Origin of the sequence: Brachybacterium sp. ACRRE (assembly GCF_022346485.1) — a bacterium.
Classification (GTDB): domain Bacteria; phylum Actinomycetota; class Actinomycetes; order Actinomycetales; family Dermabacteraceae; genus Brachybacterium; species Brachybacterium halotolerans.
Window position 1 is genome coordinate 1 of sequence record NZ_JAKRMO010000018.1, and the last position, 56,115, is coordinate 56,115.

53 protein-coding genes (1 of these 53 only partly in view) are annotated in these 56,115 nt (G+C 72.6%); 14 read left to right on the top strand and 39 right to left on the bottom strand.

Going from position 1 to position 56,115, the window contains the following annotated elements:
• Positions 1–94 precede the first annotated feature (94 nt).
• From MHY49_RS07280 to MHY49_RS07290, 3 genes are all read right to left on the bottom strand, one after another.
• The gene (locus MHY49_RS07280; RefSeq protein ID WP_239203381.1) at positions 95–493 is read right to left on the bottom strand and encodes a DUF3040 domain-containing protein; all 399 of its coding nucleotides are present in this window, start codon (positions 491–493) and stop codon (positions 95–97) included.
• Between the two features lie 146 nt (positions 494–639).
• A complete protein-coding gene (gene dinB / locus MHY49_RS07285) occupies positions 640–1,875 on the bottom strand; it encodes a DNA polymerase IV (protein ID WP_239203382.1) in 1,236 nt (411 codons plus the stop codon).
• Positions 1,876–1,981: 106 nt separating this feature from the next.
• Positions 1,982–2,413, bottom strand: a complete 432-nt coding sequence (locus tag MHY49_RS07290) for a hypothetical protein (RefSeq protein ID WP_239203383.1) — start codon at positions 2,411–2,413, stop codon at positions 1,982–1,984.
• Between the two features lie 159 nt (positions 2,414–2,572).
• On the opposite strand from MHY49_RS07290, the gene MHY49_RS07295 reads away from it, so the two are divergent.
• Complete coding sequence (locus MHY49_RS07295) at positions 2,573–3,466, top strand: fused MFS/spermidine synthase (protein WP_239203384.1); 894 nt, start codon at positions 2,573–2,575, stop codon at positions 3,464–3,466.
• 39 nt (positions 3,467–3,505) lie between these two features.
• On the opposite strand, the gene MHY49_RS07300 is transcribed toward MHY49_RS07295, so the two are convergent.
• Positions 3,506–3,721 carry a cold-shock protein gene (locus MHY49_RS07300; protein WP_200501133.1) on the bottom strand — a complete coding sequence of 72 codons (216 nt, stop codon included), beginning with the start codon at positions 3,719–3,721 and terminating at the stop codon, positions 3,506–3,508.
• 126 nt (positions 3,722–3,847) lie between these two features.
• Positions 3,848–4,807: a PAC2 family protein gene (locus MHY49_RS07305; RefSeq protein WP_200501134.1), complete on the bottom strand. Its 960-nt coding sequence runs from the start codon at positions 4,805–4,807 to the stop codon at positions 3,848–3,850.
• A 145-nt stretch (positions 4,808–4,952) separates the two neighbouring features.
• Here MHY49_RS07305 and MHY49_RS07310 point away from each other — a divergent pair, with 145 nt between their 5' ends.
• Complete coding sequence (locus MHY49_RS07310) at positions 4,953–7,268, top strand: AAA family ATPase (protein ID WP_239203385.1); 2,316 nt, start codon at positions 4,953–4,955, stop codon at positions 7,266–7,268.
• A gap of 186 nt (positions 7,269–7,454) precedes the next feature.
• Here the strand turns inward: MHY49_RS07310 and nrdR are convergent, their stop codons facing one another.
• Together nrdR and MHY49_RS07320 are read right to left on the bottom strand one after the other, a co-directional pair.
• The gene (nrdR, locus tag MHY49_RS07315; RefSeq protein WP_228358848.1) at positions 7,455–7,928 is read right to left on the bottom strand and encodes a transcriptional regulator NrdR; all 474 of its coding nucleotides are present in this window, start codon (positions 7,926–7,928) and stop codon (positions 7,455–7,457) included.
• Positions 7,929–8,018: 90 nt separating this feature from the next.
• Positions 8,019–8,390, bottom strand: a complete 372-nt coding sequence (locus MHY49_RS07320; RefSeq protein WP_239203386.1) for a LysM peptidoglycan-binding domain-containing protein — start codon at positions 8,388–8,390, stop codon at positions 8,019–8,021.
• 179 nt (positions 8,391–8,569) lie between these two features.
• Here MHY49_RS07320 and lexA point away from each other — a divergent pair, with 179 nt between their 5' ends.
• The gene (gene lexA, locus MHY49_RS07325; protein WP_239203387.1) at positions 8,570–9,250 is read left to right on the top strand and encodes a transcriptional repressor LexA; all 681 of its coding nucleotides are present in this window, start codon (positions 8,570–8,572) and stop codon (positions 9,248–9,250) included.
• 21 nt (positions 9,251–9,271) lie between these two features.
• Here the strand turns inward: lexA and MHY49_RS07330 are convergent, their stop codons facing one another.
• Together MHY49_RS07330 and hflX are read right to left on the bottom strand one after the other, a co-directional pair.
• Complete coding sequence (locus MHY49_RS07330; protein ID WP_239203421.1) at positions 9,272–11,242, bottom strand: ATP-dependent DNA helicase; 1,971 nt, start codon at positions 11,240–11,242, stop codon at positions 9,272–9,274.
• 178 nt (positions 11,243–11,420) lie between these two features.
• A complete protein-coding gene (gene hflX / locus MHY49_RS07335; RefSeq protein WP_370646034.1) occupies positions 11,421–12,953 on the bottom strand; it encodes a GTPase HflX in 1,533 nt (510 codons plus the stop codon).
• Positions 12,954–13,122: 169 nt separating this feature from the next.
• Here hflX and MHY49_RS07340 point away from each other — a divergent pair, with 169 nt between their 5' ends.
• Positions 13,123–13,740, top strand: coding sequence for a methyltransferase (locus MHY49_RS07340; RefSeq protein WP_239203388.1), 618 nt, complete (start codon positions 13,123–13,125; stop codon positions 13,738–13,740).
• Positions 13,741–13,878: 138 nt separating this feature from the next.
• On the opposite strand, the gene dapF is transcribed toward MHY49_RS07340, so the two are convergent.
• Positions 13,879–14,787 (bottom strand): diaminopimelate epimerase, encoded by a 909-nt coding sequence (gene dapF / locus MHY49_RS07345; RefSeq protein WP_239203389.1) that lies wholly within the window; start codon positions 14,785–14,787, stop codon positions 13,879–13,881.
• A gap of 10 nt (positions 14,788–14,797) precedes the next feature.
• Positions 14,798–15,739, bottom strand: a complete 942-nt coding sequence (miaA, locus tag MHY49_RS07350; RefSeq protein WP_239203390.1) for a tRNA (adenosine(37)-N6)-dimethylallyltransferase MiaA — start codon at positions 15,737–15,739, stop codon at positions 14,798–14,800.
• 109 nt (positions 15,740–15,848) lie between these two features.
• Between miaA and MHY49_RS07355 the strand changes: the two genes are divergently transcribed.
• Positions 15,849–16,331: a YbjN domain-containing protein gene (locus tag MHY49_RS07355; RefSeq protein WP_227488213.1), complete on the top strand. Its 483-nt coding sequence runs from the start codon at positions 15,849–15,851 to the stop codon at positions 16,329–16,331.
• Between the two features lie 144 nt (positions 16,332–16,475).
• The gene (locus tag MHY49_RS07360; protein ID WP_239203391.1) at positions 16,476–17,219 is read left to right on the top strand and encodes a glycerophosphodiester phosphodiesterase family protein; all 744 of its coding nucleotides are present in this window, start codon (positions 16,476–16,478) and stop codon (positions 17,217–17,219) included.
• Between the two features lie 52 nt (positions 17,220–17,271).
• Here the strand turns inward: MHY49_RS07360 and miaB are convergent, their stop codons facing one another.
• Positions 17,272–18,813 carry a tRNA (N6-isopentenyl adenosine(37)-C2)-methylthiotransferase MiaB gene (gene miaB, locus MHY49_RS07365; RefSeq protein ID WP_239203392.1) on the bottom strand — a complete coding sequence of 514 codons (1,542 nt, stop codon included), beginning with the start codon at positions 18,811–18,813 and terminating at the stop codon, positions 17,272–17,274.
• Between the two features lie 169 nt (positions 18,814–18,982).
• Between miaB and MHY49_RS07370 the strand changes: the two genes are divergently transcribed.
• Genes MHY49_RS07370 through MHY49_RS07385 form a run of 4 tightly spaced genes read left to right on the top strand, consistent with a single transcriptional unit; the run spans position 18,983 to position 22,268 of the window.
• The gene (locus MHY49_RS07370) at positions 18,983–19,702 is read left to right on the top strand and encodes an amino acid ABC transporter ATP-binding protein (RefSeq protein ID WP_370646038.1); all 720 of its coding nucleotides are present in this window, start codon (positions 18,983–18,985) and stop codon (positions 19,700–19,702) included.
• A gap of 56 nt (positions 19,703–19,758) precedes the next feature.
• A complete protein-coding gene (locus tag MHY49_RS07375; protein ID WP_239203393.1) occupies positions 19,759–20,730 on the top strand; it encodes a glutamate ABC transporter substrate-binding protein in 972 nt (323 codons plus the stop codon).
• A gap of 24 nt (positions 20,731–20,754) precedes the next feature.
• A complete protein-coding gene (locus MHY49_RS07380) occupies positions 20,755–21,402 on the top strand; it encodes an amino acid ABC transporter permease (protein ID WP_200501147.1) in 648 nt (215 codons plus the stop codon).
• On the top strand, positions 21,399–22,268 hold the full coding sequence (locus tag MHY49_RS07385; protein ID WP_239203394.1) for an amino acid ABC transporter permease: 870 nt from the start codon (positions 21,399–21,401) through the stop codon (positions 22,266–22,268). Before MHY49_RS07380 ends, MHY49_RS07385 begins: the two co-directional genes overlap by 4 nt.
• A gap of 28 nt (positions 22,269–22,296) precedes the next feature.
• Here MHY49_RS07385 and MHY49_RS07390 read toward each other — a convergent pair whose 3' ends face one another.
• The 13 genes from MHY49_RS07390 to MHY49_RS07450 form a co-directional block, all read right to left on the bottom strand.
• Complete coding sequence (locus MHY49_RS07390) at positions 22,297–22,929, bottom strand: regulatory protein RecX (protein ID WP_239203395.1); 633 nt, start codon at positions 22,927–22,929, stop codon at positions 22,297–22,299.
• Between the two features lie 107 nt (positions 22,930–23,036).
• On the bottom strand, positions 23,037–24,158 hold the full coding sequence (recA, locus tag MHY49_RS07395; RefSeq protein WP_152353560.1) for a recombinase RecA: 1,122 nt from the start codon (positions 24,156–24,158) through the stop codon (positions 23,037–23,039).
• 284 nt (positions 24,159–24,442) lie between these two features.
• Entirely contained in the window at positions 24,443–24,667 is a 225-nt protein-coding gene (locus tag MHY49_RS07400) for a DUF3046 domain-containing protein (RefSeq protein ID WP_152353561.1), read from the bottom strand.
• 1 nt (position 24,668) lies between these two features.
• Positions 24,669–24,974 carry a helix-turn-helix domain-containing protein gene (locus MHY49_RS07405; protein ID WP_152353562.1) on the bottom strand — a complete coding sequence of 102 codons (306 nt, stop codon included), beginning with the start codon at positions 24,972–24,974 and terminating at the stop codon, positions 24,669–24,671.
• A gap of 339 nt (positions 24,975–25,313) precedes the next feature.
• On the bottom strand, positions 25,314–25,844 hold the full coding sequence (locus MHY49_RS07410) for a CinA family protein (RefSeq protein ID WP_239203396.1): 531 nt from the start codon (positions 25,842–25,844) through the stop codon (positions 25,314–25,316).
• A complete protein-coding gene (gene pgsA / locus MHY49_RS07415) occupies positions 25,841–26,449 on the bottom strand; it encodes a CDP-diacylglycerol--glycerol-3-phosphate 3-phosphatidyltransferase (RefSeq protein WP_152353564.1) in 609 nt (202 codons plus the stop codon). The genes MHY49_RS07410 and pgsA overlap by 4 nt, the downstream gene beginning before the upstream one ends.
• 71 nt (positions 26,450–26,520) lie before the next feature.
• Complete coding sequence (locus MHY49_RS07420) at positions 26,521–29,619, bottom strand: DNA translocase FtsK (RefSeq protein WP_239203397.1); 3,099 nt, start codon at positions 29,617–29,619, stop codon at positions 26,521–26,523.
• Positions 29,620–29,736: 117 nt separating this feature from the next.
• Entirely contained in the window at positions 29,737–31,437 is a 1,701-nt protein-coding gene (locus MHY49_RS07425) for a ribonuclease J (RefSeq protein ID WP_239203398.1), read from the bottom strand.
• Between the two features lie 15 nt (positions 31,438–31,452).
• Positions 31,453–32,373, bottom strand: a complete 921-nt coding sequence (gene dapA, locus MHY49_RS07430) for a 4-hydroxy-tetrahydrodipicolinate synthase (RefSeq protein ID WP_239203399.1) — start codon at positions 32,371–32,373, stop codon at positions 31,453–31,455.
• A 71-nt stretch (positions 32,374–32,444) separates the two neighbouring features.
• Positions 32,445–33,176: an FAD-dependent thymidylate synthase gene (gene thyX / locus MHY49_RS07435; RefSeq protein WP_239203400.1), complete on the bottom strand. Its 732-nt coding sequence runs from the start codon at positions 33,174–33,176 to the stop codon at positions 32,445–32,447.
• Positions 33,177–33,205: 29 nt separating this feature from the next.
• Positions 33,206–33,952, bottom strand: a complete 747-nt coding sequence (locus MHY49_RS07440; RefSeq protein WP_255719683.1) for a type 1 glutamine amidotransferase — start codon at positions 33,950–33,952, stop codon at positions 33,206–33,208.
• A gap of 110 nt (positions 33,953–34,062) precedes the next feature.
• Positions 34,063–35,400, bottom strand: a complete 1,338-nt coding sequence (locus tag MHY49_RS07445) for a MurT ligase domain-containing protein (protein WP_370646035.1) — start codon at positions 35,398–35,400, stop codon at positions 34,063–34,065.
• Between the two features lie 29 nt (positions 35,401–35,429).
• On the bottom strand, positions 35,430–36,167 hold the full coding sequence (locus MHY49_RS07450) for an HAD-IA family hydrolase (protein WP_228358864.1): 738 nt from the start codon (positions 36,165–36,167) through the stop codon (positions 35,430–35,432).
• Positions 36,168–36,236: 69 nt separating this feature from the next.
• On the opposite strand from MHY49_RS07450, the gene MHY49_RS07455 reads away from it, so the two are divergent.
• Complete coding sequence (locus MHY49_RS07455) at positions 36,237–37,031, top strand: AzlC family ABC transporter permease (protein WP_239203402.1); 795 nt, start codon at positions 36,237–36,239, stop codon at positions 37,029–37,031.
• On the top strand, positions 37,028–37,342 hold the full coding sequence (locus MHY49_RS07460; RefSeq protein ID WP_239203403.1) for an AzlD domain-containing protein: 315 nt from the start codon (positions 37,028–37,030) through the stop codon (positions 37,340–37,342). The genes MHY49_RS07455 and MHY49_RS07460 overlap by 4 nt, the downstream gene beginning before the upstream one ends.
• Here the strand turns inward: MHY49_RS07460 and MHY49_RS07465 are convergent, their stop codons facing one another.
• From MHY49_RS07465 to MHY49_RS07490, 6 genes are all read right to left on the bottom strand, one after another.
• Positions 37,343–37,816, bottom strand: coding sequence for a hypothetical protein (locus MHY49_RS07465; RefSeq protein ID WP_239203404.1), 474 nt, complete (start codon positions 37,814–37,816; stop codon positions 37,343–37,345).
• A gap of 2 nt (positions 37,817–37,818) precedes the next feature.
• Positions 37,819–38,574, bottom strand: coding sequence for a 4-hydroxy-tetrahydrodipicolinate reductase (gene dapB, locus MHY49_RS07470; protein ID WP_239203405.1), 756 nt, complete (start codon positions 38,572–38,574; stop codon positions 37,819–37,821).
• 56 nt (positions 38,575–38,630) lie between these two features.
• Positions 38,631–39,980, bottom strand: coding sequence for a pitrilysin family protein (locus MHY49_RS07475; protein ID WP_239203406.1), 1,350 nt, complete (start codon positions 39,978–39,980; stop codon positions 38,631–38,633).
• A gap of 109 nt (positions 39,981–40,089) precedes the next feature.
• Entirely contained in the window at positions 40,090–42,345 is a 2,256-nt protein-coding gene (locus MHY49_RS07480; protein WP_200503627.1) for a polyribonucleotide nucleotidyltransferase, read from the bottom strand.
• A gap of 256 nt (positions 42,346–42,601) precedes the next feature.
• Positions 42,602–42,871, bottom strand: coding sequence for a 30S ribosomal protein S15 (gene rpsO / locus MHY49_RS07485; RefSeq protein WP_152353576.1), 270 nt, complete (start codon positions 42,869–42,871; stop codon positions 42,602–42,604).
• Positions 42,872–43,037: 166 nt separating this feature from the next.
• Positions 43,038–44,048 (bottom strand): bifunctional riboflavin kinase/FAD synthetase, encoded by a 1,011-nt coding sequence (locus tag MHY49_RS07490; protein ID WP_228358869.1) that lies wholly within the window; start codon positions 44,046–44,048, stop codon positions 43,038–43,040.
• Between the two features lie 343 nt (positions 44,049–44,391).
• Between MHY49_RS07490 and MHY49_RS07495 the strand changes: the two genes are divergently transcribed.
• Positions 44,392–45,966 (top strand): L,D-transpeptidase, encoded by a 1,575-nt coding sequence (locus MHY49_RS07495; protein ID WP_239203407.1) that lies wholly within the window; start codon positions 44,392–44,394, stop codon positions 45,964–45,966.
• Positions 45,967–46,156: 190 nt separating this feature from the next.
• On the opposite strand, the gene truB is transcribed toward MHY49_RS07495, so the two are convergent.
• From truB to rimP, 7 genes are all read right to left on the bottom strand, one after another.
• On the bottom strand, positions 46,157–47,119 hold the full coding sequence (gene truB / locus MHY49_RS07500; protein ID WP_239203408.1) for a tRNA pseudouridine(55) synthase TruB: 963 nt from the start codon (positions 47,117–47,119) through the stop codon (positions 46,157–46,159).
• Positions 47,119–47,625: a 30S ribosome-binding factor RbfA gene (rbfA, locus tag MHY49_RS07505; RefSeq protein WP_239203409.1), complete on the bottom strand. Its 507-nt coding sequence runs from the start codon at positions 47,623–47,625 to the stop codon at positions 47,119–47,121. The genes truB and rbfA overlap by 1 nt, the downstream gene beginning before the upstream one ends.
• The gene (locus tag MHY49_RS07510; protein ID WP_239203410.1) at positions 47,618–48,988 is read right to left on the bottom strand and encodes a TRM11 family methyltransferase; all 1,371 of its coding nucleotides are present in this window, start codon (positions 48,986–48,988) and stop codon (positions 47,618–47,620) included. Before MHY49_RS07510 ends, rbfA begins: the two co-directional genes overlap by 8 nt.
• A gap of 130 nt (positions 48,989–49,118) precedes the next feature.
• Positions 49,119–52,061, bottom strand: coding sequence for a translation initiation factor IF-2 (gene infB, locus MHY49_RS07515; RefSeq protein ID WP_239203411.1), 2,943 nt, complete (start codon positions 52,059–52,061; stop codon positions 49,119–49,121).
• Positions 52,062–52,157: 96 nt separating this feature from the next.
• The gene (locus MHY49_RS19035; RefSeq protein ID WP_370646037.1) at positions 52,158–52,490 is read right to left on the bottom strand and encodes a YlxR family protein; all 333 of its coding nucleotides are present in this window, start codon (positions 52,488–52,490) and stop codon (positions 52,158–52,160) included.
• A gap of 55 nt (positions 52,491–52,545) precedes the next feature.
• Complete coding sequence (nusA, locus tag MHY49_RS07525) at positions 52,546–53,688, bottom strand: transcription termination factor NusA (RefSeq protein ID WP_239203412.1); 1,143 nt, start codon at positions 53,686–53,688, stop codon at positions 52,546–52,548.
• Between the two features lies 1 nt (position 53,689).
• A complete protein-coding gene (rimP, locus tag MHY49_RS07530) occupies positions 53,690–54,361 on the bottom strand; it encodes a ribosome maturation factor RimP (RefSeq protein ID WP_239203413.1) in 672 nt (223 codons plus the stop codon).
• A gap of 232 nt (positions 54,362–54,593) precedes the next feature.
• Here rimP and MHY49_RS07535 point away from each other — a divergent pair, with 232 nt between their 5' ends.
• The gene (locus MHY49_RS07535) at positions 54,594–55,658 is read left to right on the top strand and encodes a DUF4439 domain-containing protein (protein ID WP_239203414.1); all 1,065 of its coding nucleotides are present in this window, start codon (positions 54,594–54,596) and stop codon (positions 55,656–55,658) included.
• A 124-nt stretch (positions 55,659–55,782) separates the two neighbouring features.
• On the opposite strand, the gene MHY49_RS07540 is transcribed toward MHY49_RS07535, so the two are convergent.
• On the bottom strand, positions 55,783–56,115 hold the final stretch of the coding sequence (locus MHY49_RS07540; protein WP_239203415.1) for a proline--tRNA ligase. Its footprint extends 1,449 nt past the window's final position; the window shows 333 of its 1,782 coding nt (coding positions 1,450–1,782); its start codon lies beyond the right edge, outside the window; the stop codon is at positions 55,783–55,785.

Genomic DNA, 56,115 nt, shown 5'->3' on the forward strand with positions numbered 1-56,115 from the left:
CGCCCCACCACCGCGTCACCACCCGCGACCCCGGGCCGCGGGCTCGGGGTCGCGGGTGGTGACGCGGTGGTGGGGCGCGGTAGGGGGCGGGCGTTCAGCCCCGGGGATCATCCCCCGAGCGCTTCTCCCAGCGCTCCTCCATGCGGCGCATGAAATCGCTGCCGCCGTTCTCGGGCTGCCGGGGCTGCTCGCCCCCGTCGCCCTGATCGGCGGCCGGACCGCCAGGGCGGCTGCGCGGCGAGGTCACGGCGTAGACGGCTCCGGCGAGCATCAGCAGGAATGCCAGCACGCCCAGCCAGATGAAGTTCAGGGAGACCCCGAGGACGAGGACGCCGAGCCCGACGACGACTCCGGCGAGGCCGAGGACGATGCGGCGGCGGTCGCGCCGGTCCTGTGCGCCGGAGCGGAAGGCGCGGGCGAGCCGGGGATCGTCGGCGAAGAGCTGACGCTCCATCTCATCGAGCATCTTCTGCTCGTGCTCCGAAAGCGGCATCGTTCCGGCTCCTTGTCCCGTGCCGTGTTCCCTGCGGCTGAACGCGATCGACGTGGGCGGCTCGAGCCCCATCGTCGATCCCCTAAGGATACTGCCGCCCGCTGGGGAATGGGAACTCGTCGGCCCACCGCATGACACTCTCCCTCTCACGTCCCGGACGCGTCTCCGCGGGCACCTTCCTGCTGGGCTCCGTCCTCTCCCGCTGAGTCCGGCGCGCGGAGGGTCGATCCGCGGGAGAGGCTTCCGGAGCCGAAGCGGTCGCGCGCGCGGTCCATCGCGCTCTCCAGCCCCTGCCAGCCGGTTCCTCGGCCGGAGAGCTCGGCCGCGGCGGGCTGCGCGCTGGTCTCCTGCAGGCGCTCCGCCCGCACCCCGGCCAGGCGCACCGCCGGCATGCGCGGCACCTCCCTCTCCCAGAGTGCGACCACGTGCTCGCGAAGACGCTCGCCGCTCGCCGTCGGCTGATCCATGGTGGCCGATCGGGTGATGGTGGTGCCGTCCGGCGAACGGAGCTTGACGGAGACGGCGCGCGCGGCGAGGTGGCTGCGGCGCAGGCTGCGGGACACCTCGTCGGCCATGAGGGTGAGGCGGCGGCGCACCTCGGCGGGGTCCACGAGGTCCTCCTCGTAGGTGCGTTCGGTGCCGACGCTGCGATCGCGAACCCGCGTGCCCAGTCCGGTGCGGTCCTCCCCCGCCGCGAGCCGCGCGATCATGGGGGCCTGGGGGCCGACGGCGCGACGCAGGGTCCCCGCGGGGATGTCGCGCAGCTGACCGACGGTGCGCACCCCGAGCCGTTCGAGGGCCTGCTGCGCCTTGGGGCCGACGCCCGAGATGACGCCCACGGGCAGCGGCGCGAGGAAGGCGGCGGTCTGCTCGGACGGGACGATCAGCATGCCGTCGGGCTTGGCGCGGGCGGACGCGATCTTCGCGACCGCCCGTGACACGGACCCTCCGACGCTGCTGGGCAGATCGAGCTCCTCGCGGATGCGGGTGCGCAGGCGGTGGGCGATCTGCTCGGGCGATCCGAACAGGCGGCGGGCACCGGAGATGTCGAGGAAGGCCTCGTCGACGCTGATCTGCTCGATCGCGGGCGTCACTTCCCGGAGCAGATCCATGACCTGCGCGGAGACCTCGCGGTAGCGGTCGATTCGCGGCGGAACGATGACCAGGTCGCGCGCGAGGCGGCGGGCGGTGACCATCGGCATGGCGGAGCGGATGCCGCGCTCGCGCGCCGGATAGCTCGCCGCGGCGACGACGCCGCGCGAGCCCGCTCCCCCGACGACGACCGGCAGACCCTGCAGGGCGGGATCGTCGCGGATCTCGATGGAGGCGAAGAAGGCGTCCATGTCCAGGTGCAGGATCGTGCAGTCCTCCGTGCCCGACATCCGTGCTCCCTCCGCTGCTCCTCTCCCGCGCCCGCGCGTGCGGGCCGGAGCGCACCATGGTAATCGGCGCGGGGCAGGTCCCGGAGGAGCCCTCGTGCCGGGGGCCTCACCCGGCGAGCGCGACCGCCTCCGAGGGGGCGAGGGAGGCCAGCAGCTCCTCGCGGACCTGGGCGATGCGTGCGCGGGTCCCCTCGCGATGCAGTGCCAGCAGGATGGGATCCGGGGTCGCGCGCTGGTCGCGGTCCAGGCGGTCGCGCTCGACCACGAAGCGCGAGGCGTCCTCCGCCCAGCGCCGGCGATCCCCGCCCATGCGGTCCAGCGCCGTCCACACGTTCAGCGGCAGCTTGCGCCGACGGGTCCGGTTCGCCCGCGTGACGAGGACGCCCGCAGTGCGCAGCGCCGCACGGTGCACGAGCTCGTAGGAGGCGCGCGGGTCGGTCCCAGCGAGCTCCTGGGCGCGTGCGAGCATCGCCTCGGCCCTCTCGAGGGCGGCGAGATCCTGATCCAGGTGGACGAGCTCCGCTGTGTGCGTGGTCATGGTGGGAACGCTAGGCGGAGGCACCGACATCCGACGCGCGAGCGTCGGCGCTGTGGACGCAGGGCACCTGGGGAGGACCGATGGACCGCGCGCGGTCCGCCCGCGCCGCCCCCGCGTGCAGAGACCAGTGCGCGCGCCTCCCGGCCCTAGAGTGTCCGGGTGACCCCACCACCCCGCGGCCGTCGCCGCAGCTCCTCGGAGGCGCCGTTCCCCGATCTCGGGCCCGTCGGCGAGGCCATCCCCATCACGACCGGCAGCGCCGAGCTCGTCGTCGAGTCCGACGGATCGGTGCTGCTCCTGGTCAACGGCGTGCCCTCCTCGCATCTGGATCCCGATCCGGACCACCTCGTCTTCGAGTACATGCGGTGGATGCGCGCCGCGATGCGCTGCTGGGCCGCCGAGAGGCGCGCCGGGGACGGGAAGGACGGCGACGGCTCGCCGCGGCGCGGGCTCGAGCTCGCCGTCGCGCACCTGGGCGGCGCCGGATGCGCGCTGCCCCGCACGCTCGCCCATGACTGGCCGCGCGCCCGCCAGATCGTCGTGGAGCTCGACGCGCTCCTCGCCGAGCACGTCAGGACCTGGTTCTCCCTCCCCCGCTCCCCGCAGCTGAGGATCCGCGTCGACGACGCCGCGCATGCGCTCGCGGACTGGCGCGAGGACCGCTTCGACGTGCTCACCCGCGACGTCTTCGCGGGAGATCGCACCCCGTCCTCGCTCACCTCGGTCGCCGCCGCCCGCCACGCCCGCCGGGTGCTCACCGCAGACGGCCTCTACCTGGCCAACTGCGCCTCCCGCCCCGGATCGCGCCTGCTCGCCGACGAGCTGACCACGCTCTCGAGCGTGTTCGCACACGTCGGCGCGATCGCCGAGCCGGCGCATCTCAAGGGCAGGCGGCGCGGGAACTGCGTGCTGCTCGCCTCCGACGCCCCGCTGCCCGCCTCGCTCGACCGGGCGCTGCGCTCGGATCCGGTGGCGGTGCGACTGGCCGCCGGGGAGGACGCGGCGCGGATCGCCGCCCCGGGAACGGTGCTCGAGGGCACTGCGCAGGGCTGATGCGCGGCGGCCGCTGCCTCCCGGGAGGTGGGCCGGGCCTCAGAGCGGGCGGACCTGCTCGGCCTGCGGCCCCTTCTCGCCCGGCACCACGTCGACCTCGACCCTCTGGCCCTCCGCGAGGGTGCGGTAGCCGTCCATGTCGATGCGGCTGTGGTGCACGAAGACGTCGGCCCCGGGCCCGTCGACCTCGATGAAGCCGTAGCCCTTCTCTCCGTTGAACCACTTCACGGTGCCCTGCACGGTGCTCTCTGCCATGGAAAGCGTCACTTCCTGTGTCCTGCGATGGTGCTCTGCTGCGTGCGCCGAGGGCGCGCGATGGCCGGCGCCCGGCGGGTCGCCGGTACCGCCGACGGGTCGCCGGTGCGGCCGACGGGCCCGTCCTCAGGGGACCTCGGGGCCGGAACCGGGCCCCCGCCCCGATCCGCCGCCGGGCCCGTCGTCCTCCTCGCCGGCGAGGAAGCGCTCGAAGCGGTCGGCGAGCTCCTCGCCCGTGGGCAGGTCCATCGTGGTGCTGAAGACGCCGTCGCTCTCGGTGGACTGCGCATCGTACTGCTCCTCGAGGGCCGCGACCATGCTGAGCACCTCCTCGTTGTCGGTGAGGGTGCTCTCGAGCGCCGCGCCCGCGGCCTCGGTGAGATCCCCCAGGTCCACCAGCGGGATGTCCAGACCGGCGCCCTCGCTGACACGGCGCAGAAGCGCAAGCGCGCCCGCCGGGAAGTCGGTGCGCGTGAGGTAGTGCGGGATCTGCGCGGCGTAGCCGATCGCAGGGTGCCCGGCCTTGCCGAGCTCGTGCTCGAGGAGCGCGCCGAACGAGGCCGGGACCACGATCTCCCCGCCCTGCTCGGGCTCGTGCGCAGGGATCAGGTCGGGGTCGTTGGCGTGGGTGATCATGGCGATCGGCCGCGTGTGCGGCATGGCCATGGGGATCGCGCTCATGCCCACGACCTTCTCGACGTCGAAGAACTCGATGAGGTCGATCACGGCCTGGCTGAGGCGGCGCCACTGCAGGTCCGGCTCGGGGCCGTCGAGGTAGAGGAAGGGCCGGTCGCCCTCGTCGTACATGAGGTACAGGGACATCTCGGGGACGGTGACCTCGGTGTACACCGCGCCGTCGAAGACCGCCTGCGGGCGGGAGCCGCGATAGTCCACGAGCTCGTCGACGTCGAAGGTCACGATCCGCACGTGGCGCAGGGAGTCCTTGAGGTAGGTCGAGGCGATCCGGCACGAGTTGCCGGCGTCCACGAGACCCGGGAGGGCGTGCACGAGCGTCAGGCGGCCGCGGGGAACCGCGGCGATCACATCCGCGGACTCGTAGGCGTAGAGGTCACGGGGGTCACGCATCGATGCACCTCGCTCCTCGCAGTCGCCGTCGAGCAGGGCTTTTCCCCGCGTTCGACGCGTTCCACCATAATGGATCGCCATGTCATCGCGCGCACAGGATCAGGGCGGCACCCCCTCGTGCGCGCGGCCAACGGAAGGACGCCCCGTGGAGCCAGCAGAACCCCGGCCAGATGCGCCAGCGAGCGAGGAGGCGCACGTCGCCCGTGAGATCGCCCTCGAGCAGGACTACGCGGACCGCCTGTACGCGCGCGTGGACGAGCTGATGGCGCAGATCCAGACCAGCCTGGACGAGGTCCAGGGATCGCAGGACGCGGCGACGCATCAGAACCGCTCCGAGCGGGACGCGTTCATGGCGCTGTACGAGGACCGGCTCGCGCTGCTGCGCACGGTGAGCTCGAGCGTCGTGTTCGGCCGGCTCGACACGGACGAGGGCGAGCGCCACTACATCGGCCGCATCGGCCTGTTCACCCCCGAGCGCGAGCAGCTCCTCGTGGACTGGCGCGCCCCGGCCGCAGCCGCCTACTACCAGGCGACCAGCCTCGAGCGGCTGGGCGTGCGTCTGCGCCGCCACCTCATCTCCCAGGGGCGCGCCGTCGTCGGACTCGAGGACGACGTGCTCGACCAGTCCATGCTCGCGCAGGGCGCGGGAGGCGAGGAGGTCGTGCTGCAGGGCGAGGGCGCGCTCCTGGCCGCCGTGTCCTCGCAGCGCACCGGGCGCATGGGCGACATCGTCGCCACCATCCAGGCGGAGCAGGACCGCATCATCCGCTCCGCGAACCGCGGGGTGATGGTCGTCCAGGGCGGCCCGGGAACCGGCAAGACCGCCGTCGCCCTGCACCGCGCCGCCTACCTGCTCTACACCCATCGCCGCCGCCTCGAGCACTCGGGCGTGCTGATCGTCGCCCCCACGCGCGGCTTCCTGCGCTACATCGAGCGCGTGCTGCCGAGCCTCGGCGAGTCCGGCGTGGTGATGTCGACCCCGGGCGGGCTCTTCCCCGGCGTGGAGACCACGACGCACGATGCGCCCGAGATCGCGCGCCTCAAGGGCGCGGGCGCGATGGCCGAGCTGCTCTCGCGCGCGGTGAAGCAGCGTCAGCTGGTGCCGGAGCGGGATCTCGAGCTGTCGATCGACGGCACGCCCCTCAGGATCACCCGGAAGATCCTGGCCGAAGCCCGCCGCGAGGCCCGCTCGACGCACAAGCCGCACAACGCCGCGCGCGCCGTGTTCGTGCGCGCGGCGTTGGACCGACTGGTCCAGCAGTACGAGGCGGAGCTCTCCCGCCGCGGGACCACGGTGATCCCGGAGGACAGACCGGGATACCTCGACGACCTGCGTCGTGACCCGGAGGTGCGCCGCGCGCTGAACCTGGCGTGGCTGCCGTACACCCCGGAGTCGTTCCTGAGGGTCCTGTTCGCGCATCCCGAGCGGCTGCGCGCGGCCGCGCCGCGCTCCATCGCCGGCGCGGATCTCGACCTCCTCGTGCGCCCGAAGGACGCCCCGTGGACGATCGAGGACGTGCCCCTGCTCGACGAGGTCGCGGAGCTGCTGGGCGAGGACGACCAGGTCCAGCAGGCGGACGCCGAGCGCTCCCGCCGACGCCGCGAGGCCGATCTCGATTATGCGCGCGAGGTCATCGAGAACATCGACACCTCGGGGATCGTGCGCGACGAGGACCTCGCGGACCGCATGGACCGGGCGTCCGACGGCCGCACGCTCGCCGAGCGGGCCGCGGAGGACCGCAGCTGGACCTACGGGCACGTGGTCGTGGACGAGGCGCAGGAGCTCTCGGCGATGATGTGGCGCACGCTCATGCGCCGCTGCCCCTCGAAGTCGTTCACGATCGTCGGCGACGTCGCGCAGACCTCGTCGTCGGCGGGGACCTCCTCGTGGGAGCGCGCGCTCGCCCCCTACGTCGAGGATCGTCTCGAGGTCGAGCCGCTGAGCGTCAACTACCGCACGCCGCGTCGCATCATGGACGTGGCGCAGGCCGTGGCCGAGTCCCGCGACCTCCCGATCACCGAGGTCACCTCGGTGCGCGAGGGCGACTGGCCGGTGCTGCTGCACTCGGCCGACGAAGCGGGACTGCCGGACGCCGTGGCCGACGCCGTCGCCGCGCAGCAGGCCGAGGCGATCGGGCGCCTCGTCGTCCTCACTCCGGGACGGCTGCTCGATGGCGTGGTGCGCGCGCTGAGGGCACGGGACGGACTGGGCCGCATCGGCACCGGGAGCCGCGGCATCGACGACCCGATCGCCGTGATGACCCCGCAGGACGCCAAGGGTCTCGAGTTCGACGGGGTGGTCCTCGTGGAGCCCTCGGAGATCCTCGCCGATTCCGAGGGCGGCGCCGGCGACCTCTATGTCGCGATGACCCGTGCGACCCAGCGCCTGGACGTGGTGCACGCTCGGGAGCTCCCGGCGGGTCTCACCGGCGCCGCGGTCGATTCCTCACCCCGGACATGAGAAGACCGGCGGCCGTGGCTTCCCCTCCACGACCGCCGGTCGGCGGCGCGCCCGCTGGGCGCACCCTGAACATCTTAAGGGCATGACGGCCGTGCTTCGGACCGTTTTCCACCGATCGACACGGATCCCCCACGATTCCCGCGGCTCGAAGGCCTCGTATCGAGGGCCGACGGGCCGCTCCGCGACTCAGGACGCCGCGCCTCCGCTGCCGGCGGACGCGTCCTGACGCAGCTCCGAGATCGCGGACTCGAAGTCGTCGAGGGAATCGAAGTCCTGGTAGACGCTCGCGAACCGGAGGTACGCGACGACGTCGAGCTCGCGCAGGGGCTGGAGGATCGCGAGGCCCACGGCGTGGGCGTCGACTTCGGCCTGGCCGCTCTGGCGGATGGTCTCCTCGACGCGCTGGGCGAGGACGGCCAGCTGATCGTCGCTGACCGGACGACCCTGGCAGGCCTTGCGCACTCCGGAGATCACCTTGGAGCGGCTGAACGCCTCGCTCACTCCCGAGCGCTTGACGACCGAGAGGGATGCCGTCTCGATCGTGGAGAAGCGCCGCGAGCAGTTCGGGCACTGGCGGCGACGCCGGATCGAGGCGCCGTCGTCGGCAGTGCGCGAGTCGACGACGCGCGAATCGGGGTGGCGACAGAACGGGCAGTGCACGTCCTCCAGCCTACCGGGCGCACCGCGGGGCGGAGAGCGGACCCATGAGGCTCCCGTCGCACTGCCCCGGACGGATCAGGGGGCGCCGACTCAGGCGGCGTCGACGCTGCCCTCGGGGAGCTCGAGCGACTGCCCCTCGGTGATGCGGGGGCTCGAGAGGCCGTTGAGCGAACGCATCTCGCGCACGAAGTCCTGCGGGTCCTCCCCGGCGGGCGCGTACTGCTCGGCGTAGTCGCTGAGAGTGTCCCCCGCCTGCACGGTCACGGTGACCGGCTCCTGCGGATCGCCCGCGAAGGCGGAGGGGACGCCGAGGACGAGGACGCCCAGCAGGGCGACGAGGATCCCCGCGAGGAACGCGATGGCGGCCAGCAGGACGCGACCGCGACGGGTGAGCTGCAGTCGAACACCCTTGCGAGCAGAGGCCTGCTCGGCGTGGGCCGAAGAGGTGGGGAGGGGAAGCATGGTGGCCATTGTCCGAACTCCTGTTCGATCGAATACGTGTACGACTGTAGGCCCGTCGTGCGCGACACGCAAGACCTTCCTCGAACACATGTTTGGAATCAAGCCGCCCGACGCCTAGGCTGAGCGACGAGTCCCACTGAATCGCAGGGGTGGGACAGACGAAGCGAGGAGCCGCGCAGATGACCCCGACGACCTCTGGTCCCGACCTGACCGACGACGGCCTCACCGCGCGCCAGCGACGGATCCTCGAGACGATCACCGCCGCCATCGAGCGTCACGGCTACCCGCCGACCATGCGCGAGATCGGTGATGCCGTCGGCCTCACCTCCCCCTCCTCCGTCTCCCATCAGCTCCAGGCGCTCGAGCGCAAGGGCTTCCTGCGCCGCGATCCGAAGCGCCCGCGCGCGCTCGAGGTGGTGCTGCCCGATGACGCCGACGAGCCGACCCTCGCGCCCGTCGAGGCGATCGGCGCCGCCGCGGCCTCCGCATCGGTGAGCGTGCCGCTCGTCGGCCGGATCGCCGCCGGCATCCCGATCACCGCCGAGGAGCAGGTGGAGGACGTCTTCACCCTCCCCCAGCAGCTCGTGGGCGACGGGGAGCTGTTCCTGCTGCAGGTCGTCGGGGACTCGATGGTCGACGCCGCGATCTGCGACGGCGACTGGGTCGTCGTGCGCTCGCAGCCGGTCGCGCAGAAGGGCGAGATCGTGGCGGCGATGATCGACGGGGAGGCGACGGTCAAGACCTTCGCCCAGAGCGACGGCCACGTCTGGCTGATGCCGCACAACCCCGCGTTCGCCCCGATCCTGGGCGACCACGCCGAGATCCTCGGCAAGGTCGTGGCGGTGCTGCGCGCCGTCTGACGTGGGCTCAGCGCGCCGCGCTCACTCCCCCGCGCGGGCCAGTCGTCCGAGGGCGGCGAGGGCGACCTCGGGATCCTGCGTGGGCCACAGCGGCGGCATCGCCTCGCGCAGCACGGCTCCGTAGCGCTTGGTGCGCAGGCGCGGGTCGAGGACCGCGACCATGCCGCGGTCCTCGTGCGAGCGGATCAGTCGCCCGGCCCCCTGCGCGAGCAGCAGCGAGGCGTGGCGCACCGAGACCTGCATGAACCCGCTGCCGCCCTCCGCGTCCGCCCGCTCGGAGCGCGCGGAGGTCAGCGGATCGTCGGGACGCGGGAACGGCAGGCGGTCGATGGTCACCAGGCGGCAGGTGCGTCCCTGGACGTCCACGCCCTGCCACAGCCCGATGGTCCCGAACAGGCTCGCGGTGTCGTCGCCGCGGAACTGCTCGACGAGCCGGGGCAGGGAGTCCTCCCCCTGCAGGCCGATCGGCAGGTCGAGCCGCGCGCGCACATGCTCGGCGGCGGCCTCCGCTCCTCGCCGCGAGGAGAACAGGCAGAGCGCCCCGCCGTGCGAGGCCTCGACGAGCTCGGTGAGGTGGTCGAGCATCGCGAGCGACGGGCCCTCTCGGCCGGGCGCGGGCAGGTGGGAGGCGACGTAGAGGATCCCCTGGCGGCGATAGTCGAAGGGGCTGCCCACGTCGATCCCCGCCCACGCGCTGCGGTCCTCGAGCGGGGGGACGTCCTCGGCGTCCATGCGTCGGCGCGAGCCCAGTCCGATGGCGCGGGCGGGCGGCTCGAAGCGTCCGCCCAGGGCGAGCGTCGCGGAGGTGAGCACGGCGGTGGTGTCCTCGAGGATGCGTCCGCGCATGGCGCCCGCGACGTCGAGCGGGGCGACCTGGAGGCTCGAGCGGCCGGTGCGCTCGGAGTGGGAGACCGAGACGACGTCGTCCTCGTCGGGCGCGGTGAGGCGCTCGCAGACATCGACGATCTCCTGCAGGTTCGCGCGCACCGCCTTGCGGGCGCCGGCCGCGGTCGGTGCGTCGCCGCCCGCGTCCTTGGCGTCGGCGTGCGCGCCGCGCGCCTCCGTGCGCAGGTGCGTGAGGGCGTCGGCGGCGGCTGTGGGCAGGGCGCCCATGACGCGTCCGTCGGGCAGCTCGGGCAGGACCGTGTTCAGCTCCTCGCCGGCGTCGTCGAGCGCGGTCGCGGCGACGCCGAGACCGCGCAGCTCGCGCACGGCTCCGCGCACCATGCCCACGGTCAGCTGGTCGGTGACGGCGCTCGTCACGCGAGCGGTGAGCTCGTGCGCCTCGTCGAAGACCACGGCGTCGTGGTCGGGGATGATGCCGTGGTTGTCGAAGGAGTCGATCGCGAGCAGCGCGTGATTGGTGACCACGAGGTCGACCTCGCGGGCGACGGCGCGGTTGCGCTCGGCGAAGCACTGGTCCACGAGCGGGCAGTGCCCTCCCAGGCACTGCGAACCGGTCACCGAGACCTGGTGCCAGGCGCGGTCGGAGACGGGCATGTCCAGATCGTCGCGGTCGCCGGTGTCGGTGAGCGCAGACCACTCGCGCAGCCGCTTCACCTGATCCCCGAGGCGTTCGGAGGAGCCGCTCGCGGGATCGGCGGCGGTCTGGGAGAAGAGCGCCCCGGGGTCGATGTCGCTCGGGTAGCCGCCGTCGATCTTGTGCAGGCACAGGTAGTTCCCGCGCCCCTTGAGCAGGGAGAAGGTGGGGGTGCGCGGGAGGTGCGGGGCGAGCGCCTCGACGATGCGCGGGAGGTCCTTGCGCACGATCTGCGACTGCAGGGCGATGGTCGCCGTGGAGATCACGACGGGCCGTCCCGTCACGACCGCGTGGCGCAGTGCGGGCACGAGGTACGCGAGCGATTTGCCCGTGCCGGTGCCGGCCTGGACCAGCAGGTGACGCTGCCCCTCGAGGGCCGTGTCGACCGCATTCGCCATCCGGGTCTGGCCCTCGCGGCGCGTCCCCTCGAGGCCCGCCACGGCGGCGTCCATGAGCACGTCGAGATCGGCGATCGGCGACGCGGAGGCTTCACGGGCGGCAGGCACCGGCCCACCCTAGCCGCGGGCCGTGCGCGCATCGCCGAGGCGCGTCGGGGCCCGCGGAGGTGACGCGTCACGTCGGCCGGGGAGGGGCCGATGTCCTCGGGAGCGGCCCCGCTGGCGCAGCGCCTCAGGCGTCGACGAGCGACCGGATCTCCGCGGCGAGCGCGGAGTCGACCCGCGCGTGCAGGCGCGTGCCCTCGGGCAGGTGCTCCTCGCCGAGGATCTCGCCGGTCGAGTGGGCGCGCGAGACGAGGTCGCCGCGCGTGTACGGCACGACCGTGTCGATCTCGACGGCCGGCCGCGGGAGGCGCTCGGCGATGAGGTCGCGCAGTTCGTCGACCCCCTCGCCCGTGCGCGCGGAGACCACGGCGGACTCCCCCGCCAGGCTGCGCAGGCGCGCGATCGTCTCGGGCGACGCGATGTCGGCCTTGTTCAGCACGATGATCTCGGGGACGTCGAAGCCGTCGATGTCGGCGAGCACACCGCGCACCGCCCGGATCTGGCCCTCGGGATCGGGATGCGAGGCATCCACCACGTGGAGCAGCAGGTCGGCGTCGCCGACCTCCTCGAGGGTCGAGCGGAACGCCTCGACGAGCTCCGTGGGCAGGTGTCGCACGAAGCCCACGGTGTCGGCGTAGGTGAACTCGCGGCCGTCGGGCGTCTGGGCCCGTCGGACCGTCGGGTCCAGGGTCGCGAACAGGGCGTTCTCCACGAGGACGCCGGCGCTCGTGAGCCGGTTCAGCAGCGAGGACTTCCCGGCGTTCGTGTAGCCGGCGATCGCGACGGCGGGTACCTCGCGGCGGTGGCGGTCGGCGCGCTTGGCCTCGCGGCTCGGGGCCATGTCCCTGATCTCGCGGCGCAGCTTGGACATCCGCGTGCGGATGCGACGGCGGTCCAGCTCGATCTTCGTCTCGCCGGGTCCGCGCGAGCCCATGCCGGCGCCGCCCGCGGCGACGCGCCCGCCGGCCTGACGGGACATGGACTCGCCCCAGCCGCGCAGGCGCGGCAGCAGGTACTCGAGCTGCGCGAGCTCGACCTGCGCCTTGCCCTCGCGGGACTTGGCGTGCTGGGCGAAGATGTCCAGGATCAGCGCGGTGCGGTCGACGACCTTGACCTTGACGATGTCCTCGAGGGCGCGGCGCTGGCTGGGCGCGAGCTCGCCGTCGGCCACGACGGTGTCCGCACCGGTCTCGGCGACGATCTCGGCGAGCTCCGCGGCCTTGCCCTTGCCCAGGAAGGTCGCGGGGTCGGGGTGCTGGCGGCGCTGCATGACGCCGTCGAGCACCTCGGAGCCGGCGGTCTCGGCGAGCGCGGCGAGCTCCCGCAGGCTGTTCTCGGCGTCATCGGAGTTGCCGGAGGTGTAGATGCCGGCGAGGACCACGCGCTCGAGGCGCAGCTGGCGGTACTCGACCTCGGTGACGTCCTCGATGTCCGTGCGGATGCCCGCGACGCGGCGCAGGGCGCGGCGGTCGGCGAGGTCGAGCTGCTCGCCGTCGGTGTCCGAGGCGTAGGTGACGGCGGAGACGGAGGCGTCGCCGCGCGCGAGGATCCGACGGGTCAGGGGGTCGCTGCTCGTGCGCTCGTCCGCTCCGGCGGCCTCCTCGCCGCCGTGCTCCTGCGCGGGGGCGTTCTCGGAGTCCGGGTGAAAAGCGATCGGCACGGTTGCGGCCTTCTTCCTGTGGGGTGCGTCGGGCGGGTGCTGCGGGGATCCGCCGCGGGCGGATCGTGAGCATCAAGAATCCCACGGTCCGGCGCGCGGGGCGAGAGATTTATGCCCAGGGCGCATCGGCCGACGGGGTCCCGGCGCGCCGGATGCGTACGCTGTGTCCGTGTCCGAGCACTACTTCTCCCCCACCAGCGCGACCGACGCCTCCCGCCTGCCGCTGACTGCGCGGCTCGCGGGCGCCGAGAGGGACCTCGTCACCTCCCGCGCGGTGTTCTCCTCACGCGGGCTGGACAAGGCGACCGCGGTGCTCCTGGACCGTCTGGACACGCTCGCCCCGGTGCCGTCCGGGGCGCGGATGCTGGATCTGGGCTGCGGGTGGGGACCGATCGCGCTCAGCGCCGCGCTGCTCCATCCGGACGCGGAGGTCTGGGCTGTCGACGTCTCCGAGCGCGCCCGCGAGATCACCGCGGAGAACGCCGAGCGGCTGGGCCTGCGGGTGCACGTCGCCGCACCCGACGACGTCCCCTCCGACCTGCTGTTCGACACCATCTGGTCGAACCCGCCCATCCGGATCGGCAAGCAGGAGCTGCACGATCTCCTGCTGCGCTGGTGCGGACGCCTCTCCGCGCAGGGCACCGCCGGCCTCGTGGTCGGCAAGAACCTCGGCGCGGATCCCCTGGCCGCATGGCTGGACGACCGGCTGCCGGGGCGCACGGTGCAGAAGGTCGCGAGCGCGAAGGGCTTCCGGATCCTCGAGGTCGGACCTCTCGCGGAATCCTGAGCGCGCCCCTCCCGGGGCAGGCGAGCACGGCGCGCGATCCGACGTGATCCGATCTGCGGAGCGTGAGCCGCGCGGCATCCGATCGAGCGATCGGGGGCCGGCCGGACGATCGGCGGCCGATCGTCCCCTCCGGACCGGTCAGGCGTGCGGGAGCGCGGTCTCCCCGTCGGCCACGAGCTGCGCGGGGCCGGCGAGGGTGACCTGGCCGTCCTCGGCGCGGGCGACCTCGAGGGTCCCGCCGGGCACGTCGACCCGCCAGGGTCCGCTGCCGCCGTCCCCGGCCCAGAGGGCGGAGACCACGCCGACGGCCGCCGCGCCCGTCCCGCAGGACTGGGTCTCGCCGACGCCCCGCTCGAAGACGCGCATCGCCACGTGCGCGGGACCGCGGCGGACGACGAACTCGATGTTCGCCCCGTGCTCGGGCTCGGGGTCGAGGCCCGGGCGGACGGTCAGATCGAGATCCTCGAGGACCAGGTCCTCGGGCAGCTCGACGACCGCATGGGGATTGCCCATGTCCGCGTCCCACGCGGGCAGCTCTCGCCCGGCGATGCGCACCGTGCGGGCGGGCCCGTCGGACACGTCGGCGGGGCCCATGCCCACGCGCACCTGCCAGGGGTCGCCCGGGGCCGGCGGATCCGCGAGGACCTCGAGGCGGCGCACGCCGGAGCGGGTCCAGATGTCCAGGGGCGCCTCGCCCCCCGGCAGTCGCCCGGCGCGCGAGAGGAAGGCGGCGAACACGCGCACGCCGTTCCCGCACATCTCGGCGATCGAGCCGTCGGCGTTCCGGTAGTCCATGAACCATTCGGGGGCGTCGGCGGGGGCGTCGATGCCGGCGGCGCGGGTGCGCACCACGCGGATCACGCCGTCGCCGCCGATGCCGCCGCGGCGGTCCGCGAGCGCCGCGACCACGGAGGCGTCGAGCGCGAGAGCGCCGTCCGGGTCGTCGAGGACCACGAAGTCGTTGCGGGTGCCGTGCCCCTTGGTGAAGCGCAGCGCAAGGGGCGCGGAGGCGGTGGCCGCGGAGGACTCGTCACGGTGTGTCGGCATGCCCGGAAGCCTACGCGCGCACCTCCGCGCGATGCGCGGCGACGAGGTCCAGCGCACGTGCGAGGAGATCGTCGGAGGACGCCGGCAACCAGGCCACGCGCTCGTCGCGCCGGAACCAGGTGTCCTGCTTGCGCACCAGGCGCCGGGTACCGGCGACCGTCGCGTCGATCGCCTCGCGGCAGGTCATGGCGTCGTCGAGGACGGCGAGCGCCTGCTCGTACCCGATCGCGCGGCGCGCGGTCGCGCCCTCGTCGAGCCCCTGCGCGCGCAGGGCGCGGACCTCGTCGAGCAGCCCCTGCTCGACCATCCGATCCACGCGCACCGCGACCCGTGCACGCAGGTCCTCGCGTTCGCGGTGCAGTCCGATCTGCAGCGTCGCGGGGTCCAGGTGCTCGCGCTGCGGGAGGAAGGCGCGGAAGGATCCTCCGGTGATCTCGCCGACCTCGAGGGCGCGCACGATGCGCCGCGCGTCCTGCGCTCCGATCGCCGCGGCGGCCCCGGGATCGGTGCGCTCGAGCTCGGCCCGCAGGGAGGCGACGCCCTCGCTCTCGGCGCGCCGCTCCAGTCGCGCACGGACCTCGGGATCCGTGGGCGGGAAGCGGATGTCGTCGAGGAGGGCGCGCACGTACAGACCGGATCCGCCGACGACGACGGGAACGTGCCCGCGGGCGCGGATCTCCGTGATCGCCGCACGGGCCTCGCGCTGGTAGGCGGAGACGCTGGCCTCCTGCGTCACCTCGAGCACGTCCAGCAGATGGTGTGGGACGCGCTCGCGCTCGGCGGCGCCGACCTTCGCCGTGCCGATGTCCATGCCGCGGTAGAGCTGCAGGGCGTCCGCGTTGACGATCTCGCCGTCCAGGCTCTCGGCGAGGTCGAGGGCCAGGTCGGACTTGCCCGTGGCGGTCGCGCCGACGATCGCGAGGATCGGCAGGTGCGGGGCGGGCGCGGGCATGCTGCGCACTGTACCCGGAGTGCCGTGGACAACCCCCGCGGTGCCCTCGCGCGCGCAAGGGGCTAGTGTGGGGCCCGTCCCGATCGCCCCTACGTCCACGAGGTTCCAGGTGACACAGCAGCAGGCCTCCTCCGCCACCGCGTCGATGGAGGGTCTGGACCCGATCAGCACCGACCGCGTCGAGGCGGCGCTGTCCGGCCACGGCTACGCCTTCGTGGAGGACACCGATCATCCCGAGGTGCTGCGCGCGCGGTTCGACGACTACCGCTTCCAGTTCATGCTCACCGGCGAGGCCGGCAGCGTGCTGCAGATCCGCGGCCGCTGGAACCGCTCCGTCTCGCGCGCCCACAAGCCCGAGATGCTCAAGCTCTGCAACGAGTGGAACATGAGCCGCGTCTGGCCCAAGGTGTACGTGCGACGCGAGTCCGAGGGCCTGCTGGGGCTGTACGGCGAGGTCACCTCCGACTTCAGCTCGGGCGCCTCCGATCAGCAGATCGACCGCGCGATCGAGTGCGGGCTGCGCACCGTCATCGCGTTCTTCCACGAGCTCGAGGAGCGCCTGGGCGCGGAGGTCGACGAGCTCGACGACTGAGCCCGCCCGCTCGGGGGATCCCCCGGGAGCCGGGGCCCGACCGCGCTGGCGTCCGTGCCGCAGCACCGCGTACGTGCCGATCGCCGAGGCCGTCCAGAAGATCCTCGACGAGAACCATGACGACCCGCAGGAGGTGATCGGCTGATGCAGCCGAAGATCGTAGGACACCGCGGTGCCGCGAGGCTCGCTCCCGAGAACACGCTGCGCGCCTTCCGCGCGGGCGTCGACGCGGGCGCGGACCTTCTCGAGTGCGACGTGCACCTGAGCGCCGACGGGCAGCTCGTGATCATGCACGACACCACGATCGACCGCACCGCCGCCGAGGACTCCCCGCTGCGCAGCGGGTCCCTCGCGGAGCTCACCCGTGCCGAGCTCGACACCGTGCTGCTGCCGGACGGCGAGCGCATCCCCTCCCTCGAAGCGGTCCTCGATATCGCCCAGGGCGCGGGCGTCCCGATCTTCGTCGAGGTCAAGGCGGTGGCGGCCGCCGAGCAGACGGCGCAGCTGCTCGTCGACCGGGACCTCGACCAGAGCAGAGACGGGGTGGCCCCCGCCTGGATCATCTCCTTCAAGCCCGAGGCGCTGCGCGCCGCCCGGGCGGTGGCTCCGCAGATCCCGCTCTCGGCGATCACGCACGTCGCCGACGAGGACTTCTGGGCGCTCGCCGAGGAGCTCCGGACCGAGGCCGTGAGCCTGCAGATGTCGAAGCTGCCGGACGCCGACGTCGCCCGCGCCCGCGAGGCCGGGCATCTCGTGAACGCCTGGACCATCAACGACGAGGAGCCGCTGCACCGCGCCGTCGCCCTCGGCGTCGACACGGTCACGAGCGACGACCCGGCGTGGGCCCGCCGCGTCCTCGCGGGTCGCGGGGGCGCCGGCGCGCACTGACCCGCGTCAGCGCGGGCGGAGGATCACCGGCACGGCCGCGGACCGGGCGTCGTCAGCGGGCGCGCAGGGTCGGCATGCCGAGGCCGACGGGCCCCTGCGGGGCCGGCGCCCCGGTCCCGCACGCATCGCCGTCGCCGAGGCCGCTCTCGCGCGCCTCCCAGGCGTCGCCCGAGCGGGTGCGGCGGACGGCGAACGGACTGTCGGCGATGAGGTAGTGCCCGGCCGCGCGGGTGACCGTCGTGGTCACGAGGTCGCCGGGGCGCGGCCGCTCTCCGTCCGCCGTGTCCTCGGGCAGGGCCACGTGCACGAGTCGGTTGTCCGCCGCGCGGCCCGAGATGCGGTGGGTGTCCGCGTCGCGCGTGCCCTCGCCCTCGGCGATGAGCACCTCGACCTCGCGGCCCTCGAAGGCGCGGTTCTCCTCGAGGCCGATGCGCTCCTGGAGCGCGGTGAGCCGCTCGAAGCGCTCGCGGACGACCTCGGGCGGGACCTGGTCCTCCATGGTCGCGGCGGGCGTGCCCGGGCGCACCGAGTACTGGAAGGTGAAGGCGCTCGCGAAGCGGGAGGCCTCCACGACCTCGAGGGTGCGCGCGAAGTCGTCCTCGGTCTCGCCGGGGAAGCCGACGATGATGTCCGTCGTGATGGCCGCGTGCGGGATCCTCTCGCGCACGCGGTCGAGGATGCCGAGGAACTTCTTCGACCGGTAGGACCTGCGCATGCGCCGCAGCACGTCGTCGGAGCCGGACTGCAGCGGCATGTGCAGCTGGGGCATCACCGCGGGGGTCTCGGCCATCGCGTCGATGACGTCGTCCGTGAACATCGCCGGGTGCGGGGAGGTGAAGCGGACGCGCTCGAGGCCGTCGATCTCCCCGCAGGCGCGCAGCAGCTTCGCGAAGGCGCCCCGGTCCCCGAACTCCACGCCGTAGGAGTTCACGTTCTGCCCCAGCAGGGTCACCTCGATCGCGCCGCTCGCGACGAGGTCGCGGACCTCCGCCAGCACGTCCCCGGGTCGGCGGTCGCGCTCCGTGCCGCGCAGGGAGGGGACGATGCAGAAGGTGCACGTGTTGTTGCAGCCCACGCTGATCGACACCCAGCCCGCGTAGACGGATTCGCGGCGCGTGGGGAGCGTCGAGGGGAAGACCTCGAGGGACTCCAGGATCTCGACCTCGGCGCGGGCGTTGTGGCGGGAGCGCTCGAGCAGCACGGGCAGGGAGCCGATGTTGTGGGTGCCGAAGACGACGTCGACCCAGGGCGCGCGCTCGGTGATCGCGGAGCGGTCCTTCTGGGCGAGGCAGCCGCCCACGGCGATCTGCATGCCGGGGTTCGCGTCCTTGCCGGGGCGCAGGGCGCCGAGGGTGCCGTAGAGGCGGTTGTCGGCGTTCTCGCGCACGGCGCAGGTGTTGAAGACGACCACGTCGACCTCGCCGCGGCGGGGATCCGCTGCGGCGGGCGCGGCGACGTAGCCGGCCTCCTCGAGCAGGCCCGTGAGGCGCTCGGAGTCGTGGACGTTCATCTGGCAGCCGAAGGTGCGGACCTGGTAGGTGCCGCGAGCGGCGGAGGCGGCGTCGGCGTTCTGCGGGGCGAGCACGGAAGTCATGATGCGACCAGGGTACGACCCGTCCACGGGGGCGCCGCGAAGGCCACCATGGGGTAACGGACCGGGCCGAGCAGGGATGCGGGCGGCCGGGAGAGCGTACGGTCGCGCCATGACCCAGACCACATCTGCGTCCCGGAGTGAGTCCGGGACGGCCCCTCCCCTCGTGACGATGCGAGAGGTGCAGAAGCATTTCGGGGACCTCCACGTGCTCCGGGACATCGATCTCGAGGTCGATGCGGGCGAGGTGGTCGTGGTGCTGGGCCCCTCGGGTTCCGGGAAGTCGACGCTGTGCCGCACGATCAACCGCCTGGAGACCATCGACTCCGGCGACATCACGATCGACGGCAGTCCGCTGCCCTCCTCCGGCCCCGGGCTCGCGCGGCTGCGGGCGGAGGTGGGCATGGTCTTCCAGTCCTTCAACCTCTTCGCCCACAAGAGCGTGCTGGACAACGTGACCGTCGCCCCCATCAAGGTCAAGAGGATGCCGCGCCGGGAGGCCGAGGAGCTCGGCATGAGGTTGCTCGAGAGGGTGGGCGTGGCCGACCAGGCGCAGAAGCTGCCCGCGCAGCTCTCGGGCGGGCAGCAGCAGCGGGTCGCGATCGCACGCTCCCTGGCGATGCAGCCCAAGCTCATGCTGTTCGACGAGCCCACGTCGGCCCTCGACCCCGAGATGATCAACGAGGTCATCGAGGTGATGACCGACCTCGCCCGCGAGGGGATGACGATGATCGTTGTCACCCACGAGATGGGCTTCGCGCGCCGCACGGCCGACAGGGTCGTGTTCATGGACGCGGGACGGATCCTCGAGGTCGCCCCGCCCGACCGGTTCTTCACCGCGCCCGAGTCCGAGCGCGCGAAGGATTTCCTGTCCAAGATCCTCCACCACTGACCGCACTTACCGCCGCGCGAAGCCGCTCGGCACCCGAGGCACCGAAGGAGCCCGTCATGTCACGCCAGCGTCCCGATCACGTCCCCACCGAGCACCAGCCCTCCCCCGCCGGTCCCGCAGTCCGCACGGGCCTCTCCCTGCGCCCGGGCGCCCCCAGCCGTCGCGTCTTCCTCACCGGGACGGTCGGCGCCGCCGCGGCGCTCACCCTCGCCGCGTGCGGAGGAGGCGACGACGCCTCCGACGACGTCGCCGATGTCGACTCCTCGAGCTTCGAGGAGGGCTCGACGATGGCGAAGCTCGCCGACGCCGGGAAGATCACCGTCGGCACCAAGTTCGACCAGCCGCTGTTCGGCCAGGCGGGCCCCGACGGCAAGCCCACCGGTTTCGACGTCGAGATCGCGAAGATGATCGCCGCGGCCCTCGGCATCAAGGCCGACAAGATCGAGTGGACCGAGACCGTCTCGGCGAACCGCGAGCCGTTCATCCAGAACGGTCAGGTCGACATCGTGGTCGCGACCTACACGATCAACGACGAGCGCAAGAAGGTCGTCGACTTCGCGGGCCCGTACTACACCGCCGGCCAGGCGCTCATGGTGAAGAAGGGCGACGACGCGATCACGGGACCGGACGATCTCAAGGACAAGAACGTCTGCTCGGTCGAGGGCTCGACCCCCGCGCAGAACATCGAGGACAACTACCCCGACGCGAAGCTCGTCACCTTCGACACCTACTCCAAGTGCGTCACCGCCCTGGACAACGGCCAGGCCGACACCGTCACCACCGACAACGTGATCCTGGCCGGCTTCGTCGCGGCCGACAAGGACAAGCTGCAGATGGTCGACGACGGAAAGACCTTTACGAAGGAGCCCTACGGGATCGGTCTGAAGAAGGGCGACGACGACTTCCGCGAGTTCATCAACGACACCCTCCAGAAGGCCTACGACGACGGCAGCTGGGCCGAGGCCTGGAAGTCGACGGCCGGGCAGGTCCTGCCCACCCCGGACCCGCCGAAGATCGACCGCTACTGAGCGCCCGCAGCCGAGCCGCCGCCCATGGGAAGCCTCCTCGCCTCGCGCGCCGCCGTCTGGGACGCGTTCACCACCACCCTCTTCCTCGCCGTCACCGCCGGAGTGCTCGCGCTGCTGGTGGGGACGCTGCTCGCCGCCATGCGGGTCTCCCCCTACGCGCCGCTGCGCACCGTGGCGACCGTGTACACCGAGTTCCTGCGCAACACCCCGCTCACGATCGTGTTCTTCTTCTTCGTGTTCGTGACCCCCTCGATGGGGTTCACCTTCGCCTACAAGGTGGCGGCGGTGATCGCGCTGACCTGCTACACCTCGGCGTTCGTCGCGGAGGCCGTGCGCTCGGGCATCAACTCGGTGGCGGTGGGGCAGGCGGAGGCGGCGCGCTCGCTGGGCATGTCGTTCGGCCAGAACCTCGCGATCGTGGTGCTCCCGCAGGCCTTCCGCACGGCGATCCCTCCGCTGATCAGCGTGCTCATCGCTCTCGTGAAGAACACCTCGGTCGCCGGCGCCTTCAGCGTGCTCGAGCTGTTCGCGCTCTCGAAGCGGCTGACGAACGCGCACTCCTCGGACGTCATCGCGATCCTCGTGGGCATCGCGCTGTGCTATCTGGTCATCTGCATCCCGCTGGGGCGTCTCGCAGCGGCCCTCGAACGGAAGGCGGCGTTCGCACGATGAGCAGCGGTCCTATCCTGTACGACGTCCCCGGGCCCGACGAGAAGCGGCGCGAACGCCGCGTGAGCTGGGTGGTCGGCGCCCTCCTGGTCATCGTCCTGGTGGTGCTGGGGTGGCGTCTCGCCTCCAACGGCGTGTTCGACGACCGCTGGCGGATCCTCGTCGAGGCGCCCCCGAACTTCGCCGGCTACCAGGTGCAGGACATCTGGTCGGCCGTCTTCCGGGGACTGCTCAACACGCTGCTGGCCGCGGTGATCTCCCTGCCGCTCGCGATGATCCTGGCGATCCTCCTGGTCTCGCTCCGCTCGGCGCCGTGGCGCGGTCTGCGGTGGCTCGCCTCGGCGGTGATCGAGATCTTCCGTGCGCTGCCCGTCGTGCTCGTCATGCTGTTCGGGATCCTCGTGCTCCCCGGCGCCTCGCCCCTGGTCGCTGTGGTCTTCGGCCTCGTCGTCTACAACGCGGCGGTCTTCGCGGAGATCCTGCGCGCGGGCATCAGCGCGCTGCCCGCCGGCCAGACCGAGGCCGCGTACTCGCTGGGGATGCGCAGCGGTCTGATCTACCGCACGATCCAGCTGCCGCAGTCGGTGCGCATGATGCTCCCCTCGCTCATCGCCCAGGGCGTCGTCCTCATCAAGGACTCCTCGCTCGGGTACATCGTGGGCTATGCGGAGCTGCTGCGCCAGATCAGCCGGGTCGCCGACGCGCTCACCAACGCCGACTACCTGCTCCCCCTGCTGGCCGTGGGTGCCGCCGTGTTCGTGACCCTCAACGTGCTGCTCTCACGCCTGGCGGTGTGGGTCCAGCGCCATGGGCGTCTGCAGCGCCGGGGTGCCCGCGTGGCGCGCACCGCAACTCTCGTGGAGGAGTGACCCGCCCGCCGCAGCGCCCTCAGCGTCGTCAGCGGCCGGTGGCGGCGAGGAGCTCGCTCGAGACCACGCGCCGGATGAGCGCGCCGTCGTAGCCGCGACGGCGCAGGTACCCCTCGAGGCGGCGGGCCATGCGGGCGCGCTCTGAGCGGTCCTCCATGTCGGTGCGGCGGCTCTCGGGTGCGATGCGGCCGCGCACGAGCTCGCGGCAGCGCTCCTCCTCCTCGAGCTCCGCGTGCTGCGGCGTGCCCGCCTGCGCCACCAGCGCCGCGTCGATATCGGAGGCCGCGACGCCCTTCGCCTCGAGCTCGCGACGCAGCGCCTCGTCCGCCAGACCGCGGAACTCCCGGCGCTGCGTCACCCAGTCGCGGGCGAAGGCCGCGTCGTCGATGAGGTCCGCGTGGGCGATCCGCTGCATGACCTCGTGGGCCACATCGGCCGGGACCTCGCGCTCGCGCAGGCGCGCGGACATCTCCCCGGCGCTGCGTCGCCTGGTGGAGAGCAGGCGCATGAGATACCGGCACTGGGAGACGACCTGCTTCTCGCGCTCGCACTCGGCCTCGGTGGGCTCGGCGGGAGCGCGGGCGAGGATCTCGTCGGTGCGCGCGGCGAGGTCGCGCTGCACGGGGGCGCGGTGCGCGGGCGTGGGGTGGGTCGGTGTCATGGCTCAGGGGTCCTGGGGACGAGAGCGCGCGACGGCATGGGATGCATGCCGCCGCGCGCTGGGTCGGATTCCGTCCCGGTCATGGGTGACCGATCGGGGTGGCCGGATCAGATCGTCGCCGGGACGTCCTCGTCGAGGAACTCGCCGGCGTCGAAGGACTCGCCCTCGGCCTCGGCCGGAGCCTCCTCCTTGACGGCGTACTCACCCACACCGAGGGTCTGCAGGATCTTCTGCTCGATCTCGGCGGCGAGGTCCGGGTTGTCCTTGAGGAACTGGCGGGCGTTCTCCTTGCCCTGGCCCAGCTGGTCGCCCTCGTAGGTGAACCAGGCGCCGGACTTGCGCACGATGCCGTTCTCCACGCCCATGTCGATGAGGCCGCCCTCGCGGGAGATGCCCTCGCCGTAGAGGATGTCGAACTCGGCCTGCTTGAATGGCGGGGCCATCTTGTTCTTCACGACCTTGACGCGGGTGCGGTTGCCCACGGAGTCCTGACCGGTCTTCAGGGTCTCGATGCGGCGGATGTCCATGCGCACGGAGGCGTAGAACTTCAGGGCCTTGCCGCCCGTGGTGGTCTCCGGGCTGCCGAAGAACACACCGATCTTCTCGCGCAGCTGGTTGATGAAGATCGCGGTGGTGCCCGAGGAGGACAGCGCACCGGTGAGCTTGCGCAGCGCCTGGGACATGAGGCGCGCCTGCAGGCCGACGTGGGAGTCGCCCATCTCGCCCTCGATCTCCGCCTTGGGCACGAGCGCGGCGACGGAGTCGACGACCACCACGTCCAGGGCGCCGGAGCGGATCAGCATGTCGGCGATCTCGAGGGCCTGCTCGCCGGTGTCCGGCTGGGAGACCAGCAGGGCGTCGGTGTCCACGCCGAGCTTCTTCGCGTACTCGGGGTCCAGGGCGTGCTCGGCGTCGATGAACGCGGCGATGCCGCCGTTGCGCTGGGCGTTGGCGACCGCGTGCAGGGCCACCGTGGTCTTGCCCGAGGACTCCGGGCCGTAGATCTCCACGATGCGGCCGCGGGGCAGGCCGCCGATGCCGAGGGCGGCGTCGAGGGCGACCGAGCCGGTGGGGATGACCTCGACCGGAGGGCGGGTGTCATCGCCCAGGCGCATGATCGAGCCCTTGCCGAACTGGCGGTCGATCTGGGCGAGGGCGTTGTCGAGGGAGGACGCTCGGTCCTTGGACGCGCGGTCCTTGGGTGCGGAGCTGGACTTCGCTGCGGGCATGTTCTGTTCCTTCCGGGGAGCCGGTGCGACCGGCGGATGCGTGCCGTGCGGCCACACTAGGTCGACGGTCGGACATCCGGGAGGATCCCGCCCCGCCTGTGGATGGAGGGCCCCTGTGGAGGACCCGTGGGCGAGGGCGGATCGGTCCTGTGCGGAACCGGTCGTCGGGCGCCACGATACCCGAACAGATGTTCGAACGCACGTATGCGACACGCGGCGCGCCGGTCGTCCGGCGCGCCGCGTGGAAGAAGGGCCCGCGTGCTGGTGAGGCGGCCTGCGGCCCCTCAGCGATGCCGCAGCTCGGGAGGGATCTCCCAGCGCCGCGACTCCGGGACGTCCATCTCGTCGCACAGGGCGGTCCAGACCGCCCGCACGTCCTCGCCCTGGGCGATCGCCTGGGCGGGGGTGCGGTGGCCGAGCCGCGCGAGGGCGAGCTCCTGCGTGTACGTCGTCGCGAGGGTGCGCCCGAAGACGTGGTCCGCGAGCTGCGTGTACTCGCTGCGGCGCACGTCAGGCGGCGCCGACGAGGCTCTCGGTGCCGTCGGCCAGACCCTCGGGGATGGTGTCGGGGATGCTCATGCCCTCGGCCACGGCGATGCGGTCGGAGACCTCGCGCAGCACGAAGGACAGGGGCATGCCGAGCGCCTCGGTGACCGAGGAGAGCAGCTCGCTCGAGGCCTCCTTCTGGCCGCGCTCGATCTCGCTGAGGTAGCCCAGCGAGACGCGGGCGTCCGAGGAGACCTGTCGGAGGGTGCGACCCTGGGAGCGCCGGGTCTCGCGCAGGACGTCGCCGAGCTCCTGGCGGAAGAGGATCATGGGTCGGACTCCCTTCGTGTGCGCGGGGGCGGCCGTGGCCGCATCCGCGAGTGCGTGCGTGTCCCTGCGGGGGGTGCGGAGCGCCCCGGCGGGGAGCTGCGCTCCCGCGCGCAGGGTCCCGGGACGGGTGGTCGCGCGGGCGGGCGCCGGGTGTCCGGGGCGCCGTGCGCGGGTGGGATTCATCGTGCTCATCACGGTGAGTGCAACGTCCCGACCGCTCCGGGTGTTCCCGATCCTACGGTCGGCTCCCTCGGAGAACCCAGTGCATTGCCCCTCATGACGCTGTGCGGACGGGCCGTCGAACCCCGGCCGAGGGTCCCCTCGGCGCATCGCGCGAGGTCAGAAGGGGGCCTGCGCCATCCGTTCGAGCTCGGTGCGCAGCAGGTCGAGCGCGACGCCGACGCTCTCCTCACGGATCTCGGCGCGAGAACCGGCGAGATGCAGCTCACGCTCGAGGGCGATCCGGGGCTCCTGCGCGGACCGGTCCCCGCCCCCGCGCACCGCGACGGCGAGGTGGACGGTCCCCTCGGGGACGCCGCGATCGTCGGCCCCCGGACCGGCGACCCCGGTGGTCGACACGGCGAGATCGGCGTCGTAGAGAGAGAGCGCACCGCGGGCCATGGCCCGGGCGACCTCCGCCGTGACGGCGCCGGTGCGCTCGAGCTCGGCGGCGTCGACCCCGAGCACGCGGTGCTTGGCCCCGTAGCTGTAGCAGGCCGCTCCCCCGGCGACGCATGCGCTCGCGCCGGGAACGTCCACGAGCCGCGCGACGACGGCTCCGGCGGTGAGCGACTCCGCGGTCGCGAGCTGCAGCCCGGCCTCGGTCGCGAGAGCGATCACCGCCCGTGCGGTGTCCGGGGTCCCGCTCATCGGCGGGATGTCGAGGAGAGGGCCTCGCGACGCAGCCGCAGGCCGTCCTTGAGGTTCACCAGGCCCGAGTAGACGGTGAGGACCAGGGCGATCACCACGAGGGCGAGGCCGATCCAGCGCGCCGGGCCCCACCACAGCTCGAAGGGCAGCAGGCAGAAGGTGATCGCGATCGTCTGCATCATCGTCTTGGTCTTGCCCGCGAGGTTCGCCGGCAGCGCGCCGTACTTGAGGATCGTGAAGCGCATGATGGTGATGCCGAACTCGCGCAGCAGGATCAGGATCGTCATCCACCAGGGGATGTACTCCCAGACCGAGAGCATGACGAAGGCGGCGCCGGTCATGGCCTTGTCCGCGATCGGGTCGACGATCTTCCCGAAGTCGGTGATGAGGTTCCGGCTGCGGGCGAGGTGCCCGTCGAGGAAGTCCGTGATCATCGCGAGCACGAAGATCGCCGTGATCACGAGCCGCCCGGAGATGACGTCCGGGTAGAAGGCGGCGACGACGACGAACACCGGCACCATCACGCAGCGGATCATCGTGAGGATGTTCGCGATGTTCCACAGCGGGACGGGCGGGGCGTCCGGGTGGGTCTGCGGGGCGTTCATGCCTGCTCCTCGGTCGGCGTCGATGACGCCCGGTCGGGACTCGCGGTGTCGATCGCTCGGGCGCCGGCGGCTCACCTGCCGGTGAGCTGCCAGGCGTCCTCGCTCTCTCCCTCCGCGGAGTCGTAGTCGTCGTAGTAGTCGGTCGCGACGTCGCCCGCGTCGTGGGCGAGCGGGTCCTGGCGGTAGCGGTCGGGGGCGCCGCCCTGCGCCGAGGCGGTGGGGGCGGGTCCGACGGGCCCCGCGGGTGCGTCCCCGGAGCCGTCGTCGCCCTCGTCCGCCCCGCCGTAGCCGGCGTCGTCGTACGCGTCCTCGGAGTACCCGGCCCCGTCGCCCACGTCGGTGCCGGAGTCGAAGGGGGCGTCGGAGTCCGAGGGGGCGCGGCCCGCTGACCCGGGGTCGTCCTCGCCCTTGATGCGGGCGACGGCGCCGGCGAGGTCGTCGGGGCCGACGAGGACGTCGCGGGACTTCGAGCCGATCGACGGGCCGACGATCTCGCGGGACTCAAGCAGGTCCATCAGGCGGCCGGCCTTGGCGAAGCCGACGCGGAGCTTGCGCTGCAGCATGGAGGTCGAGCCGAACTGCGTGGTCACCACGAGCTCGGCCGCCTGCAGCAGCACCTCGAGATCGTCGCCGATGTCGTCGTCGATCTGCTTCTTGGCCGCGGCGACGGTGACGTCCTCGCGGTAGTGCGGCTTCATCTGCTTCTTGACATGGTCGACGACCTTGTGGATCTCCGACTCGTTGACCCAGGCGACCTGGGCGCGCATCGGCTTGGCCTTGCCCATCGGGTGGAACAGGGCGTCGCCCTGCCCGATGAGCTTCTCGGCCCCGGGGGAATCCAGGATCACGCGGGAGTCCTGGAGGGAGGAGGTCGAGAAGGCCAGGCGGCTGGGCACGTTCGCCTTGATGATGCCGGTGACCACGTCGACGCTCGGACGCTGGGTCGCGAGCACGAGGTGGATGCCGGCGGCGCGGGCCAGCTGCGTGATGCGCTGGATCGAGGCCTCGACGTCGCGCGGGGCGACCATCATCAGGTCCGCGAGCTCGTCGACGACGACCAGCAGGTACGGGTACGGGGCGAGGCGCCGCTCGCTGCCCGCGGGCACCTCGACCTCCCCGGCGCGCACGGCCTTGTTGAAGTCGTCGATGTGCTTGAAGCCGAAGGTCGCGAGGTCGTCGTAGCGGGCGTCCATCTCCTTGACGACCCACTCGAGGGCCTCGGCGGCCTTCTTCGGGTTGGTGATGATCGGCGTGATGAGGTGCGGGATGCCCTCGTAGATCGTGAGCTCCACGCGCTTGGGGTCCACGAGCACCATGCGCACCTCCTCCGGGGTGGCGCGCATGAGGATCGAGGTGATCATCGCGTTCACGAGGCTCGACTTGCCCGAGCCGGTGGCGCCCGCGACCAGCATGTGCGGCATCTTCGCGAGGTTCGCGACGACGTAGCCGCCCTCGACGTCCTTGCCCACGCCCATCACCATCGGGTGCTCGTTGCGGGTCGCGACGGGGCTGCGCAGCACGTCGCCGAGGGCGACGGTCTCGCGGTCGGTGTTCGGGATCTCGATGCCGATGGCCTTCTTGCCCGGGATCGGCGAGAGGATGCGCACGTCCGAGCTCGCGACCGCGTACGAGATGTTCTTGTCGAGCGCGGTGACCTTCTCGACCTTCGTGCCGGGCGCGAGCTCGACCTCGTAGCGGGTGACCGTCGGGCCGCGCGAGAAGCCGACGACCTCCGCGTTGACGTTGAACTGGGCGAAGACCTCGCCGAGGGCCTCGACCACGCGGTCGTTGGCCTCGGAGCGGGACTTCGCGGGCGGGCCCTCGAGGAGGAACGACGAGTCCGGGAGGGTGTAGACGACGTCGCCCGCGAGCTCGAGCTGCTCCCCCGCGCGCGGCAGGTCCCCGCTGGGCGGGAGGATGATCTCGGGCCGCTCCTCCTGCGCCGCCTTCGAGGCCGCGGCCGCCGACGGGGCCTGGCGGGTCTGCTGGCCGTCCTGCGCGCCCGCGGCGCTCTGACCGCGTGCGCCCTTCTGACCGCGCGCACCGGAGGCCGGCATCGGCGCGGTGCGCCCGTCGGCCCCGGCGCCGCCGGCCGGGAGGGCCGCGGTCTTCCCGGGGAACCCCTTGGCGCGGGCGTTCTCGTCGGCGACGACGTCGAACACCTCGGTGCTGTCGGTGCCCTCGGCGCCGTCCGCGGCGCGGGAGCCCTTGCGGGTGCGGGCACCGCGGGAGCGGCGGCCGCCGGCGGCGTCCTCGTCGTCCTGCACGGCGCCGGAGAAGGCCTCGTCGCCGGCGTAGCCGAACTCGTCGTGGTCGCGCGCGGCGTCCTCGGCGATCTCCTTCTTGGTGCGGCGGCGACGGGGCTTGGGCGCGGTCTCCGCCTGCTCCTCGGTCGCGGCGGGGGCGGCGGAGCGGCGCGGGCGCAGTCCGAAGCTCTCGCGCTCGGCGTCCTCCTCCTCGCTGTGGCCGACGAGGCTCGCGTACACCCCGCGGATCCGTGAGGGCAGCGCCTCGACGGGCGTGGCGGTGAGCACGAGCACCGCGAACAGGGCCACGAGGACGTAGACGGCGATCACCACGGGGGCCGGCACGAGGGCCTCGAGGGGCGCGGCGCCCAGGTAGCCGAGGACCCCGCCGCCGGAGGCGAGCGCGTCGATCCCGTCGGACGGGGCGGGCATGCGGGCGTGGATCGAGGCGATCGCGGAGAACGAGACCATGAGCAGGGCGACGCCCAGGGCGATGCGCGTGTTCGCGCGCACGAAGTCGGGGCGCCGGAACATGCGCAGCGCCCAGCCGATCGCGAGCAGGGGCACCGCGACGGAGGCGATGCCGAAGGTCCCGCCGACCACCGCGTGCACGCCGTCGAACAGCGCGCCGGGCGCGCGGAACCACTCGCGGGTCGCCACGAGGGCCGCGATCAGCAGCAGGAACAGGGCGTAGCCGTCACGGCGCTGGTCGAAGGGGACCTCCCAGCGGGCCACGCCGATCGCGCGGATGAATCCGCCGATCGCGCGGGCGATGCCGAGGTACCCGGCGCGGACTGCGCGCACCGGGAGCGGGAGCGTCGACGGATCGTGGGCGGCCGCGCCGGCTCCTTGCGAGGAGCGGGAGGACGAGGTCCGGGACGAGCCCTTCGACGCACGTGCGGGGGAAGACGTACGTGTCGCCATGGGGCCAATCTACCCTCTCGGGCCCGTCGGACCCGGGTGCGGCGACACGGAGACGTCCCGGATCCCGCTCGGGGCGAGCGGGATCCGGGACGTCCGGCACGGCGTGCGCCGGCCCGATCAGGCCTCGACGACCACCGGGATGATCATCGGGCGGCGGCGCAGGCGCTGGCCCACGTAGCGGCCCACGACCCGCCGCATGACCTGCTGCAGCTGGTGCGTGTCGCGCTTGCCGGTCTGCTCGGCGAGGGCCTTCTCGAGGGCCTTGACGATGTCGGGGCGGATCTTCTCGAAGACGGCCGTGTCCTCCGCGACGCCGCGGGCGTGGATCTCCGGGCCCGCGAGGATCTCGCCGGTCTCGGAGCTGACCACGGTGAACAGGGAGATGAAGCCCTCATCGGCGAGGATGCGGCGATCCTTGAGGTCGGCCTCGGAGATCTCGCCGATGCTGGATCCGTCCACGTACACGTAGCCGTTGGGGATCTCGCCCACGACCTTCGCGCTCCCGTCCTTGAGGTCGACCACGGAGCCGTCGTGCGCGAGGACCACGTGGTCGGAGGGCACGCCCGAGGACTCGGCGATGCGACCGTTGGCGATGAGGTGGCGGACCTCGCCGTGCACGGGCATGACGTTCTTCGGCCGCACGATGTTGTAGCAGTACAGGAGCTCCCCCGAGCTCGCGTGCCCGGAGACGTGCACGCGAGCGCTGCCCTGGTGGACCACCTCGGCGCCGAGGGCCATCAGGCCGTTGACGATCCGGAAGACCGCGTTCTCGTTGCCGGGGATCAGGGAGCTCGCGAGGATCACGACGTCCCCGGGGCCCACCGAGACGCGGTGGTCGCTGTTCGCGATCCGGCCCAGCGCGGCCATCGGCTCGCCCTGGCTGCCCGTGCACATGAGCACGACCTTCTCGTCGGGCAGGGAGTCGATCTTCTTGACGTCCACGAGGGTGTTCGGCGGCACGTCGAGGTAGCCCATGTCCGAGGCGATGCCCATGTTGCGCACCATCGAGCGGCCCACGAAGGCGACCTTGCGGCCGTGCTTCGCGGCGGCGTCGAGGACCTGCTGGACGCGGTGGACGTGGCTCGAGAACGATGCCACGACGATCTTCTGGCGCGAGCGCGCGAAGATCGAGTCGATGACCGGGCCGATCTCCCGCTCGGCGGTCGTGAAGCCCGGGACCTCGGCGTTCGTGGAGTCGACCATGAACAGGTCGACGCCCTTCTCGCCCAGGCGCGCGAAGGCGCGCAGGTCGGTGATGCGGCCGTCGAGCGGCAGCTGGTCCATCTTGAAGTCGCCGGTGTGCAGGACGGTCCCGGCGGGGGTCTGGATGTACACGGCGAGCGCGTCGGGGATCGAGTGGTTGACGGCGACGAACTCGCAGTCGAAGGGGCCGAAGCTCTCGCTGTCCCCCTCCTTGACGGCGAGGGTGTACGGCTTGATGCGGTGCTCGCGCAGCTTGGCCTCGATGAACGCGAGGGTGAGCTGGCTGCCGACGACGGGGATGTCGGGCTTGAGGCGCAGCAGGTAGGGCACGGCGCCGATGTGGTCCTCGTGGCCGTGGGTGAGGACGATCGCCGCGATGTCGTCGAGGCGGTCCTCGAGGTACTGGAAGTCCGGCAGGATCAGGTCCACGCCGGGCTGGGACTCCTCGGGGAACAGCACGCCGCAGTCGACGACGAGCAGGCGCCCGTTGTAGTCGAAGACGGTCATGTTGCGGCCCACGTCGCCGAGGCCGCCCAGCGGGATGATCCGCAGGGTGTCCTTGGCGGGCTTGCGGGGCTGCTGGAGCCGCTCGCTGAAGGGAGTGGTGAGTGTCATGGGTCCTTCCGGTGTTCAGACGAGCGGCGGGATCCCCTCGACGGCGGCGAGCGATTCTCTGAGCTCGGCCATCTGGGGTGCGCTCGCAGGGGCGAGGGGGCCGCGGACGGTCGCGTGCGGGAGGACGCCCTGGAGCACCAGGGCCGTCTTCGCGGCGACCGCGCCGGGCATGCGGGTCATGACCGCCTCGACCACGGGGGCCAGGCGGCGGTTGAGCTGCTGGGCAGCGGGGAGGTCGCCGGCCTGGACGGCGGCGACCATCTGCGCCTCGAGATCACCGGCGACGTGGCCGACGACCGAGACGATGCCGGCCGCTCCGACGGCGAGCCAGGCGAGGTTCAGGGCGTCCTCCCCCGAGTAGTACACGAGGTCGGACTGGGCGGTGACCAGGGCGGCCTGTTGGAGGTCGCCCTTGGCGTCCTTGACCGCGAGGATCCGCTCGTGCTGGGCGAGGCGCAGGAGCGTCTCGTGCGCGAGCGGGACGCCGCTGCGGCCGGGGATGTCGTAGAGCAGGATCGGCAGCTCGGTGGCGTCGGCCACCTGCTCGGTGTGCGCGATGATGCCGTCCTGGGAGGGCTTCGAGTAGTAGGGCGTGACGACGAGCAGGCCCTGCAGGTCGAGGTCCGCGTGGGCGCGCGCGAGCTCGATGCTGTGGCGGGTGTCGTTGCTGCCGACGCCCGCGAGCAGCGTGATCTCGGGGCCGACGGCCTCGCGAACTGCCCTGACCAGGGCGATCTTCTCCGCGTCGCTCGTGGTGGGCGACTCGCCCGTCGTCCCGTTGACCACGAGGCAGTCGTTGCCGTGCGCGACGAGGTGCGCGGCGACGGCCTGCGCCGCATCCAGGTCGAGCTTCTCACCGTCCTCGGTGAAAGGGGTGACCATCGCGGTGCCGACGGTGCCGAAGGGCCGTGCTGCCGGTGCGGGCTGGACGGTCATCTGTCCTCCTGGTGGGACTGCCTGGCTGGTGGGACTGCCTGATGGGGATGCGGGTGCGGCGTGCGGGCGCGTCAGGGTGCGACGCGGCCGCCCGCCTCGAAGGCGGCGTGCGTGAGCGGCATCTTCTCGGCGAAGTGCTGCTCCATGAGCTCGGCGACCATCTCGATCTCGCGCTGCGGGAAGGAGGGGAACGCCGAGTCGGGGCGCTGGGTGCGCAGGCTCAGGAAGTTCATCATGCTGCGCGCGTTCACGGTGACGTACATCGAGGAGTACAGGTTCAGCGGCAGCACCGTGCGGGCGACCTCGCGGGCGACGCCCGCCTCGAGCATCCGGCGGTAGCCCTCGTAGGCCGAGGTCGACTGCGCGCGCACGGTCTCGGTGACGATCGCGTGCTGCTCGGGGGTGCCGGGCTCGAAGGTGTAGGCGCCGGGCTTGCCGACCTGCTGGAGGTTGCGCTCGGGGCCGGGCACGTAGAACACCGGCCGCATCTTCCGGTAGCGGCCGGACTCCTCGTTGTAGGAGGCCATGCGGTGGCGCATGAACTCGCGGAACACGAAGATCGGCGCCTCGACGTAGAAGGTGAAGCTGTTGTGCTCGAAGGGGCTGCCGTGGCGGTCGCGCATGAGGAACCGGATCAGGCCCTTGTCGCGCTCGCTCGCGTCCTCGCCCGCGGTGGCCAGCGTCTTCTCCCCCTGGGTCGAGACGCGGGCCGCGAAGACGACGTCGCCGTCCTGCGCCGCCGACCGCACCAGCTGGACGGTCATGTCGGACCGGAAGACGATGTCGCTCTCGCTGTCGCTCATGGTTCCCCAGGGTAGTCGAGGCGGAGGCCTCAGCGAGGCCGGGACATGGCGATGTCGCGGGCGCGCTGGGTGACGATCCCCTCCAGGTCGGGCGCGGTGTACGCGTCCTCCCCCACCCGGTGGCGCACGGCCGCGGCGAGCAGGTGGTCGGCGAGCGCCGGGTTCTTGGGGAGCACGGAGCCGTGCAGGTAGGTGCCGATGACCTCGCGGTGCACCGCGCCCTCGGTGCCGTCGGCCCCGTTGTTCCCGCCCGCGCGCGAGCTCTCCTGGCCGAAGGCGCGCACGGAGCCGAGCGCCGTGCAGTCCGCCCCGAGGGTGGTCAGCCCGGAGTGGTTCTCGTAGCCCACCACGGGTCCGAAGCGCTCGGTCTCGACGGTGAGGTTGCCGATCAGGCGGGTGCTGCTGCCGCGGGTCTCGACGTCCAGCAGGGAGATGCCGGTCAGCGGCTCGTCGGCCGTGTCCCCGGTCGCCGGCACGAACACGTGCCCGAACAGCTGGTAGGAGCCGCACACGGCGAGCATGGGGACGTCCTGCTCGGCCCACTCGCGGATCGCGGGGCCGTGGGAGAGGAGGTCGGCGGCGATGCGCACCTGGCCGGAGTCCTGGCCGCCGCCCGCGACCACGAGGTCCACGTCCGCGGGGAGCCGGTCGCCGACCTCGTGGGCCAGCAGCTCGACCTCGAAGCCGCTCCACTGTGCGCGCCGGATCAGCGTGAGGGTGTTCCCCCAGTCGCCGTAGATGTTCATCTCGGAGGGGTAGAGCTGCAGGATCCGCAGCGCCGGGGCGTCCTCGCGCGCGGGCTGCCGGTGCGGCGTCGGGACGGGGGTGAGGTCCGGGCCGGTCCCCGCGCTGCGCGGGGCCGACGGGGCGGGGTGCTCGTTCGTGCTCACAGGACCGTCTCCACGTGGGTGATCCGCGAGAGCTGCGCGCGCACGGCGAGCATCGCGGTGTAGGTGCAGAAGATGCGCATCGGCCGGCCGCTCGCGCGGGCGGCGTCGATCAGCGACCGCACGGCCGGCCCGAGGTCCGTCTCGACGCCGTCCACGAGCACCTCGTCGTAGCGCAGGCGCAGGGCCATGTCGTAGGCGCGCACGCCGCTGACCACGTGCACGCCGCTCGCACGCAGGGCGCTGAAGTCGACGTCCCAGAGCCATGACATGTCCCGGCCGTCGGCGTACTCGTCGTTGATCGCGATCATCGTCTCCGCCGGGTCCGTGCCCGCGCTCAGCAGGCTCATCCGGAAGCCGGCGGGGTTCTTCACGAGGGCCAGCTCGAGGGGGACGCCGTCGACCTCGAGCATCTCGCCGCGGCCGAAGGCGGCGCGCACGTGCGCGAGGGCGCGCAGCAGGGCCGGGAGGTCCGCGTCGGCCCCGAGCAGGGAGGAGGCGAGCGCCAGGGCGCCGGTGGCGTTGAGCATGTTGTGCACGCCGGGCAGCACGAACTCGACCTCGTGCTCCTCGCCGTCGACGAGGATGCGGGCACGGCGCCCGTCGATGGCCTCGAGCCGCGTGGCGGGGGTCTGCGCGTCGGCGGCGGGGCCGGCGCCGAGGCCCGCGTCCTCGAGCATCGCGCCCCCGGCGTCCTCGCGGCGCAGGTCGTCGTCGGAGAGGAAGACGCGGCGCAGCCCCTCCCCGATCCCGAAGCGCTCGACGCGAGCACCCAGGTCGTCGGTGAAGCGCGCCGCGGACAGGCGGGGGTCGTCGCCGTTGAGGACGACGAGCTCGGTGCTGGCCTTCGCGACGGTGTGCAGGAGGTCGGCGGTGTGGTCGATCTCCCCGAAGCGGTCGAGCTGGTCGCGCATGACGTTCAGCAGCAGGCTCGCGCGCGGGCGCACCTGGCGCACGAAGTGCACGGCGTGGGCCTCGTCGAGCTCGAGCACGGCGATGTCGGCGGCGAGGCGGCCGCGGGCGTCGACCTCGGTGAGCAGGGCCGCCGCGACGCCGCGCACGAAGTTGGAGCCGGTGGGGTTGGTGAAGACCCGCAGGCCCTGGGAGCGCAGCAGCTCCACCAGGATCTTCGTGGTGGTGGTCTTCCCGTTGGTGCCGGAGACGACGACCACGCCCAGCGGCAGCTCCTCGAGGGTGCGCGCGAGGAAGCCGGGGTCGATCCTCTCGACCACGAGTCCGGGGAAGGCGCTGCCCCCGCGGCCCCCGCCGCGGAGTCTGGCCAGACGGCGCGCGGCACGGCCGGCGGCCACGGTGAGAGCGGAACGCATGCTCGGCATCGTACTGGAGCCGGGAGCGGGCGACGCCCTCAGCGGCGGACGACGCGCAGGCGTCCCTCGTGGACCTCTACGGCGACGTCGTCGAGCGAGGTCAGGAGCGCCTCGGCGTGGGGCGCGAGCTCGTGCGCGAGGGTGGTCGTGGTCACCGCGATCGCCGGGCATCCCGCGGCACGGGCGGACGCGAGCCCTCCCAGGGAGTCCTCGATCACGAGCGCTCGGGAGGGATCCGCACCCAGGCGCTCGGCGCCGAGCACGTACGGCTCCGGATCGGGCTTGCCGCGGCTCACCTGGTCGGCGGTGACGAGGGTCTCCTCGGGGTAGGGCAGGTCGGTGATCGCCCAGCGGGCCTCGAACAGGCGCCGCGTGCAGGAGGTCACGATCGTCCAGGTGGGCCGACCGAGCTGCTCGGCGGCGGACTGCAGCTCGCCGATCAGCCGGGCCGTGCCCGGGAGGATCGAGATCCGCTTGGCGTCCTCGACCTCCAGGTCCTCGACACGCGCGTGGGCGGCCTCGATCTCGTCGGCCGGCATGTCGGGGAAGACGTCGGCGAGCACCCCTCGGGCGGGCATGCCGTGGAGGGTGTGGTCGAAGGTCCGGTTCGAGCCGTGCTCCTCGAACAGCTTCGTCCAGGCGCGCTCCACCGAGGGGCCCGAATCGACGAGGGTCCCGTCCATGTCGAGCAGCAGGGCGTCGACGTCGAGGGGGAAGGGGTCCTGGGGGGCCTGAGCGTCCCCCTCGGGGGCGCCCGCGGCGGCGGCTGCGTTCATGCTTCCCACGGTCTCATACCCCGTGCGACCTGCGCATGCGGGAAACTCCCCGGTTACTGTGGACGGGTCATGAACACGCACGATCCGAGCGACCGCTCCCCCGCCGCGCGGAGCGCCCACGAGGCGCCGTCGCCGGACGCCGCATCGGTGTCCCTCGCCGTCTCGGCCGCCCGCCGCAAGGGGCTGTCCGTGGGGGTCGCGACGGGTCTGTACGGGATCTCCTTCGGGGCGCTCGCGACCGCCTCGGGGCTCGACGTGTGGCAGGCGATGGTGCTCTCGGCGATCATGTTCACCGGCGGCAGCCAGTTCGCCTTCGTGGGCGTGATCGGAGGCGGCGGCAGCGCCCTGGGCGCGGCGCTGGCCGCCGTGCTTCTGGGCATCCGCAACACCCTCTACGGCCTCGTCCTCGCGCCGACCCTGCCCCGAGGCGGGGCGAAGGGGGCCGCGCGCTCCCTGCTCACGATCGACGAGTCCGCAGCCGTGGCCGCGACCGCCGGACCCCCGGCCGCCAAGCGCGCCGGCTTCTGGGCGGCAGGCATCGCGGTCTACGTCTTCTGGAACCTGTTCTCCTTGGTGGGAGCGCTGATCGGCCAGAGCGTCGGCGATCCAGGCGCATGGGGCCTGGATGCCGCGGCCGCCGCGGCGTTCCTGGGGCTGCTGTGGCCGCGCCTGGTCTCGAAGGACGTGGTGGCCGTCGCCGTCGCCGCGGCGTTCATCGCGCTGATCGCGACGCCCGTCCTGCCGGCCGGCCTGCCGGTGCTCGCTGCGGCGCTGGTCGCCGTGGTCGTCGGGCTGCTGCCGCGTCGCAGGAGGGCCGATGGGGATCGGGTCGACGCGACGGACGAGGACGGTGAGCAGGCATGAGCTGGCTGTGGGCGGGCGTGATCGCAGCGGCGGTGCTGTCCTTCGCGCAGAAGTGGATCGGCTACCAGGTTCCGCCGGGAGTGCTCGAGAAGCCGCGCATCGCGCGGGTCACGTCCCTGCTGCCCGTCGCGCTGCTGGGCGCGCTGGTCGCCACCCAGGCCGCGGCCGACGGCCAGCAGCTGATGGCCGACGCCCGCCTGCCCGCGCTCGCGGTCGCCGCGCTGCTGCTCGCCCTGCGCGCGCCCTTCCTGGTGGTCGTGATCGCGGCTGCCGTGGTCGCGGCGCTCTGCCGGGCGCTCGGCTGGGGCTGATCACACCCCGCGACCGGCCTCCACGGCGATCGCCCGGCGCACGGCGGCGCGGGCGTCGCGGGTGTCCCGGTTCGCGGAGTAGGCCAGGCCCAGGCGGTACCAGGCCCGCCAGTCGTCCTCTCCCCCGTCCTGGACGGCGTCGCGCGCCGCCTCGAACTCGGCGCGGGCCGCGGCCCTGCGCGCATCGCGCTGGGCGACGGGGTCCTGCTCCGCACGGACTCCGGTCCCGTCGTCGGCCCGGGGCTCGAAGCGCGCCGCGCCGTAGAGCCGGGCGAGCCGTCCTGCGCGCAGCCCGAACAGGACCTCGCGCCAGGTCACCCACACGGTGAGGACGAGCAGCACGACGAGGCCCGCTGCCAGCCCCCAGCCGATCACGCCGCCTGCGCGCGCGAAGCCGGTCGCGATCCAGAGCAGGCCCCAGCAGTAGGCCGCCGTGACCAGCAGCAGCAGGGCGACACCGATCTTCGCGCGCATGCTCAGCCGAGGTCCATGTAGCCGTCGAGGCCCACGGTGAGCCCGGGACGGGAGCCGACCTCGCGCACGCCCAGCAGCACACCGGGCATGAAGGACACGCGATCGAAGGAGTCGTGGCGCAGCTCGAGCTGCTCGCCGACCCCGCCGAACTGGACGACCTCGTGGGCGACGAGGCCGCGCTGGCGGACGGCGTGCACGTGGATGCCGTCGACGACCGCGCCCCGCGCACCGAGCTCGTCCTTCTGCGTCGCGTCGGGCACGGCCCCCAGTCCCCCGGCCTCGCGGCCGCGGGCGATCGCGGCGGCGGTGTGGCGGGCGGTCCCCGAGGGCGCGTCGAGCTTGTCGGGATGGTGCATCTCGATCACCTCGGCGCTCTCGTAGTAGCGGGCCGCGGCCTCGGCGAAGCGCATCACCAGGACGGCGCCGATCGCGAAGTTCGGTGCGATGAGCACACCGGTGCTCGGGTGCTCGCCGAGCGCGGCGCGGACCTCGGCGAGGGACTCCTCGTCCCAGCCGGTCGCGCCGACCACGGCGTGGATCCCGTGCTCGATCGCCCAGAGCACGTTGCGCTTGGTGACGGCGGGGACGGTGAGGTCGACGACGACCTGCGCGCCGGCGTCGGCCGCGGCGTCGAGCGGGTCGGAGCTGCCGATGCGGGCGACGAGCTCGAGGCCGTCGGCCTCCTCGAGGGCGGTGCAGGCGGCGCTGCCCATGCGACCGTGGGCGCCGAGGACGGCGACGCGGATGCTCTGCGACATGGTGGGTTCCTTCCGGGAGGGCGGTGGGATGCGGTGTGCGGGGCGGAGCCGGCGGCTCAGCCGGCCTCGGGGCCGACGTCGACCCGGGTGGTGAACGACTCGGCGAGGCGCGCGGCGAGGTCCCGCACGTCCTGGGCGGTCACGCCGGCCATCTTCTCGAGTGCCTCGTCGACCGTCGAGTAGCGGCCCTGGACGAGCTCGAGGCTGCCCAGGCGCCCCATCCGCGACGCGGTGTCCTCGAGACCGAGCGCGAGAGCGCCCGTGATCTGCCCGAGCGCGCGGCGCATCTCCTCGTCGGTGACGCCGTGATCGCGCATCTGCTCGATCTCGGCCCCCATGAGCTCGACGACCTGCTCGGCGCGCGAGGGCCGGCAGGCGGCGTACATGCCGAACAGGCCCGCGTCGCGGTAGGCGGCGCTGAAGGAGTAGACGGTGTAGACCAGCCCGCGCTCCTCGCGGATGTGCTGGAACAGCCGCGAGGACATGCCACCGCCGAGGATCGCCATCAGCACGTTCATCGTGTGGCGGTCCTCGCTGGTCGCGCAGATCGACGGCCCGCCCAGGTAGATGTGGGTCTGCTCGAGGGGGCGCACGATGCGGTGCGGGACGACGGCCGATGCCGGTCCGGGCGTCGCGCCGGCGGCGGGCAGCGAGCGCTCGAGGGCGGGCCGACGCTCCGACGGAGCGACGCCCTCCGGGAGGTCCCAGCCGCCCGCGGCCAGGCGGTCGGCGAGGCGCCCGGCGAGCTCGTCGTGGTCGAGGTCGCCGACGGCGGTGACCACGAGGTTCTGGGGCCTGTAGTGGTCGGCGAAGTGCGCGCGCACGTCGGCGTCGGTGAGCGCGCTGACGGTCTCGAGGGTCCCGCCGACGGGGCGTCCCATCGGGGTGTCGGGCCCGAGCACCTGGGCGAGGAACTCCTCGTACCCGGAGTCGGTGGGATCGTCCTGCGCCATCGCGAGCTCCTCGAGGATCACCTCGCGCTCGGTCTCGAGCGCCTCGGGCGCGAGCTGCGAGGACGTGACCATGTCGGTGAGCACGTCCAGTGCGAGCGGCAGGTCGGCGCTGCGCACGCGCCCGTGGTACACGGTGTGCTCCTTCGCGGTGACCGCGTTGGACTCGCCGCCGACCTCGTCGAAGGCCGTCGCGATGTCCAGGGCGCTGCGCCTGGCGGTGCCCTTGAACAGCAGGTGCTCGAGGGCGTGGGTGGAGCCGGCGTGGGCGGGGGTCTCGTCCCGCGAGCCCACGGGCAGCCAGAGGCCGAGCGTCGCGCTGCGCACCGAGCGGTCGGTCTCCGTGAGCAGGCGGACGCCGCCGGGGAGGATCGTGCGTCGCACGAGCGGCCCGTCTCCCCCTGGCTCGAGGAGCTGGTCGCGCTCTGCGGCGTCAGTGGTCAGGTCGATCGGCACCGGAGGGTCCTCCCAGGGTCGGGTGCGAGGAGATGGAGAGCGAGCGCGGGCGGCACCCCGTCGAGGGATGCCGCCCGCGGCGGTCACGCGTTCACGCGGTCGGTCGGGCTCACTCGGAGTCGGACGCCTTCTCGGAGCCCTCGTCGGACCCCGTCTCCTCGGCGTCGTCCTCGGCGATCGCGAGGCTGATCTTGCCGCGCGCGTCGATCTCGCGGATCTCGACCTCGATCTTCTGGCCGACCTTCGCGACGTCCTCGACGTTGTCCACGCGCTTGCCGTCGTTCAGCTTGCGCAGCTGGGTGACGTGCAGGAGGCCGTCCTTGCCGGGGGTCAGCGAGACGAAGGCGCCGAAGTCGACCACGCGCACCACGGTGCCGAGGTAGCGCTCGCCGACCTCGGGGACCATCGGGTTGGCGATCGCGTTGATCGTCGCGCGGGCGGCCTCGGCCGACGGGCCGTCGGTCGCGCCGATGTAGACGGTGCCGTCGTCCTCGATGGTGATGTCGGCGCCGGTGTCGTCCTGGATCTGGTTGATCATCTGGCCCTTGGGGCCGATGACCGCACCGATCTTGTCGACGGGGATGGTCACCGCGAGCACGCGCGGGGCGTTCGGGCTCATCTCGTCCGGCACGTCGATGGCCTCGTTGAGGACGCCCAGGATGTGCAGGCGGGCCTCGCGGGCCTGGGACAGCGCGGCGGCGAGCACGGAGGCCGGGATCCCGTCGAGCTTGGTGTCCAGCTGGATCGCGGTGACGAACTCGTTGGTGCCGGCGACCTTGAAGTCCATGTCGCCGAAGGCGTCCTCCGCACCGAGGATGTCGGTGAGGGCCGCGTACTTGGTCTCGCCGCCCACGGTGTCGGAGACGAGGCCCATGGCGATGCCCGCGACGGGAGCCTTGAGCGGAACGCCGGCGTTGAGCATCGACAGGGTCGAGGCGCAGACGGAGCCCATCGAGGTCGAGCCGTTGGAGCCCAGCGCCTCGGAGACCTGGCGGATCGCGTAGGGGAACTCCTCGCGGCCCGGGAGGACCGGGACCAGGGCGCGCTCGGCGAGCATGCCGTGGCCGATCTCGCGGCGCTTCGGGGAGCCCACGCGGCCGGTCTCGCCGGTCGAGAAGGGCGGGAAGTTGTAGTGGTGGATGTAGCGCTTGTGATGGACCGGCGAGAGCGAGTCGATCTGCTGCTCCATCTTGAGCATGTTCAGCGTGGTCACGCCCAGGATCTGGGTCTCGCCGCGCTGGAACAGGGCGGAGCCGTGCACGCGCGGGAGCACCTCGACCTCGGCCGAGAGCTGGCGGATGTCGCGCAGGCCGCGACCGTCGATGCGCACGCCCTCGGTGAGGATCTTCTGGCGGACGACCTTCTTGGTCAGCGCGCGGAAGGCGCCGGAGATCTCCTTGTCGCGGCCCTCGAGGGCTGCGCCCTCGGCACCGAGCTCGGAGACGACCTCGGCGGCGAGCGCGTCGGTGGACTCCTCGCGCTCCTGCTTGCCGGCGATGCTCATGACCTCGCGGAGGCGGTCGGCGGCGGTCTTCTCGACCAGCTCGTAGGCGTCGTCCTGGTAGTCCAGGAAGAGCGGGAACTCGCGCACCGGCTTGGCGGCGGCGTCGGCCAGCTCCTGCTGCGCCTCGCACAGGGTGCGGATGAAGACCTTGGACGCCTCGAGGCCCTCGGCCACGACCTCCTCGGTGGGGGCGATCGCGCCCTGGTCCTTGATCATGGACCAGGCGTTGTCGGTGGCCTCGGCCTCGACCATCATGATCGCGACGTCGTCGCCGACGATGCGACCGGCGACGACCATGGAGAACACGGCCTCGTCGAGCTGGCTGAAGGTCGGGAACGCGACCCACTGGCCGCCCTCGGCGCTCGGCATGAGGGCCACGCGCACGCCGCCGATCGGGCCGTTGAAGGGCAGGCCCGAGATCTGGGTGGAGGCGGAGGCGCCGTTGATGCCGACCACGTCGTAGGCGTCGTCGGGGTTGACGGCCATGACGGTGAGGACGACCTGGACCTCGTTGCGCAGGCCCTTGACGAAGGCCGGGCGCAGCGGGCGGTCGGTGAGGCGGCAGGCGAGGATCGCGTCGGTGCCCGGGCGCCCCTCGCGGCGGAAGAACGAGCCGGGGATGCGGCCTGCGGCGTACATCCGCTCCTCGACGTCGACCGTGAGCGGGAAGAAGTCGAAGTTGTCCTTCGGCTTGTTGGAGACGGCGGTCGCCGAGAGCACCATCGTGTCGTCGTCGAGGTACACGGAGACCGCGCCTGCGGCCTGCTGGGCGAGGCGGCCGGTCTCGAAGCGCACCTCGCGGGTGCCGTAGCTGCCGTTGTCGATGACGGCGGTGGTCGCCGTGATGTCGGGGCCTTCCATGGCCATGGGGATCTCCTTCGATGGGATCGGTGCCCCTCGCCGGACGCGGCCATCGTCAGGGGCCCGCGGGGAGCCTCCTGATCCGGGCGGATCGGGGTTCCCGAAGGTCTCTGCCGAGGACCGTGCCCACGGTCGAGGGGCTGGTGGGTCGTGCGGGCCGGCGCTCTGGGCGCGGCCTCGCGGGTCGTGCCCCGCGCGTGGCACGGGGCCGGATGCGAACCGCCGCCCGCCCCGTGGGGACGAGCGGCGGCGGGTGTCACCGGCGGATGCCGAGGCGCTGGATCAGCGCACGGTAACGCTCGATGTCGACGTTCTGCAGGTACTTGAGCAGACGGCGGCGCTGACCGACCAGGAGCATCAGACCACGACGGGTGTGGTGGTCGTGCTTGTGCTCCTTGAGGTGCTCGGTCAGGTAGGTGATGCGGTGGGTCAGGAGCGCGATCTGGACCTCGGGCGAACCGGTGTCGCCCTCAGCGGTCGCGTATTCCTTGATGATCTCCTGCTTGGTGGCGGAGTCGAAGGCCATGTCGGCTTCTCCCTCGGTCGTTGCGCGGCGCACCGGGGCCTGTTCTCCCGGGCTCTGTGTGTCGGATCCTGCTGCGCTCCGGGCACGTCCCGGGCTTCACGAGCCAGGGCGCGCCGTGCGGGCGCGCGGAATCCTCCGCGGCCGATATGACGGCGCTGAGAGTTTATCAGCGGCGATGGAGGACATCGGGCTGCACTCCGTCCAGAGTGCGGCGAGTCACGTCCTTGTCGATCTCCATCTGGGCCACGAGCGCGTCGACCGAGGAGAAGCGCAGCGTGGGCCGCTGACGCTCGACGAACTCGAGGCGCACGGTGTCCCCGTACAGGTCGAGGGTGTCGTCGCCGTGCACGTAGGCCTCGACCATCCGCGGGGAGTCGTCGCTCCCCTCGTGGAAGGTGGGATTGGTGCCGATGGAGATCGTCGTGACCGCGCCGACGAGGGGCTCGATCCCCCGGTGCTCGCTCGCCTGCTCGACGACGGTGAGGAAGCCCGCGTAGACGCCGTCCTGGGGCACCAGCCCGTGGGGGCGCGGGCCGAGGTTCGCGGTTGGGAACCCCAGCTCGCGCCCGCGCTTGAAGCCGTGGTGGACGGTGTCGGACACCGTGTGGAAGCGGCCGAGCATGGCGGTCGCCTCGGGCATGTCCCCGCCGAGCAGCGCCGCGCGGATCGCCGAGGAGGAGATCCGCTCCCCGTCGAACGGCAGGTCGGGCAGCACGACCACCTCGAAGCCGTACTTCTCCCCGAGCGCGCGCAGGGTCTCGACGTCGCCGGTGTTCCCGCGGCCGAAGCGGGTGTCCGCGCCCGTGACGATGCAGCGCATGCCCAGGCCCTCGACGAGGAAGACGCGCACGAAGTCCTCTGCGCTGTACTGGGCGAAGTCCCAGGTGAACTCGAGGTCGAGCACGCCGCTCATGCCGGCCAGGAGCAGCAGGCGGTCGCGGTCCTCGTGCGCGGTGACGAGGGCGGGATCGCCCGGGGTGTGCATGACGTGGCGCGGATGCGGCCAAAAGGTCAGGGCGACCGGCTCCAGCGAGCGGGCCGCGGCGTTCTCCCGCAGCGCGTCGAGCACATAGCGGTGGCCCAGGTGCACGCCGTCGAAGTTCCCGATGGTCACCGCGCTCGCGCCGAGGTCGGCGGGCACTTCCTCGAGGGAGTGCCAGATCTGCGCACGGGTCACGGTGAGGATCCTTCCGACGGGGCCCGGTCCCGCGCCGGAGCCGGGATCCGGGGGCGCGGGCGGGAGGACGGGGAACACTGTATCGCCGCACGGGCGTCCCGGCGCGACAGCCCGGGCGGTCGTCACGGACCCGCGGCTGCCGGGGCGGGCGGGAGCGGACAGGAGCCGGAGGACCTCAGCGCGTCCCGCCCCGACTGTGACGCGTCTGTGACTCCCGTCCCCTCGGCTCGACCGGGGAGTCTGACGTATGGTGAAGGGTACGAATGCGGACCCGTGGACCTTCTGCGGGCGGTCCCGTGACGAGGGGGAACCGGAACCGCAGCGAAGAGATGAGCGAGACCATATGTCGCACCTCACCGACACCACCGATGTGGGCCGGTCCGGCGGCGGACGCCGACGTGTCCTGCTGATCGTGATCGCGATCCTGGCCGTGCTGGCCGTCGTCCTCACGGGCGGCGCCTTCGCGTACGCCAAGAACTTCGAGGGCAAGGCCCTCCCGGGCACGACAGTGCTGGGGCAGGACGTCTCCGGGAAGAGCGCCGAGGAGATCTCCGCGCTCGTCCAGAAGAAGGCCGAGAGCACGGAGGTCACCGTCGACACCGACGGCGAGACCACGACCGCTTCCCTGGCCGACCTCGGCGTCGACGTCGACGCGAAGAAGACCGGAGAGGAGGCCGTCGCCCACGACGGCTCGATCGGCGAGGTCGTCTCCTCGACGATCTCCGGTTCCCGCGGCGTCGATCCCGTGGTGTCCGTCGACGAGAAGGCTGCCGCCGACTTCGCCACGAAGCAGATCCCCAAGGACCGCACCGCTCCCGTGGACGCGAAGGTGTCCTACGACGAGGACGCCGGGACCTGGAACGTCGCCAAGGCGAAGAACGGCCAGGGCGTGGAGACCGACGCGTTCGTCTCCGCCCTCACGAAGGACGCCTCGAAGCTCGAGAGCTTCACCCTCACGCAGAAGGTCACCGAGACCGCCCCGAAGATCTCGACGGACACTGCTCAGAAGGTCAAGGACCAGATCACGAAGATGCTGGACCAGCCGATGTCGATCACGGGGCCCGACGGGGCGACCCACTCGGTCTCCAAGGATCGCCGCTCCGGGTGGCTCTCCGTCACGACCGACGACAAGGGCAAGGACCTGAAGATCGGGGTCGACGAGGACGCCGTGCGCGAGTGGGTCTCGGCACGCGCCGACGAGGACAGCGTCGAGAAGAAGGACGGCATCGAGCAGGTCGACACCGACGGCAAGGTCGTCAAGACCATCGCCGAGAAGACCGACGGCGTGGAGATCACCAACACCGATGCCGTCACCGAGAAGCTCGTCGCGGCGATGACCGGGACGAGCCCGCTCGAGGCGTCGTTCGAGACCAAGAAGGTCGAGGCCGAGATGACCAAGGCCAAGGCCCCCGAGTCGAAGGACGACGAGGACTCGGACGCGAAGGACGACGACACGTCCAAGGACGACGAGAAGTCGAAGGACGACGACAAGTCCAAGGACGACGACGCCTCCTCCGACAAGCCGACCGGTGAGAAGTGGATCGACGTCAACCTCTCGAACAAGACGGTGACCGCCTACCAGGGCGACACCCCCGTGTGGGGCCCGCGCTCCATCGTCGACGGCGACGGGGCCAACGGACACGGCACGGTGACCGGCTCGTACAAGATCTACCTGCGCTACGACAAGCAGGACATGACCAACGGCGCCTACAAGGACCAGCAGGATCCCGAGTACTACAACACCAAGGACGTCCCCTGGGTGCAGTACTGGTACCGCGGATACGCGTTCCACGGCGCGCCGTGGCGCTCGTCCTTCGGGTACTCCGGCTCGCACGGCTGCATCAACATGCGCGTCTCGGACGCCAAGTGGCTGTACGACTGGGCATCGATCGGCACCCGCGTCGAGGTGCACCGCTGATCAGGAGACCCTGATCCGGTCCCCTCATCGAGGCACCGGCGGCGCGCCGAGCCGATGACCGCCCGAACGACAGAAGGGCCCCGCCGAGAGGCGGGGCCCTTCTGCTGCGCCGGTGGACGGGCAGCGGATGCGGGGCGGAGACCGAGCGCGGTGTCGAGCCCGGATCGGATGACCCGGCGCCGGCCTCCCGTCAGCTGCGCGCCTCCGGGGGGACGACGAGGACGGGCCGCAGACGCTCGCCCTCGGCGTCGGCCTCGGTCTCGGTCTCGGTCTCGACGACGGCGACCAGGCGACCCTCCGGGTCGAGCGCAGCTCGCACTCCCCCGTCGGCCCCGCCCGGGGACGCCGTCGCGTGCACGCGCTTGCCCTGCCCGAGGGCGATCGCCCTCTCCTCGTCCAGTGCGACGGTGGGCATCACGTGCGCGGCGGTCTCGCCGAGGCCCCGCAGCGGAAGCTCCACGTCGTCGCCCTCGCCGCGGGCGGGCACGTGCACCGCGTCCTGGACGTCGAAGGGGCCCACGCGCGTGCGCCGCAGAGCGGTGAGGTGCCCGCCCACGCCCAGCGCGGCCCCGAGGTCCCGGGCGAGCGCCCGCACGTAGGTGCCCGAGCTGCAGGTCACGGTCACGTCGAGATCGAGGAAGGGGTCCGCGTCGCGCCGGGCGAGCACCGTGAAGTCGCTGATCGTCACGGGACGCGCGGGGAGCGTCACGTCCTCGCCCGCACGGGCGCGAGCATAGGCGCGCTTGCCGTCGACCTTGATGGCGCTGACGGTCGAGGGCACCTGTTGGATCTCCCCTCGCAGGGCGTCCAGGCTCTCCTCGATCCGGTGCGGCGTGAGGCCCACGGCGGGGACGACCTCGCCGATCTCCTCGCCCTCGCGGTCGTCGGTGGTGGTGGCAAGGCCCAGGCGGATCGTCGCCGTGTAGGTCTTGTCGAGCCCCACGAGGTGGGTGAGCAGCCGCGTGCCCTGCCCGACGCCCAGGATCAGCAGCCCCGTGGCCATCGGGTCGAGGGTGCCGGCGTGGCCGACCTTCTTCGTGCCCAGCAGCCAGCGCACGCGGGCGACCACGTCATGGCTGGTGCGCTCGGGCGCCTTGTCCACGAGCAGCACGCCGTGGGGCAGGGCCGCGAGGTCCTGCGGACCGCGCGCCATCACGCGCGCGCGTCGCCCGCGGGGCCCCCGTCCGCGGGATCGTCCGCGGAGCCGTCCTCGAGGTCCTCCTCGACGTCGTCCTCGTCGCGGGGCTTGCGGTAGGGGTCCTCCTCGCCCGCGAAGGACGCGCCCTCCTGCTGGCGGGCGAGATCGGCGTCGCGGGACCTGGCCTGGACCAGCAGGTCCTCGATCGTGCGGGCGTTCTCGGGGAGAGCGTCCTCGACGAACTCGAGGGTCGGGGTGAGGCGCACGCCGGTCTGACGGCCCACCTCACGGCGCAGCATTCCGGTGGCGCTCTGGAGGGCGGCGGCGGTGCCCGCGCGCTCCTCGTCGTCCCCGAAGACGGTGTAGAAGATCGTGGCGTGCTGGAGGTCGCCGGTCACGCGCACCTCGGTGATCGTGATGAAGCCCAGGCGGGGATCCTTCACGCGGGTGTCGAGCATGGTGGCGACGATCTGCTGGATGCGGTCGGCGAGGCGCCGGGCGCGGGGGCTGTTCTCACTCATGGCGGGTCCTTTCGCGGGGCTCGTGCGCCTCGGCACGGGCGGGCGGGTCTGTCGTGGTGGCTTCGGAGTCTGTGGTGGCCGCGGCCGATGTCCCGTCCCCCGTCGCGGACGATGGGGCCATCGCAGGAGTGGCCCGCGGGGCGGTGAGCTGTGGGGCGGCGGGCTCGTCGGCGGAGGCGGCGAGGGCGCGCAGGAGGTCCAGCTGCGGATGGTCGTCGGGGACGGCGAGGACCACGTCCCGGTCGATGGCCTGGTCGACGCGATGGCGGAACGCCCCGTCGCCGCTGAGCACGGTGAGTCCGTGGGATCCGAGGATCTCACGCACTCGCTCGTAGGGCGCGGTGCGGCGGTTCAGGGCGAGCGCCATGCCGCCGCCCGTGCGCAGCAGCGCGCGCCATGCGGGCATGGCCTGCTCGAGCAGGTCGAGCGGGGATCGCTGCCAGCCCTCGGTCCGTGCGCCGTGCTGGACGCCGTAGGGCAGGTCCGCCACGAGCGCGTCGACGGAGCGGTCCGGGAGCACCTCGGCCAGCCGGGTCGTGTCGCAGGTCAGCAGGCAGAGCTTCTGGACCTCGCCCGCGCGCTGCGCCCGGCGGTCGGCGGCGAGCTCGAGGTCCCAGCGCGATCCTGCGCCGCGGCCGCCGGCCGGGGAGCGGAGCCCCAGACGGCCCGAGCTCTGGGTGTGCGGGAGGTGATGCTGCTTGGCCCACGTGGTGAGGAAGGTGCGGTAGGCGTCGATGTCCTTGGCGTCGATGTCGGCACCGGTGGGGCTGAGGCCGAGGCGCAGGGCGCGGCTGAGCGTCGTGCCACGTCCGCACGTGGGGTCGAGCAGTGCGAGATCGCCGCGCAGCACTCCCCCGCGCCGGCTCGACAGGGCGGCGGCGAGGTTCAGCAGCAGTGCGGTGAACTGCTCGTTCGTCTTCCCCGGGTACCGCAGGGTGGTCTCGAGCTCGCTGCCGTGGCGCATGACCTCCGGCAGGGGCGTCGGACGCAGCAGCGGGAGGGCGGAGCCGGTCGGATCCGGGCCGGTCGTATCCGGGACGGTCGTATCCGCGCCCGCCGGATCCGCACCTGCGGGGGCGGCGGCAGCACCCGACTCCGACGCCTCGAAGACCGCGAAGGTCGAGGAGAGCTGCGCGACGAGCGGTCGCAGGGGGTCCCCGGAGGATCCCTGCGCCGTGTCCTGGGGGTCCGTCCGGATCTCGAGGTAGTCGACGCCCGCGATCTCGCGCTCGCGCACGTCCGCCGGCGCACCGAGATGGGCGCCGAGCACCCAGCGGGCCTCGCGGACGGCGAGAGGACCGGCCGACGCGGTGAACACGCGGTTCGCCGAGGGGGCGCGCAGCACGAGCAGGCTCTCGGTCATGGTCTCGGCTCCCTCCCTGTCGGCCTGTGGGGCCCCGGCCGAGCTCGCATCACCGGAGCGGGCCCTGCGTCGCCGGGATGCAGGGACGCGTCGGGCGCCCCGGTTCGACCGGGGCGCCCGACGCGCGCTGTCACTTCGAGGTGTTCTCGCGAGGCTTCTCGCGCATCTCATAGGTGGTGATCAGGTCATCGGTCTGGAGGTCGTTGAAGCGCCCCAGGTTGATGCCGCACTCGAAGCCCTCGCGGACCTCGGTCACGTCGTCCTTGAAGCGACGCAGACCGGCGATCTCGAGTCCTTCGGTGATGACCACGCCACCGCGGGTGATGCGTGCCTTCGCGCCGCGGCGGATCTCGCCGCTGCGCACGATCGAACCGGCGATGTTGCCGAACTTCGAGGAGCGGAAGATCTCGCGGATCTCCGCCGACCCCGTGTCGACCTCCTCGTACTCGGGCTTGAGCATGCCCTGCAGGGCCTGCTCGATCTCCTCGATGGCGCGGTAGATCACGGAGTAGTACTTGATCTCCACGCCCTCGCGGTCCGCGTACTCGGCGTTCTGGCCCTCGGCGCGCACGTTGAAGCCGATGATCACGGCGTCGGAGGCGACGGCGAGGTTGATGTTGTTCATCGTGATCGCGCCGACGCCGCGGTCGATGATCCGCAGCTGCACCTGGTCGTCGATCTCGATGCCCAGCAGGGCCTCCTCGAGCGCCTCGACGGAGCCCGCCGCATCGCCCTTGAGGATGAGGTTGAGGGTCTCGACCTTGCCCTCGGCCATCGACTTGGTGATGTCCTCGAGGCTGATCCGCTTGCGTGCCTTCGACAGCGCGGCGGCACGCTTGGCGGCCTCGCGCTTCTCGGCGATCTGACGGGCGGTGCGCTCGTCGGCCGCGACCAGGAAGGAGTCGCCGGCGCCGGGCACGGAGGTCAGACCGAGCACCTGCACCGGGCGGGACGGGCCCGCCTCCTCGACGTTCTGGCCGTGCTCGTCGAGCATCGCTCGCACGCGGCCGTGGCCGGTGCCGCAGACGATCGCGTCGCCCACGTGGAGCGTGCCCTGCTGCACGAGGACCGTGGCCACCGGGCCGCGACCGCGGTCCAGGTTGGCCTCGATCGCGATGCCGCGGGCCTGCTTGTCCGGGTTGGCGCGCAGGTCCAGGGCGGCGTCCGCGGTGAGCAGGACGGCGTCCAGGAGCTTGTCGATGTTCTGCCCCTCACGGGCGGAGACGTCGACGAACATGGTGTCGCCGCCGTACTCCTCGGCGATCAGGTTGTACTCGGTCAGCTGCTGACGGACCTTGTCCGGGTTCGCGTCCGGCTTGTCGATCTTGTTCACCGCGACCACGATCGGCACGTCGGCCGCCTGGGCGTGGTTGAGCGCCTCGATGGTCTGCGGCATCACGCCGTCATCGGCCGCGACCACGAGGATCGCGATGTCGGTGACGTCGGCGCCGCGGGCACGCATGGCCGTGAAGGCCTCGTGGCCCGGGGTGTCGATGAAGGTGATCGCGCGGTCCTCGGGACCGTCCTCGCTCTCGTGCTCCACCTCGACCTGGTAGGCGCCGATGTGCTGGGTGATCCCGCCGGCCTCGCCGGCCTGGACCTTCGCGTTGCGGATCGAGTCCAGCAGGCGGGTCTTGCCGTGGTCGACGTGACCCATGACGGTGACCACGGGCGAGCGGGGCAGACGATCCTCGTCGTCCTCCTCGGCGAGATCGGCATCGAGATCGATGTCGAACTGCTCGAGCAGCTCGCGCTCCTCGTCCTCCGGGGAGACGATCTCGATCTTGTAGCCGAGCTCCTCCCCCAGCAGGTGGAAGGTGTCCTCGTCGAGGGACTGGGTGGCCGTGGCCATCTCGCCCATCGCGAAGAGCACGGTGATCAGCGACGCGGGGTTCACCTCGATGCGGTCGGCGAAGTCGCTGAGCGACGCGCCGCGGCGCAGCCGGATGGTCGTGCCGTTCCCGCGAGGGATCGACACGCCGCCCGGTGCGGGCGCCTGCATCTGCTCGAACTCCTGGCGCTTCGCGCGCTTCGACTTGCGCGAGCGCGCGGGCTTGCCGCCGCGGCCGAAGGCGCCCTGGGTGGCGCCGCGTCCGCCGCGGCCGCGCGGGCCGCCGAAGCCGCTGCGGGGACCGCCGCCGCCACCGGGACCGCCGCCGGGGCCGCCGCCGCTGCGGGGGCCGCCGCCACGGCCGCCGCGACCGCCGCCGCCCGGCTTCTGGGCGTCGGCGAGGCCGCCGTGGGAGTGCTGGCGCATGATGCCCGGGGTGGGCATGCCGGGACGGGGAGCGCCCGAGCGTGCGCCGCCCTCACGGGGCGGACGCGAGCCCTGGTCCCCGCCGGAGCCGGAGCCGGCGCCGCCACGACCCTGCGGGCGCGGCCCACCGGGACGGGGCATGCCCTGCGCGGTCGCGAAGGGGTTGTTGCCGGGGCGCGGGCCGCCGGGGCGGTTGCCGCCGCCGTCGCGCTGCGGGCGCGGACGGCCGGGACGCGGCATCCCCTGGGAGGTCGCGAACGGGTTGTTGCCGGGGCGGGCGCCGCCGGGCTTGGGGGCGGCGCCGGGACGCGGGGCGGCCGAGCCGGACGACTCCTTGCCGTCCGTGTCGTCCGCATGGGACTGCTCGCTCTGCGCGGCGCTCTCGGCGGCGTCCTCCTGCTTCGCCGCGGCGGTGCGGGGCGTCGGCGCGGAGGGCTTGGAGGGAGTGCTCGAGGGCTTCGCCGCGGGCGCCTCGGCGCTCTCCGGCTTCTCCTGCGAGGGCTCGGGCGCCGGCGCGGGCTTCTCGGCGGGGGCCGAGGGGGCGGGCGCGGCGGCATCGTCCTTGGCGGGCGCCTTCGGGGCAGCGCCGGGCTTGGCGGGAGCCGGCTTGGCGGCTCCGGGCTTCGCAGCGGGCTTCTTCTTCTCGCTGCCGGCCTCGGAGGCCGGGAACGCCTCGCGCAGCCTGCGCGCGACGGGTGCTTCGATGGTCGAGGAGGCGGAACGGACGAATTCGCCCATGTCCTGCAGCTTCTGCAGAACGACCTTGCTCGGCTGTCCGAGCTCCTTGGCGAGCTCGTGGACGCGGACCTTAGCCACAATTCTCCTGTCTCGGTCCGGCCGACAGAAGGGCGCGGACCATTAGTTCCTGTGGGTGCTCATGACCGAGTACTCATCGGATGTCCATTGGTTCTTCTACCTGTTCCCCTGGAAGGCGAGTGGGTAAGAGGCCTCGAGATCCCGGGCGAGGAGCCCGGTGTCGACCGCGCCGCGGAAGGACCGGGCGAAGCCGCCCCGCTTCAGGGCGAGGTCGAGGCATGATGCGTCGGCGTGGAGCCACGCTCCCCGACCCGGCGCGGATCCGGAGGGATCCGCACGCACGCGGGGCGCGACCCCCTCGGGGGTCTGCTCCATGACGAGGCGCACCAGCTGGTCGCGAGGGGCCGCCGTGCGGCAGCCCACGCACGTGCGCTCGGGCCGATGGCTCGTGGAACGGTTCTCCACAGGGCCTCCAGTTCGCGCGCACACAGCCTGACCAGTGTAGCCGACCTGCTCGCGGAGCCCGGCATCCGCGAGGCGTGCGTTACAGCTGCGAGGATTCCTCGCCCGGCGCGGGCTCGGCGGTGGACTCCTCGGTGGCAGCGGGGGCGTCCGGCGCGACGGCGGCCGACGGCGCCTCGTCCGACGGGGCCGTGGTCGACGTCGCCTGCTCCGACGGGGCCTCGTCCGACGGGGCGGCCTGCGCGACGACGGGCTGCTCCGGGGCGGCGTCCGAGCGGATGTCGATCTTCCAGCCCGTGAGCTTCGCGGCGAGACGGGCGTTCTGCCCCTCCTTGCCGATGGCCAGGGAGAACTGGCCGTCGGGCACGATCGCGCGGACGGCGCGGCCCACCTCGTCGGTCACGGCGACCGAGGTGACGCGGGCCGGCGAGAGCGCATGGGCGACGAAGACGGTGGGGTCCTCGTCGAAGTCGACGATGTCGATCTTCTCGCCGTTCAGCTCGTTCATCACCGAGCGGACGCGCGCGCCCATCGGGCCGATGCACGCGCCCTTGGGGTTCACCCCGGGCACGGTCGCGCGCACGGCCATCTTGGTGCGGTGGCCCGCCTCGCGGGCGAGTCCCACGATCTCGACGGTGCCGTCGGCGACCTCCGGGACCTCGAGCGCGAACAGGCGGCGCACGAAGTTCGGGTGCGAGCGCGAGAGCGTGATCTGCGGCCCCTTGGGACCGCGGCGGGTCTCCACGACGTAGGAGCGGACGCGGCGGCCGTGCGAGTAGTCCTCGCCGGGCACGCGCTCGTGCGGGGGCAGCACGGCCTCGACGGTGCCGAGGTCGACCATCACCATGCGCGGGTCGCGGCCCTGCTGGATGATCCCCGAGACGATGTCCTCGGTGCGGTCGGCGTACTCGCCCAGCACCGCGTCGTCCTCGAGCTGGCGGATGCGCTGGAAGATCACCTGGCGCGCGGTCGAGGCGGCGACCCGGCCGAAGTTCTCCGGGGTGTCGTCCCACTCCTCGACGAGCTCGCCGTCGGCATCGCGCTCGCGGGCGAGCACGGCGACGGCGCCGGTGCGCTCGTCGATCGTGACCTCGGAGTCCTTCACCGGGTGGTCGGTGTGCAGGTAGGCGGCGTGCAGCGCCTGGCGGATCGCGTCCAGGAGCACGTCCACGGGGATCTCCCGCTCGCGCTCCAGGGCCCGCAGGGCTCCCATGTCGATGTCCATGTCAGCGCTCCGAATCGTCAGCGGCGGATGAGGGGCGGGTGGTGCCGTCCTCGGGGACGGCGGGGTCGGTCTGCCCGGCGGGCACGGCCGCGGCGGCGCGGGCGGCGAGCTCGTCCAGCTGCGCCTGGTCCGGCGGCGGGGTGAACTCGACCTCGACGCGCGCCGAGACGACGTCCGAGAGGGGCACGGCGAGGAACTCGGGAGTTCCCGCCGGGAGCTTGCGGGGGCGTCCGCGGTCGTCGACGCCGGGCTCGGGATGCAGCGTGAGCGTCCCGTCCTCGGCCACGGCGAGCAGCCGGGCGCGCAGGCTCGTCTCGCCCGCACCGGCGGCGCCCGACAGCGCGGTCGTGAGCAGGCGGCCGCGGGAGCGTCGGAAGTGGCGGGGCTGCGTGAGCGTGCGCTCGGCACCGGGGGTGGTGACCTCGAGCAGGCTCGGACCGGGGCCGAGGATCGACTCGTCCTCGTCCAGCAGCTCGGAGATCTCGCGGGACGCCTCCGCGACCGCGTCGAGGTCCGCGCTCCCCGTGCGGTCCTCGGGGAGGTCGACGACGAGCGTGACCTCGGTGGTGCCCTGGCGCTCGTGGACGGCGGCGTCCTCGAGCACGAGGTCGTGGCGGGAGAGGATCTGCGATGCGGCGTCCTGGACGCGTCCGACGGTCTGCTCGGAGGTCATGGCTCCCACCTCTTCTCCTGTGTTCTGCTGTGCGCCCTGCGGGGACACCACTCTAGTCCGCGCACGCGGGTCTCGCCCGCGTGGGAGGCCCCGGACCGCGCGCACGTGGCGAGGCGCACGCCCGAGAGGCAGGGCGCTCACGGGGACGTCGGGCGGACATGACGGAGCCGCACGATCGCGGCGGCGTCGCACGATGGCGGAGGAGCCGCGCGGTGATGGCAGAATCGGGCTCATGCGTGCCGAGCTCCCCCACCCCGGGCCCCGCCGTCGTGCGGTCCTGCTGGGCGGGCTCTCGCTCGGCGCGCTCGCCCTGTCCGGCTGCGACGGAGTGAGGATCGGCCAGCCCGCCGTGTACACCCCGCCGCCGGAGGGCATCGACGACCTCTACCGCCGCGACCTGCTGGCCCTGCTCGAGACGGGCCTCGGCGCGCAGATCGAGGCCGACGAGCGCTCGCGCGGCCTGGTCACCGGGGTGCAGGAGGCGCTCGGCCGACAGCGCGAGGCCATGCTCACCGGAGCCGAGGCGGAGGACGAGAGCTCCGCGTCGAGCGACGGCGGCGGCAGCGGCGACTCGGGCGGCAGCGGGGGCAGCGATGGCGGCGGCACGGGGAACGGCGGTGGCGGCGATGCCGCGCCGACCGACCTGCAGGGGCTCTCGGACCTGCTCGTGGCGATCCGCGACCTCACCACCGACGCGGCCCGACAGGTCTCCGGCTCCCTCGCGCGCCCCATGCTCGCCACCGGCGTCTTCGCGGCCTGGGCGGCGCAGAGGCTCGCCCGGATCGGCGGCACCGAGGCACCCACCCGTCCCCCGTCGGCCGAGAAGATCGTGCCCGCGCGCGACGTGCCGGAGCCCGACCCGCCGTCGATCGGTGCGGAGGTCGACTACCACTCCTCGCTCGAGCGGGCGCAGGAGGACGAGTGGTACGCGGGCTACGTGCGCGAGGTGCTCGCGGCCTCCGCGAGCGGGACGCAGCGCTCGGCCCTCATCGCCCAGAGCGATGCCAACCGCGAGCGCGCCGAGCAGCTCGGCGCCTTCGCCCGCGAGGACGGCGCGAAGGAGGTGCTGCGCGCGGCCGTGTACCCGCTGCCGGGCGGCGGCGTCACGCAGGAGCTGCGGAAGGACGAGCCCGAGGCGCTCGCCCTCACCCTCGTCGAGGACCACGTGATCCTCACCGGCGCCGCGCCCTTCGAGCGCCGGTCGCTGTCGATCGCGGCCGCCCTGGACCAGGCGGTGCTGCTGGCGTCCCTGCGCTCCTCCCTGTCGGCGCTGCCGACCCTCGATCCGGAGGGCTGAGCACGGGCGTCCGCGTTCCGCGGCGTTCGGCGCCCGCGGCGTCCGGCTCCCCGACGAGCGGACGCCCCGCCCCTCGCAGTGAGGAGCGGGGCGTCGGATCGAGGGATCGCGCGCGGTTCGCGTTTCAGGCGCGGACGGCGCGGACCACGAGGTCCACGACCTCCTGCGGGGAGACTTCGGCGACCTCGCCGCTCGCACGATCGCGGATCTCGACCTTGCCCTCGGCGAGCCCGCGACCGACGACGACCGTGGTGGGCAGGCCCAGCAGCTCGGAGTCCTTGAACTTCACGCCCGGGGAGACCTTCGGGCGATCGTCGTAGAGCACCTCGAGGCCCTGGGCCTCGAGGTCCCGCGCGATGCGGTCGGCCTCGTCGAAGACGCTCTGGTCCTTGCCCGTCGCGAGCACGTGGACGTCCGCCGGGGCGACGGCGCGCGGCCAGGTCAGTCCCTTCTCGTC

Excerpts from the sequence above, each read along its gene's own strand:
- MHY49_RS07375 (WP_239203393.1), top strand. The coding sequence starts at position 19,759 with ATGTCACGCCAGCGTCCCGATCACGTCCCCACCGAGCACCAGCCCTCC.
- MHY49_RS07385 (WP_239203394.1), top strand. The coding sequence starts at position 21,399 with ATGAGCAGCGGTCCTATCCTGTACGACGTCCCCGGGCCCGACGAGAAG.
- nusA (WP_239203412.1), bottom strand. The coding sequence starts at position 53,688 with ATGGACATCGACATGGGAGCCCTGCGGGCCCTGGAGCGCGAGCGGGAG.
- dapA (WP_239203399.1), bottom strand. The coding sequence starts at position 32,373 with ATGACCGTCCAGCCCGCACCGGCAGCACGGCCCTTCGGCACCGTCGGC.
- truB (WP_239203408.1), bottom strand. The coding sequence starts at position 47,119 with ATGGCGCGCGGTCCGCAGGACCTCGCGGCCCTGCCCCACGGCGTGCTG.
- MHY49_RS07410 (WP_239203396.1), bottom strand. The coding sequence starts at position 25,844 with ATGAGCGGGACCCCGGACACCGCACGGGCGGTGATCGCTCTCGCGACC.
- MHY49_RS07390 (WP_239203395.1), bottom strand. The coding sequence starts at position 22,929 with ATGACACCGACCCACCCCACGCCCGCGCACCGCGCCCCCGTGCAGCGC.
- MHY49_RS07290 (WP_239203383.1), bottom strand. The coding sequence starts at position 2,413 with ATGACCACGCACACAGCGGAGCTCGTCCACCTGGATCAGGATCTCGCC.
- thyX (WP_239203400.1), bottom strand. The coding sequence starts at position 33,176 with ATGAGCGACAGCGAGAGCGACATCGTCTTCCGGTCCGACATGACCGTC.
- MHY49_RS07370 (WP_370646038.1), top strand. The coding sequence starts at position 18,983 with ATGCGAGAGGTGCAGAAGCATTTCGGGGACCTCCACGTGCTCCGGGAC.
- lexA (WP_239203387.1), top strand. The coding sequence starts at position 8,570 with ATGACCCCGACGACCTCTGGTCCCGACCTGACCGACGACGGCCTCACC.
- MHY49_RS07460 (WP_239203403.1), top strand. The coding sequence starts at position 37,028 with ATGAGCTGGCTGTGGGCGGGCGTGATCGCAGCGGCGGTGCTGTCCTTC.
- MHY49_RS07360 (WP_239203391.1), top strand. The coding sequence starts at position 16,476 with ATGCAGCCGAAGATCGTAGGACACCGCGGTGCCGCGAGGCTCGCTCCC.
- dapB (WP_239203405.1), bottom strand. The coding sequence starts at position 38,574 with ATGTCGCAGAGCATCCGCGTCGCCGTCCTCGGCGCCCACGGTCGCATG.
- MHY49_RS07420 (WP_239203397.1), bottom strand. The coding sequence starts at position 29,619 with ATGGCGACACGTACGTCTTCCCCCGCACGTGCGTCGAAGGGCTCGTCC.
- MHY49_RS07465 (WP_239203404.1), bottom strand. The coding sequence starts at position 37,816 with ATGCGCGCGAAGATCGGTGTCGCCCTGCTGCTGCTGGTCACGGCGGCC.
- dinB (WP_239203382.1), bottom strand. The coding sequence starts at position 1,875 with ATGTCGGGCACGGAGGACTGCACGATCCTGCACCTGGACATGGACGCC.
- rimP (WP_239203413.1), bottom strand. The coding sequence starts at position 54,361 with ATGACCTCCGAGCAGACCGTCGGACGCGTCCAGGACGCCGCATCGCAG.
- MHY49_RS07320 (WP_239203386.1), bottom strand. The coding sequence starts at position 8,390 with ATGCTTCCCCTCCCCACCTCTTCGGCCCACGCCGAGCAGGCCTCTGCT.
- MHY49_RS07405 (WP_152353562.1), bottom strand. The coding sequence starts at position 24,974 with ATGATCCTCTTCCGCCAGGAGCTCGGCGACGTCCTGCGCGAGACCCGG.
- MHY49_RS07450 (WP_228358864.1), bottom strand. The coding sequence starts at position 36,167 with ATGAACGCAGCCGCCGCCGCGGGCGCCCCCGAGGGGGACGCTCAGGCC.
- MHY49_RS07480 (WP_200503627.1), bottom strand. The coding sequence starts at position 42,345 with ATGGAAGGCCCCGACATCACGGCGACCACCGCCGTCATCGACAACGGC.
- MHY49_RS07535 (WP_239203414.1), top strand. The coding sequence starts at position 54,594 with ATGCGTGCCGAGCTCCCCCACCCCGGGCCCCGCCGTCGTGCGGTCCTG.
- MHY49_RS07300 (WP_200501133.1), bottom strand. The coding sequence starts at position 3,721 with ATGGCAGAGAGCACCGTGCAGGGCACCGTGAAGTGGTTCAACGGAGAG.
- pgsA (WP_152353564.1), bottom strand. The coding sequence starts at position 26,449 with ATGAACGCCCCGCAGACCCACCCGGACGCCCCGCCCGTCCCGCTGTGG.
- miaA (WP_239203390.1), bottom strand. The coding sequence starts at position 15,739 with ATGCCCGCGCCCGCCCCGCACCTGCCGATCCTCGCGATCGTCGGCGCG.
- MHY49_RS07280 (WP_239203381.1), bottom strand. The coding sequence starts at position 493 with ATGCCGCTTTCGGAGCACGAGCAGAAGATGCTCGATGAGATGGAGCGT.
- MHY49_RS07455 (WP_239203402.1), top strand. The coding sequence starts at position 36,237 with ATGAACACGCACGATCCGAGCGACCGCTCCCCCGCCGCGCGGAGCGCC.
- MHY49_RS07305 (WP_200501134.1), bottom strand. The coding sequence starts at position 4,807 with ATGCGTGACCCCCGTGACCTCTACGCCTACGAGTCCGCGGATGTGATC.
- MHY49_RS07495 (WP_239203407.1), top strand. The coding sequence starts at position 44,392 with ATGTCGCACCTCACCGACACCACCGATGTGGGCCGGTCCGGCGGCGGA.
- rpsO (WP_152353576.1), bottom strand. The coding sequence starts at position 42,871 with ATGGCCTTCGACTCCGCCACCAAGCAGGAGATCATCAAGGAATACGCG.
- MHY49_RS07330 (WP_239203421.1), bottom strand. The coding sequence starts at position 11,242 with ATGGACGCCGCCGTGGCGGGCCTCGAGGGGACGCGCCGCGAGGGCCAG.
- recA (WP_152353560.1), bottom strand. The coding sequence starts at position 24,158 with ATGCCCGCAGCGAAGTCCAGCTCCGCACCCAAGGACCGCGCGTCCAAG.
- miaB (WP_239203392.1), bottom strand. The coding sequence starts at position 18,813 with ATGACTTCCGTGCTCGCCCCGCAGAACGCCGACGCCGCCTCCGCCGCT.
- dapF (WP_239203389.1), bottom strand. The coding sequence starts at position 14,787 with ATGCCGACACACCGTGACGAGTCCTCCGCGGCCACCGCCTCCGCGCCC.
- rbfA (WP_239203409.1), bottom strand. The coding sequence starts at position 47,625 with ATGAGTGAGAACAGCCCCCGCGCCCGGCGCCTCGCCGACCGCATCCAG.
- MHY49_RS07380 (WP_200501147.1), top strand. The coding sequence starts at position 20,755 with ATGGGAAGCCTCCTCGCCTCGCGCGCCGCCGTCTGGGACGCGTTCACC.
- MHY49_RS07510 (WP_239203410.1), bottom strand. The coding sequence starts at position 48,988 with ATGACCGAGAGCCTGCTCGTGCTGCGCGCCCCCTCGGCGAACCGCGTG.
- MHY49_RS07445 (WP_370646035.1), bottom strand. The coding sequence starts at position 35,400 with ATGCCGAGCATGCGTTCCGCTCTCACCGTGGCCGCCGGCCGTGCCGCG.
- MHY49_RS07425 (WP_239203398.1), bottom strand. The coding sequence starts at position 31,437 with ATGACACTCACCACTCCCTTCAGCGAGCGGCTCCAGCAGCCCCGCAAG.